General features: G+C 30.2%; 60 protein-coding genes and 2 tRNA genes (2 of these 62 cut by a window edge). 41 read left to right on the top strand and 21 right to left on the bottom strand.

Translation table 11 applies throughout. The features are described 5' to 3' along the window. Together ELQ04_RS02620 and ELQ04_RS02615 are read left to right on the top strand one after the other, a co-directional pair. On the top strand, positions 1-1,041 hold the 3' portion of the coding sequence (locus tag ELQ04_RS02620; RefSeq protein ID WP_074469300.1) for an SLC13 family permease. The gene continues 252 nt to the left of window position 1, outside the view; the window shows 1,041 of its 1,293 coding nt (coding positions 253-1,293); its start codon lies beyond the left edge, outside the window; it ends in the stop codon at positions 1,039-1,041. A gap of 10 nt (positions 1,042-1,051) precedes the next feature. Next, on the top strand, positions 1,052-1,849 hold the full coding sequence (locus tag ELQ04_RS02615; protein WP_004316499.1) for an amidohydrolase: 798 nt from the start codon (positions 1,052-1,054) through the stop codon (positions 1,847-1,849). Here ELQ04_RS02615 and ELQ04_RS02610 read toward each other — a convergent pair. Both ELQ04_RS02610 and ELQ04_RS02605 read right to left on the bottom strand, forming a co-directional pair. Next, complete coding sequence (locus tag ELQ04_RS02610; RefSeq protein ID WP_004316496.1) at positions 1,846-2,931, bottom strand: FUSC family protein; 1,086 nt, start codon at positions 2,929-2,931, stop codon at positions 1,846-1,848. The two genes, ELQ04_RS02615 and ELQ04_RS02610, sit on opposite strands and share 4 nt — an antisense overlap. Beyond that, complete coding sequence (locus tag ELQ04_RS02605; RefSeq protein WP_004316494.1) at positions 2,928-4,160, bottom strand: glutamate-5-semialdehyde dehydrogenase; 1,233 nt, start codon at positions 4,158-4,160, stop codon at positions 2,928-2,930. Before ELQ04_RS02605 ends, ELQ04_RS02610 begins: the two co-directional genes overlap by 4 nt. Positions 4,161-4,230: 70 nt before the next feature. On the opposite strand from ELQ04_RS02605, the gene ELQ04_RS02600 reads away from it, so the two are divergent. Both ELQ04_RS02600 and ELQ04_RS02595 read left to right on the top strand, forming a co-directional pair. Further along, a complete protein-coding gene (locus ELQ04_RS02600; protein ID WP_004316492.1) occupies positions 4,231-5,166 on the top strand; it encodes an NAD(P)-binding domain-containing protein in 936 nt (311 codons plus the stop codon). Positions 5,167-5,346: 180 nt separating this feature from the next. Continuing rightward, a complete protein-coding gene (locus tag ELQ04_RS02595; RefSeq protein ID WP_044778145.1) occupies positions 5,347-6,675 on the top strand; it encodes an MATE family efflux transporter in 1,329 nt (442 codons plus the stop codon). A gap of 47 nt (positions 6,676-6,722) precedes the next feature. On the opposite strand, the gene ELQ04_RS02590 is transcribed toward ELQ04_RS02595, so the two are convergent. Continuing rightward, positions 6,723-7,652 (bottom strand): DUF2860 family protein, encoded by a 930-nt coding sequence (locus ELQ04_RS02590; protein WP_004316489.1) that lies wholly within the window; start codon positions 7,650-7,652, stop codon positions 6,723-6,725. Between the two features lie 153 nt (positions 7,653-7,805). Here ELQ04_RS02590 and ELQ04_RS02585 point away from each other — a divergent pair, with 153 nt between their 5' ends. The 9 genes from ELQ04_RS02585 to ELQ04_RS02545 all read left to right on the top strand — a co-directional run bounded on the left by ELQ04_RS02585 (position 7,806) and on the right by ELQ04_RS02545 (position 15,309). Continuing rightward, positions 7,806-9,182 (top strand): replicative DNA helicase, encoded by a 1,377-nt coding sequence (locus ELQ04_RS02585; protein WP_002869960.1) that lies wholly within the window; start codon positions 7,806-7,808, stop codon positions 9,180-9,182. A 62-nt stretch (positions 9,183-9,244) separates the two neighbouring features. Further along, entirely contained in the window at positions 9,245-9,847 is a 603-nt protein-coding gene (locus tag ELQ04_RS02580; protein WP_079264645.1) for a hypothetical protein, read from the top strand. Further along, the gene (locus tag ELQ04_RS02575) at positions 9,838-10,044 is read left to right on the top strand and encodes a hypothetical protein (protein ID WP_002856950.1); all 207 of its coding nucleotides are present in this window, start codon (positions 9,838-9,840) and stop codon (positions 10,042-10,044) included. The genes ELQ04_RS02580 and ELQ04_RS02575 overlap by 10 nt, the downstream gene beginning before the upstream one ends. Positions 10,045-10,119: 75 nt before the next feature. Beyond that, positions 10,120-11,802, top strand: a complete 1,683-nt coding sequence (locus tag ELQ04_RS08830; protein WP_044778146.1) for a hypothetical protein — start codon at positions 10,120-10,122, stop codon at positions 11,800-11,802. After that, a complete protein-coding gene (locus ELQ04_RS02565; RefSeq protein ID WP_004316482.1) occupies positions 11,802-12,584 on the top strand; it encodes a hypothetical protein in 783 nt (260 codons plus the stop codon). The genes ELQ04_RS08830 and ELQ04_RS02565 overlap by 1 nt, the downstream gene beginning before the upstream one ends. A 3-nt stretch (positions 12,585-12,587) precedes the next feature. Further along, a complete protein-coding gene (locus tag ELQ04_RS02560) occupies positions 12,588-13,052 on the top strand; it encodes a hypothetical protein (protein WP_004316478.1) in 465 nt (154 codons plus the stop codon). 6 nt (positions 13,053-13,058) lie between these two features. Next, positions 13,059-13,364: a hypothetical protein gene (locus ELQ04_RS02555; RefSeq protein ID WP_002866447.1), complete on the top strand. Its 306-nt coding sequence runs from the start codon at positions 13,059-13,061 to the stop codon at positions 13,362-13,364. 8 nt (positions 13,365-13,372) lie between these two features. Next, positions 13,373-14,440 carry an HP0729 family protein gene (locus ELQ04_RS02550; RefSeq protein WP_004316474.1) on the top strand — a complete coding sequence of 356 codons (1,068 nt, stop codon included), beginning with the start codon at positions 13,373-13,375 and terminating at the stop codon, positions 14,438-14,440. Next, a complete protein-coding gene (locus ELQ04_RS02545; RefSeq protein ID WP_004316471.1) occupies positions 14,437-15,309 on the top strand; it encodes a YafY family protein in 873 nt (290 codons plus the stop codon). Before ELQ04_RS02550 ends, ELQ04_RS02545 begins: the two co-directional genes overlap by 4 nt. Positions 15,310-15,330: 21 nt before the next feature. Here ELQ04_RS02545 and ELQ04_RS02540 read toward each other — a convergent pair. Both ELQ04_RS02540 and ELQ04_RS02535 read right to left on the bottom strand, forming a co-directional pair. Beyond that, positions 15,331-15,406 (bottom strand) — tRNA-Met (locus tag ELQ04_RS02540). A gap of 34 nt (positions 15,407-15,440) precedes the next feature. Beyond that, positions 15,441-15,515, bottom strand: a tRNA-Gln gene (locus ELQ04_RS02535). A 92-nt stretch (positions 15,516-15,607) separates the two neighbouring features. Between ELQ04_RS02535 and ELQ04_RS02530 the strand changes: the two genes are divergently transcribed. The 5 genes from ELQ04_RS02530 to lpxD are packed head-to-tail and all read left to right on the top strand — an operon-like array spanning position 15,608 to position 20,223. After that, entirely contained in the window at positions 15,608-16,627 is a 1,020-nt protein-coding gene (locus ELQ04_RS02530) for a bifunctional 3,4-dihydroxy-2-butanone 4-phosphate synthase/GTP cyclohydrolase II (protein WP_002892393.1), read from the top strand. An 11-nt stretch (positions 16,628-16,638) separates the two neighbouring features. Further along, positions 16,639-17,082: a GatB/YqeY domain-containing protein gene (locus ELQ04_RS02525; protein ID WP_002852081.1), complete on the top strand. Its 444-nt coding sequence runs from the start codon at positions 16,639-16,641 to the stop codon at positions 17,080-17,082. A 17-nt stretch (positions 17,083-17,099) separates the two neighbouring features. Further along, positions 17,100-18,800, top strand: a complete 1,701-nt coding sequence (locus ELQ04_RS02520) for an acetolactate synthase large subunit (RefSeq protein WP_044778147.1) — start codon at positions 17,100-17,102, stop codon at positions 18,798-18,800. Beyond that, a complete protein-coding gene (gene ilvN, locus ELQ04_RS02515) occupies positions 18,797-19,261 on the top strand; it encodes an acetolactate synthase small subunit (RefSeq protein WP_002921567.1) in 465 nt (154 codons plus the stop codon). Before ELQ04_RS02520 ends, ilvN begins: the two co-directional genes overlap by 4 nt. Further along, entirely contained in the window at positions 19,258-20,223 is a 966-nt protein-coding gene (gene lpxD, locus ELQ04_RS02510; RefSeq protein ID WP_002852180.1) for a UDP-3-O-(3-hydroxymyristoyl)glucosamine N-acyltransferase, read from the top strand. The genes ilvN and lpxD overlap by 4 nt, the downstream gene beginning before the upstream one ends. Here lpxD and queA read toward each other — a convergent pair. From queA to hemW, 4 genes are read right to left on the bottom strand one after another with little or no spacing between them, the layout of a single operon-like run. After that, entirely contained in the window at positions 20,212-21,240 is a 1,029-nt protein-coding gene (gene queA / locus ELQ04_RS02505; protein WP_002933506.1) for a tRNA preQ1(34) S-adenosylmethionine ribosyltransferase-isomerase QueA, read from the bottom strand. The genes lpxD and queA overlap by 12 nt on opposite strands. After that, positions 21,233-21,970, bottom strand: a complete 738-nt coding sequence (gene tatC, locus ELQ04_RS02500) for a twin-arginine translocase subunit TatC (RefSeq protein ID WP_004316465.1) — start codon at positions 21,968-21,970, stop codon at positions 21,233-21,235. Before tatC ends, queA begins: the two co-directional genes overlap by 8 nt. Next, positions 21,971-22,378, bottom strand: a complete 408-nt coding sequence (tatB, locus tag ELQ04_RS02495) for a Sec-independent protein translocase protein TatB (protein WP_004316463.1) — start codon at positions 22,376-22,378, stop codon at positions 21,971-21,973. It lies immediately after the preceding gene. Positions 22,379-22,436: 58 nt separating this feature from the next. Beyond that, a complete protein-coding gene (hemW, locus tag ELQ04_RS02490) occupies positions 22,437-23,504 on the bottom strand; it encodes a radical SAM family heme chaperone HemW (protein ID WP_044778148.1) in 1,068 nt (355 codons plus the stop codon). Positions 23,505-23,604: 100 nt separating this feature from the next. Between hemW and ELQ04_RS02485 the strand changes: the two genes are divergently transcribed. Genes ELQ04_RS02485 through cmoA form a run of 10 tightly spaced genes read left to right on the top strand, consistent with a single transcriptional unit; the run spans position 23,605 to position 32,769 of the window. Further along, positions 23,605-24,075 (top strand): RNA pyrophosphohydrolase, encoded by a 471-nt coding sequence (locus tag ELQ04_RS02485; RefSeq protein ID WP_004316462.1) that lies wholly within the window; start codon positions 23,605-23,607, stop codon positions 24,073-24,075. Between the two features lies 1 nt (position 24,076). Then, positions 24,077-25,279, top strand: coding sequence for an aspartate kinase (locus ELQ04_RS02480; RefSeq protein WP_004316461.1), 1,203 nt, complete (start codon positions 24,077-24,079; stop codon positions 25,277-25,279). Beyond that, complete coding sequence (locus ELQ04_RS02475; protein WP_044778149.1) at positions 25,280-25,816, top strand: HobA family DNA replication regulator; 537 nt, start codon at positions 25,280-25,282, stop codon at positions 25,814-25,816. It begins immediately after the preceding gene. Positions 25,817-25,821: 5 nt separating this feature from the next. Next, positions 25,822-26,421, top strand: a complete 600-nt coding sequence (locus tag ELQ04_RS02470; protein WP_002921223.1) for a DNA polymerase III subunit delta' — start codon at positions 25,822-25,824, stop codon at positions 26,419-26,421. Position 26,422: 1 nt separating this feature from the next. After that, entirely contained in the window at positions 26,423-27,565 is a 1,143-nt protein-coding gene (gene folP, locus ELQ04_RS02465) for a dihydropteroate synthase (RefSeq protein ID WP_004316459.1), read from the top strand. Further along, complete coding sequence (gene ligA, locus ELQ04_RS02460; RefSeq protein ID WP_004316458.1) at positions 27,566-29,509, top strand: NAD-dependent DNA ligase LigA; 1,944 nt, start codon at positions 27,566-27,568, stop codon at positions 29,507-29,509. Beyond that, on the top strand, positions 29,490-30,494 hold the full coding sequence (locus ELQ04_RS02455; protein ID WP_074469325.1) for a hypothetical protein: 1,005 nt from the start codon (positions 29,490-29,492) through the stop codon (positions 30,492-30,494). The genes ligA and ELQ04_RS02455 overlap by 20 nt, the downstream gene beginning before the upstream one ends. Further along, positions 30,491-31,252, top strand: coding sequence for a TlyA family RNA methyltransferase (locus ELQ04_RS02450; protein ID WP_004316456.1), 762 nt, complete (start codon positions 30,491-30,493; stop codon positions 31,250-31,252). The genes ELQ04_RS02455 and ELQ04_RS02450 overlap by 4 nt, the downstream gene beginning before the upstream one ends. Then, complete coding sequence (locus ELQ04_RS02445) at positions 31,218-32,072, top strand: bifunctional riboflavin kinase/FAD synthetase (RefSeq protein ID WP_002876662.1); 855 nt, start codon at positions 31,218-31,220, stop codon at positions 32,070-32,072. Before ELQ04_RS02450 ends, ELQ04_RS02445 begins: the two co-directional genes overlap by 35 nt. Next, positions 32,059-32,769 carry a carboxy-S-adenosyl-L-methionine synthase CmoA gene (cmoA, locus tag ELQ04_RS02440; protein WP_074469304.1) on the top strand — a complete coding sequence of 237 codons (711 nt, stop codon included), beginning with the start codon at positions 32,059-32,061 and terminating at the stop codon, positions 32,767-32,769. The genes ELQ04_RS02445 and cmoA overlap by 14 nt, the downstream gene beginning before the upstream one ends. On the opposite strand, the gene ELQ04_RS02435 is transcribed toward cmoA, so the two are convergent. Genes ELQ04_RS02435 through nth form a run of 5 tightly spaced genes read right to left on the bottom strand, consistent with a single transcriptional unit; the run spans position 32,759 to position 35,385 of the window. Continuing rightward, positions 32,759-32,980, bottom strand: coding sequence for an EexN family lipoprotein (locus tag ELQ04_RS02435; protein ID WP_072238629.1), 222 nt, complete (start codon positions 32,978-32,980; stop codon positions 32,759-32,761). The genes cmoA and ELQ04_RS02435 overlap by 11 nt on opposite strands. Then, entirely contained in the window at positions 32,971-33,411 is a 441-nt protein-coding gene (locus ELQ04_RS02430; protein ID WP_004316453.1) for an EexN family lipoprotein, read from the bottom strand. The genes ELQ04_RS02435 and ELQ04_RS02430 overlap by 10 nt, the downstream gene beginning before the upstream one ends. Positions 33,412-33,468: 57 nt before the next feature. Continuing rightward, positions 33,469-34,101 (bottom strand): trimeric intracellular cation channel family protein, encoded by a 633-nt coding sequence (locus ELQ04_RS02425; RefSeq protein WP_002852232.1) that lies wholly within the window; start codon positions 34,099-34,101, stop codon positions 33,469-33,471. A gap of 10 nt (positions 34,102-34,111) precedes the next feature. Beyond that, complete coding sequence (locus tag ELQ04_RS02420) at positions 34,112-34,762, bottom strand: DNA/RNA non-specific endonuclease (protein WP_004316452.1); 651 nt, start codon at positions 34,760-34,762, stop codon at positions 34,112-34,114. After that, positions 34,759-35,385, bottom strand: a complete 627-nt coding sequence (nth, locus tag ELQ04_RS02415; RefSeq protein ID WP_002866467.1) for an endonuclease III — start codon at positions 35,383-35,385, stop codon at positions 34,759-34,761. Before nth ends, ELQ04_RS02420 begins: the two co-directional genes overlap by 4 nt. An 80-nt stretch (positions 35,386-35,465) precedes the next feature. On the opposite strand from nth, the gene peb4 reads away from it, so the two are divergent. From peb4 to ELQ04_RS02390, 5 genes are all read left to right on the top strand, one after another. Continuing rightward, positions 35,466-36,287 (top strand): peptidylprolyl isomerase PEB4, encoded by an 822-nt coding sequence (gene peb4 / locus ELQ04_RS02410; protein WP_002892290.1) that lies wholly within the window; start codon positions 35,466-35,468, stop codon positions 36,285-36,287. Further along, positions 36,287-37,351: a class II fructose-bisphosphate aldolase gene (fbaA, locus tag ELQ04_RS02405; RefSeq protein ID WP_002880322.1), complete on the top strand. Its 1,065-nt coding sequence runs from the start codon at positions 36,287-36,289 to the stop codon at positions 37,349-37,351. Before peb4 ends, fbaA begins: the two co-directional genes overlap by 1 nt. Before the next feature lie 94 nt (positions 37,352-37,445). After that, positions 37,446-38,888 carry a MotA/TolQ/ExbB proton channel family protein gene (locus ELQ04_RS02400; protein ID WP_004316451.1) on the top strand — a complete coding sequence of 481 codons (1,443 nt, stop codon included), beginning with the start codon at positions 37,446-37,448 and terminating at the stop codon, positions 38,886-38,888. After that, on the top strand, positions 38,885-39,838 hold the full coding sequence (locus tag ELQ04_RS02395) for an OmpA family protein (RefSeq protein ID WP_002852313.1): 954 nt from the start codon (positions 38,885-38,887) through the stop codon (positions 39,836-39,838). Before ELQ04_RS02400 ends, ELQ04_RS02395 begins: the two co-directional genes overlap by 4 nt. After that, complete coding sequence (locus tag ELQ04_RS02390) at positions 39,825-40,700, top strand: 1-aminocyclopropane-1-carboxylate deaminase/D-cysteine desulfhydrase (RefSeq protein WP_002855258.1); 876 nt, start codon at positions 39,825-39,827, stop codon at positions 40,698-40,700. Before ELQ04_RS02395 ends, ELQ04_RS02390 begins: the two co-directional genes overlap by 14 nt. Here ELQ04_RS02390 and ELQ04_RS02385 read toward each other — a convergent pair. From ELQ04_RS02385 to ELQ04_RS02375, 3 genes are read right to left on the bottom strand one after another with little or no spacing between them, the layout of a single operon-like run. Next, a complete protein-coding gene (locus tag ELQ04_RS02385) occupies positions 40,692-42,035 on the bottom strand; it encodes a sodium-dependent transporter (RefSeq protein WP_004316450.1) in 1,344 nt (447 codons plus the stop codon). The two genes, ELQ04_RS02390 and ELQ04_RS02385, sit on opposite strands and share 9 nt — an antisense overlap. Positions 42,036-42,085: 50 nt before the next feature. Next, positions 42,086-42,754 carry an MOSC domain-containing protein gene (locus ELQ04_RS02380; protein WP_002892299.1) on the bottom strand — a complete coding sequence of 223 codons (669 nt, stop codon included), beginning with the start codon at positions 42,752-42,754 and terminating at the stop codon, positions 42,086-42,088. Beyond that, positions 42,751-44,454: a protein-disulfide reductase DsbD gene (locus ELQ04_RS02375; protein WP_044778151.1), complete on the bottom strand. Its 1,704-nt coding sequence runs from the start codon at positions 44,452-44,454 to the stop codon at positions 42,751-42,753. The genes ELQ04_RS02380 and ELQ04_RS02375 overlap by 4 nt, the downstream gene beginning before the upstream one ends. Before the next feature lie 94 nt (positions 44,455-44,548). On the opposite strand from ELQ04_RS02375, the gene ppk2 reads away from it, so the two are divergent. The 5 genes from ppk2 (at position 44,549) to ELQ04_RS02350 (ending at position 51,177) form a co-directional block, all read left to right on the top strand. After that, entirely contained in the window at positions 44,549-45,430 is an 882-nt protein-coding gene (ppk2, locus tag ELQ04_RS02370) for a polyphosphate kinase 2 (protein ID WP_004316448.1), read from the top strand. A gap of 8 nt (positions 45,431-45,438) precedes the next feature. Continuing rightward, entirely contained in the window at positions 45,439-46,629 is a 1,191-nt protein-coding gene (locus tag ELQ04_RS02365; RefSeq protein ID WP_004316447.1) for a M20 family metallopeptidase, read from the top strand. 78 nt (positions 46,630-46,707) lie between these two features. Then, positions 46,708-47,880, top strand: coding sequence for an efflux RND transporter periplasmic adaptor subunit (locus ELQ04_RS02360; RefSeq protein WP_044778152.1), 1,173 nt, complete (start codon positions 46,708-46,710; stop codon positions 47,878-47,880). After that, complete coding sequence (locus tag ELQ04_RS02355; RefSeq protein WP_044778153.1) at positions 47,880-49,805, top strand: MacB family efflux pump subunit; 1,926 nt, start codon at positions 47,880-47,882, stop codon at positions 49,803-49,805. Before ELQ04_RS02360 ends, ELQ04_RS02355 begins: the two co-directional genes overlap by 1 nt. Before the next feature lies 1 nt (position 49,806). Next, positions 49,807-51,177, top strand: a complete 1,371-nt coding sequence (locus ELQ04_RS02350) for a TolC family protein (protein ID WP_044778154.1) — start codon at positions 49,807-49,809, stop codon at positions 51,175-51,177. A gap of 2 nt (positions 51,178-51,179) precedes the next feature. Here the strand turns inward: ELQ04_RS02350 and ELQ04_RS02345 are convergent, their stop codons facing one another. The 4 genes from ELQ04_RS02345 to ctf are packed head-to-tail and all read right to left on the bottom strand — an operon-like array spanning position 51,180 to position 55,278. Next, positions 51,180-52,358 (bottom strand): SGNH/GDSL hydrolase family protein, encoded by a 1,179-nt coding sequence (locus ELQ04_RS02345; protein WP_004316440.1) that lies wholly within the window; start codon positions 52,356-52,358, stop codon positions 51,180-51,182. Next, a complete protein-coding gene (locus tag ELQ04_RS02340; RefSeq protein ID WP_004316437.1) occupies positions 52,345-53,355 on the bottom strand; it encodes a GDSL-type esterase/lipase family protein in 1,011 nt (336 codons plus the stop codon). The genes ELQ04_RS02345 and ELQ04_RS02340 overlap by 14 nt, the downstream gene beginning before the upstream one ends. Beyond that, the gene (locus tag ELQ04_RS02335) at positions 53,356-54,732 is read right to left on the bottom strand and encodes an MBOAT family protein (protein ID WP_004316434.1); all 1,377 of its coding nucleotides are present in this window, start codon (positions 54,730-54,732) and stop codon (positions 53,356-53,358) included. A gap of 42 nt (positions 54,733-54,774) precedes the next feature. Continuing rightward, complete coding sequence (ctf, locus tag ELQ04_RS02330) at positions 54,775-55,278, bottom strand: non-heme ferritin (RefSeq protein WP_044778155.1); 504 nt, start codon at positions 55,276-55,278, stop codon at positions 54,775-54,777. 179 nt (positions 55,279-55,457) lie between these two features. On the opposite strand from ctf, the gene ELQ04_RS02325 reads away from it, so the two are divergent. The 3 genes in view from ELQ04_RS02325 to pstA are tightly spaced (at most 9 nt apart) and all read left to right on the top strand, a layout consistent with a single transcriptional unit that may run on beyond the window. Further along, positions 55,458-56,453 carry a substrate-binding domain-containing protein gene (locus tag ELQ04_RS02325; protein ID WP_002921170.1) on the top strand — a complete coding sequence of 332 codons (996 nt, stop codon included), beginning with the start codon at positions 55,458-55,460 and terminating at the stop codon, positions 56,451-56,453. A gap of 9 nt (positions 56,454-56,462) precedes the next feature. Further along, entirely contained in the window at positions 56,463-57,377 is a 915-nt protein-coding gene (gene pstC, locus ELQ04_RS02320; RefSeq protein ID WP_002784291.1) for a phosphate ABC transporter permease subunit PstC, read from the top strand. Continuing rightward, a protein-coding gene (gene pstA / locus ELQ04_RS02315; protein ID WP_002921169.1) for a phosphate ABC transporter permease PstA crosses the window boundary here: on the top strand, positions 57,374-57,455 show its 5' end (the start). The gene runs 1,007 nt beyond the window's last position; 82 of the gene's 1,089 nt are visible here — the first part of the coding sequence; it begins with the start codon at positions 57,374-57,376; the stop codon falls past the right edge of the window. The genes pstC and pstA overlap by 4 nt, the downstream gene beginning before the upstream one ends.

The following is a 57,455-nucleotide window of genomic DNA, read 5'->3' as shown; positions in this document are numbered from 1 at the left end:
TATCGTTTTGCTAATCATCCTTATTTGCTTCCTTTTGTTATTTTTGTGGTTAGTGCTATTATAGCTGCTTTAGGAGCAGGTTTTTATACAGTTTTAGCTTTTATGGCACCACTTACTTTTTTACTTTGCGATAAAATCGGTTTAAGCAAAATTGCTGGAGCTATGGCTATAAACTATGGTGCTTTGGGAGGAGCAAATTTTATGACTTCTCAAAGTGGGATTATTTTTCGTGGATTGATGGAAAATTCAGGCATTGAAGCAAATGAAGCTTTTGTAAATTCTAGTATTATTTTTGCTTTTACTATAATTTTGCCTATTGTGGTATTATCTTTTTTTGTGTTTAATGCTTTTAAAAATAATATAAAAATCAGTGTTATTTCAAAACCTGATTCATTTGATTATAAACAAAAAACTACTTTAATTCTTATGTTTATGATGATTGTTGTTGTTTTAATCTTTCCTGTGCTAAATATTATTTTTCCACATAATGAGACAATTAGTTATTTTAATAAAAAAATAGATATAGCTATGATAGCCATGATTTTTGTTGCCATTGCTTTATTTTTAAAATTAGCCGATGAGAAACAAGTTGTTGCTTTAATTCCTTGGGGAACCTTAATAATGATTTGTGGAGTAGGGATGTTAATTAGCATAGCGGTTGAAGCAGGGGCTATAAAATTATTTTCAGATCTTGTAGAAAATGAGATCAATGTGATTTTTATTCCGTTAATAATGTGTGCTATTGCAGCTTTTATGTCGCTTTTTTCAAGTACTTTGGGTGTGGTTACTCCAGCTCTTTTTCCTATAGTTCCAAGCATTGCTGCAAGCAGTGGGTTAAGCGAGGTATTGCTTTTTTCTTGTATTGTTGTAGGGGCTCAAGCTTCTGCTATTTCTCCTTTTTCTTCTGGAGGAAGTTTAATTTTAGGATCTTGTCCTGACAAATATAAGGAAAAATTATTTAAAGATTTACTTATTAAAGCTGTGCCTATAGGATTTATAGCGGCGATTTTAGCTACTATTATAATGAGTTTTATTTTATAAGGATAATTTAATGAAGATTGATACTCATGCACATATATTTTTGAAAAAGTTAAATACGGTTGCAAATGCAAGATATAAGCCTGATTATGATGCTAGTTTTAAAGATTATAAAGCAAATTTAGATCATTATGGTTTTGATAAAGGGGTTTTAGTTCAGCCAAGTTTTTTAGGTGTTGACAATGAATTTTTGCTTCAGAGTATCGAAAAAGATGAAAATATAAAAGCTATAGTTGTGGTTGATGAAGGTATTAAATTTGATGAGCTTAAAAAACTAAAAGAAAGAAAAGCTTGTGGAGTTAGATTAAATTTAATAGGCAAAGAATTGCCAAATTTTAAAAGTATGGTTTGGACTCAATTTTTTGAAAATTTAAGTAAGCTTAAAATGCAAATAGAAATTCAAAGAGATTTAGATAATAATCTTGTTGATATTGTTGAAAATTTAATTCCTTATGGTTGTAATATCGTTATCGATCATTTAGCAAGAGCTAATGCAAACTTAACAAATTTAGAGGATCTAATTTGTTTAAAAAACTCTAGAATATTTTTTAAAATTAGCGGTTTTTATAGAGCAAAAATAGACTATGTTAATAATGAACAAGCTGTAAAATTTGCAAAGAAAATATATGAAATTTTAAAAGAACATTTTCCACTTAGCAATTTTGTTTTTGGAAGCGATTGGCCACATACAAATTTTGAAGCAAATGTTAATTTTTCATCGGCTCTAGTAGCTTTTAATGAAGTTGTCGTATCTAAAAAAGAACAAGAGCAAATTTTAGGGGATAATGCTTGTGCTTTATTTGACTTTTAAGCTTTTTGTTTTATCCTAAAGATGTATTTTGCAATGCGTTCAAAATGTACTCTTAGATAAGGTTTGTAAATTACAAAACCACCTAAAAGTCCTAAAATGCTTCCTATTACGACATCAATTAAACGAGCGAGTATTAATGTATCTGCATTTTCGCTCATAAAATTGGCTGCTTCTGAAAGATAGGTAGCATAAGGAGTAAAGAAAATCATAGCTAAAGCATAGTTTCGATTGACTAAAAATTGTCCTATAAAAAACAAAGACATCATAAGTAAAACAAGCTCTATATCGTGAAATTGTTTAGATAAAAGCCACCATGCAAAACATACTCCTAAGGCCGTTCCTATGATGCGTTGAATTTGTTTAATCCATATAGAATTTAAAGTTACACCTTGCATAATAGCTGTGCAAGAAATGGCTATCCAATAACTTCTTTCAAGTTCTAAAAAAGTTCCTATAAATATAGAAAAAGCCACAAAAGAACCCATGATCAAAGAATCCACAAAAACTGCATCAAAACCTATGTATTCTCTAGGTGGAATTTCGCTAGGTAAAGCATTTTTAAATCCATAAATCACAACGATAGAATATAACAAAGCCATTAAATTAGCTACCATTGCCCCAAGAAAAACAAGACCCACTAAAAAGATAAAATCCTTAGCTTCAAAAGGAGAATAAGCTCCTAAAACACAAGAAAATACAAAGAAAAAATATCCAGGTGCACCAATGTTATAATATCTAATTAAAATAGAACTTCCCATGGCCACAAGTCCTATAGGGATGAAGGCAAAAATTGCAGGCAAAAAATGGGTTAAAATTCCTAAGAAAAAACTAGAAACTATGCCAAAAGAACAGCACATCACAACAGCCATTCTATGATATAAAGGAGTGTTTGGAACATATAAAAAAGACAAAGCTCCTATCATGGCAATGAGTCCATAGTTTAATTTTCCAAAAAATACACTAAGCCCTAAAACTATACCCACGCCTAAAGCTGCAAAAAAAGGCATTTGCCAAACTTGTTCGCTTGAATTTAATTTAGCAATTTCTTTAAAGTGTTGCTTTAGCATTTCTATTTTATTCACTCTCGAATTTGTCCTTCCCCACTGATTATATATTTATAAGTGCAAATATCTTCAACTCCCATAGGACCTCTTGCATGCAATTTGCTGGTTGAAATTCCAACTTCTCCACCAAAGCCAAATTCTCCTCCATCGCTAAAACGCGTTGAAGCATTAGCATAAATACAAGATGAGTTTATAAGGCGTTGAAATTTAGCGATATTTGAAGCATCATTTGAGATAATGGTTTCAGAATGCAAGGAGCTGTGTTTATTGATATGCTCTATAGCTTCATCGCAATCTTTTACTAATTTTACACTTAAAGCAAAATCAAGCCATTCTGTATCAAAGGTATTTTCATCTGCTTTAAAAACTTCTAAATTTGAGTTGTTAAAATAAGCCAAAGCGTTTTCATGGGCGTGAATTTTTACCTTAAATTTTTCAAATTCAGGGATTAAAAGACTTATAAAATTTTTAGCAATTTTTTCATGGATTAAAAGCGTTTCTAAAGCGTTACAAACACTTACTCTTTGACACTTTGCATTAAGGATTATTTTTAAAGCCATATCTAAGTTAGCACTTTGATCTACAAAAGCATGGCACAAGCCTTTATCTTGCCTTATGAGAGGAATTTTAGTATTGTTTGCAATTTCTTGTATCATGTTTGAACTTCCGCGAGGTATGATCACATCGATTAAATCATCAAAAGCTAGAATTTGCAAGATCTCATCTCTTTGAGTAAACATAGCAAAACAATCTTGCAAATCAAATTCCTTAAGTACTTTATTAACAAGAGTAAATATAGCCTCATTTGTAAATTTTGCTTCACTTCCACCTTTAAATACACAAGCATTGGAACTTTTTATCATTAAAGCTGCGATTTCAGCGCTAAGACTAGGCCTTGCTTCGTAAATAACACAAATGAGTCCTAAAGGAATGCTTATTTTTTGTATGTTTAAACCCGCATAATTTTTCCAGCCTTTAGAAATTTTGCCTATAGGATCTTCGATGTGAGCGATTTTTTCTAGGCCTTCACAAAGAGCTAAAATACGTTTTTCATCTAATAAAAGCCTATCTTTCATTGCTCTGCTTTTTGTGAAATTTGCCATATCTTTTTTATTTGCTTCTAGGATAATTTTGAAATTTTCTCTTAAAATTTGAGCTAATTTTAGAATAATTTTTTCTTTATCTTTGGGTGTTAAGTTAAGTAGTTTTTGAGAATTTTTCTTAATATTTTCAAGCAAATTTCGCATTTTTAATCCTTTATTTACAAAAAACTTGATAAATTATACAAAAAAATTTAGAATTGAAAGGTAAATATAAATGAAAAAAATAGATTTAATCGTAGTAGGTGCAGGTCCAACGGGCATAGGCTGTGCGGTTGAAGCCAAGCTTAAAAACAAAGAAGTTTTAATACTAGAAAAATCAAATAACATTTGTCAAACTTTAATGCAATTTTATAAAGATGGCAAAAGAGTAGATAAAGCTTATAAGGGATGTGAAGGAACCAATCACGGACATGTTCCTTTTGAAGATGGCACCAAAGAAAGCACTATAGAAACTTTTCAAAACGCTTTAAAAGAGCACAATATAGAAGTTGAATTTGGCTCTGAAGTTGAGAGCGTTAAAAATGAAAATGGAGTTTTTTTAGTAAGCACAGCTAAAGGTGTTTATGAGTGTAAAAACATTATTGTTGCTATAGGTAGAATGGGTAAGCCTAATAAACCTGATTACAAACTTCCTATAACTTTAACAAAAATCATTAATTTTAATGCCAATTCAGTTTTAGCAAATGAAAAAATTCTTGTTGTAGGTGGTGGAAATTCAGCAGCAGAATACGCTGTGGATTTGGCTAATTCAAATCAAGTTAGCCTTTGTTATCGTAAAAAAGAATTTACAAGATTAAATGATATAAATCTTAAAGATATTCACGAAGCTGGAAATTCAGGTAAGGTAGAGTTAAAACTAGGAATTGACATTAATGAAGTAGAAGATGATAATGGCAAGGCTAAGGTAAATTTTACCGATGGTACAAGCGATATTTATGATAGAATCATTTATGCTATTGGTGGTTCTACTCCACTTGATTTTTTACAAAAATGTGGGATTAATGTTGATGATAAAGGCGTGCCTTTAATGGATGAAAATAAACAAAGCAATGTTAAAGGCATCTTTGTAGCAGGAGATATTGCTACTAAAAATGGAGCAAGTATAGTTACAGGGTTAAATGACGCTGTGAAAATTCTTTCTGTACTTTAAAATTTAGCCTTTGGGCTAAATTTTTATTTTAGTTTAATCTAGAAAATTCATATGCAAAATAAAATAAATATTAATAAACTTATTGCAAAATTACTTTATTTAAATTCTTACATACTAGGACTTTTGGCATTTTATTAGCGGTTTAAAATATTTTTAATTTTAAATATTTTAAGGATTATTATGTCAAGTATTTTTAACACCTTAAGCCCTTTTAGGCTTTTTGTAAAATGTGCCGTGCCAAATGTTATAAGCATGGCTTTTATTTCTTTTTATTATATAGTTGATGGAATTTTTGTTGGAAAATATCTAGGAAGCGATGCTTTAGCGGCACTAGCTTTGATTATTCCCTTTATCATGATGTCTTTTGCTTTGGCTGATATGATAGCTATAGGATCAGCAGTGCAAATTTCGATGCATTTAGGTTTAGGCAAGAAGAATTTAGCTAGAAAGATATTTAGCTCAAGTATGTTGATTATCTTTATAATCTCTTGTTTTATCGGAATTTTGGAGTATTTTTTAGGACCTGTTTTGATTGATTGTTTAAATGTTAGCAATGAGATTAAAACGATGGCTAAAGAATGTATGTTTGTTTTTGCTTTGTTTGCACCTTTTACTATGCTTTCTTTTGCTTTGGATAATTATTTAAGAATTTGCGGAAAAACTGCTTATAGTATGGTAATGAATGTGATTATAGCATTGAGCAATATAGTGCTTGATTTTATTTTTATAATCGAGTTGGGTTGGGGCTTATTTTCAGCTGCTCTTGCAACTTGTTTGGGACTTGTTTTAGGTGGTATTTTTGGAATTTTTCCTTTCTTGTTTCAAAATTTAGAGCTTAAAATTTCGAGCCTATATATGAATTTAAAAATTTTTAAAAATATTCTTTATAACGGAAGTAGTGAGTTTTTTGGCAATATTTCAGGATCTTTATATAGTATTTTTGCAAATTTTGTTTTATTAAAAATTTCTGATACTCAAGCCGTGGCAGCCTTTTCTATAGTTTTATATATTGATAGTTTTATTATAATGCTTATTATTGCTATGGGTGATGCAATGCAGCCTGCGCTTAGTTACAACTGTGCTAAAAAAGATTTTTCAAGAATTAAAGCTATTGTAAAAGTGGTATTTTTTGCAGGGGGATTTTTATCTTTATTCTCTATAGTGCTTATATTGATATTTGGAGAAAATTTAATCACGCTTTTTACAAAAGAAAACAATCAAGAATTTAAAACTTTTGCTTATGCAGCTTTGATGCTTTTTGCTTTTAATTATTTTTTTGCATGGTTTAATGTTCTAAGCGGTTCTTTTTTAACAGCTTTTAATAAGGCAAGCTTTTCTTTGGTTTTAAGTTTGGCGCAAAATTTATTTATACCTTTGTTTTTTCTTTTGTTTTTATCTTATTTTATAGGTTTAAATGGAGTATGGCTAAGTCCATTTTTTGCTGAATTTTGTGTTTTGATTTTAGCTTGGATTTTTCTTAAAAGAATTTTTAAAGATCTATCTTTATAGGAGATAGATCTTTTTTAAATTTTATCAAAGGAGCTTTTTTATAATTTTTAGAATTTATATCCTATACCAGTTAGGATAATTTGATAGGTTTCATCATAAAATTCTATATCACTATTTCTTTTTTCTATACCATAATTTGCAAAACCATAAAGTCCGTTATAACCCAAAAATTGATTTTTAACAACTTTTAGATTAAGCTTAACTATATTACCATCTTGTTTTTTGTGGAAGATAGGATCAGTTCCTACTGCTTCATATTTGCTAAGATTTAAATTTGGAGTGAAGATGTAATCATTAGCAAAAGCCAAATTTGTCTCTATGCTAAAACCATATCTTGAATAGCTTTGAGCTTTTCCGTCTGCATCATTGTAATCATAATTTAACCCTAGGTTTAATAAGCTATAATTATAGTTTAATTCAAATTCGTGATAATATCCCTCCCTTTTTAAAGAGCTTTGTGCGATAGTGTCTTTATCATATTTGTTTTTGCTAAATAAATATGAAGTGGTAAATTTCCCAAAATCACTTTCATAAAGTTGAGAGATTTTAAAACCATATCTATCAACATCAGTTTCCTCTCTATTGCCTATTTTGTAAGGATCTGCATAAGCTTTTTCTCTTAAAGAGGAAATCACAGAAAAAGAAGTGCTAAAACGCTCTAAATAAGCTCTTTCGTAGCCTAAAGCTATACCGCTGATATCTCTTCCATTGTAGTTTTTAATAAAAATTCTATCATTATCTATAAGGTTGCCATAGTAAAGTTCTACACCGATAAAAGGAATGAAAGAGGAGTCTGAATTATCAGCATTGTAACTGCTTAGATAATCACTGTTTGCCAAGGTTGAAATATTACTTTTAATATCCCTTGCACCCACACCTATGCTTAAATTTCCACTAAAACCTTCTTGAAATTCTACAGCCGTAGCTGATTGGGTTAAAATGGAGGCTAAAACACAGGAAAATAAATATTTTTTCAAATGTTCTCCTTGAAATGTTTGTTGTTTGTAATTAAATTACATTTATAATTGTAACTAATATTACATTAAATATTTATAAAAAAATTAAGTTTTATAATTTAAGTTTTTTTAGATAGAATTTTTAGAATTAATTTATATTTATAAGGAAATTTAGTGCAGCAAGAGTATTATGATTTGGATTTAGAACGAGCTATTTTAAGCAGTTGTATCATGAGTGAAGAAGCTTATGCTAGTATAGCAGGTGATATTAGCCCAAAAGATTTTAGTCTTAAAGCTCACCAAGATATTTTTAAAGCGGTTATAGCTTGTAGTAATAACAAAGAGCCTATTTCTGTAAGTTTTTTAAGAAAACATAAAAAAATAGATGAGCAAATTTTAGCAGAAATTCTTGCTACTCCTTCTATGATAGATTTGCCTGCTTATGTAAATGAACTTCGCGAAAAGTCTGTAAAAAGACAGCTCTTGAGTTTTGCGCATCTTTTACCAACTCGTATCAATGAAGATCGTGCTGTAAGTGAAATCGCAGATGAAATTGGTAAAGAAATTTTTAGCATTACAAATCGTGTGAATTCTAGAGATATTAAAGATGTTGATATGGTAATATCAGAACTTTTTGAAGAATTTAAAAAGCAAAAAACTTTAGAAAATAAAGGTATTATAGGACTTGATACAGGTTTTGAAGGTCTAAATAAAATGACAAAAGGTTTTAAAGGGGGTGAACTTATAATAATCGCTGCGCGCCCAGGTATGGGAAAGACAACTCTTTGTTTAAATTTCATTGACAAGATTTTAAGACAAAAAAAAGGCGTGGCTTTGTTTTCTCTTGAAATGCCTGCAACTCAAATCATGCAAAGAATGCTATCTTCCAAAACTTCCATTCCTTTGCAAAAAATTTTAACTGCAGATTTAAACGATGATGAATGGGAGCGTTTAGGAGATGCTTGTAATGATTATAGTCAAAAGAAATTATATATTTACGATAGTGGTTATGCAACTATCGCTGATGTAAGGGCTATTTTAAGGCGTTTAAAATCTCAAGATGAAAGTATAGGACTTTGTGTGATTGACTATATAGGACTTATGATGAGTAATTCAAATTTTAATGATAGACATTTGCAAGTTAGTGAAATTTCAAGAGGACTTAAGCTTTTGGCTAGGGAGCTTGATATGCCTATTATCGCACTTTCACAACTTAATCGTGGCTTAGAGCAAAGGGCAAATAAGCGTCCTTTGATGAGTGATTTGCGAGAAAGTGGAGCTATAGAGCAAGATGCGGATGCTATTTTGTTTGTATATCGCGATGAGGTTTATAGAGAACAAGAAGAAAAAGAAAGAGAGAATAAAGCTAAAGCTGAAGGCAAAGCTTATCAAAGGCTTTTTATACCAAATCCTATGCAAGAAAATGCTGAAATTATTGTTGGAAAAAATAGAAATGGGCCTGTTGGAACTATAGAAGTTGTATTTTTAAAAGAAAAATCTTGTTTTGTAGATAAACCTATAGGCTATGAAACTACTGAATTTACAGGCTAGCTTTAATAAAATAAGTTTTTAATATTTTAAAGTTATTTTTTACGACACAACCTGTCGCAAGGGTGTTTTATACTTTCTTTGTTATTTTAAAACAAGGAGAGAAAATGTTAAAACAAATCGCATTTGGTGGTATAGCTCTTACAGCTACAGGATATGGCATAAAAAAATTATACGAAAAATTATCCAAGCCAGAAAGAATATTTGATACACATGCTATTGTTCCAAGCTGTAAAGATATGATCAATACCGAAGAATACAAACTCAAAAGAGAGCTTGAAGTCGAACAAAAGAAAAATCAAATTCAAGAATTTCTTTGCGAATGCATGGAGTGTTATAGCGGCTTTTCAAAATATTTTAATTCTAAGGAATTTTTAGAATTTGAGCAAAATTTTACCTCTAAAAATAATCATAAAACAGAATTTCTTTTGTCATCTTATAAAGATCAAATGATAAAAGTGATCGACTATGCTAAAAAATTTGAATGCTTAAGTGCTTTTTTGGAAACACAAAGCGAAAAAAATGACTTAGCGGTTGTAAAAATGATAAGCGAAAGTATGGAGAGAAAAACACAGAGATTTTATCTGCAAACAAAATTTCAAACTTTTCCTCAGTATATTTTTCCTTCTGTGTGGAGTTCTCCTATGTGGAATAAACAATGGGAATAATACTTGGAATTTTAAGTCTTATAGCCGGCTTTGTTGCCATAGTGTTGATGTGTAGTTTGTATTTTATAGTGTTTATGGTTTTTGTTGGCATAGCGATACTTATTTTTCTTTCTATGCAACCTTATCCTTATAATATAATATTTTGTGCTATATATTTAATCACAATTTTAGCGCTAGTGCTATGGCGTAAAACTTAAAAACTTCACTTCCCCCTTGACTGGGGGGGGGGATTTGATAAAATACAAAAATTAAAAACAAGGAATTATTAAAATATGAATAATTATATACATTTAGAAGAATTGGATTTAAAAGCCAATTATGCGGATTTAGAAAAAGAGTTGGAAAATTTATCTAAAAAAGAATGTCTAAGAATAGAAATTGATAAAGGTTTGGAAAATTCACTTAAAGAACTTGAAGATTTAATGGAAAAATTACCCGAACAGCAAACCCAAACACTTTTTGAACAATGCACTAAAAATGCTATGGATGCTGTGACAGGGCATTTTGGACTCGCTTCAACGATCTTAAATGCAAAAGATGGTGGGAATGTAACAACACTACATAACTTTGAAAAAGGTATTGTAGCAACAGAAGAAGATTTACAAAAGCTTACAAAATATCAACAAGGCTATAAACGAGATTCAAACTATGATAAAATAAAAGATAATATAAGAGATAATTCTCCAAAAATTGTACGTAGTGAATACACAGGTGAAGAAATGGAAAGGGGTACTGGAAAGAATAAAGCGCAACTAGATCATGTTATTTCTTTAAAGGAAATTGATAGAGATCCTAATATGCATTTATTTTTAGATGATGCAATTAGGGCAGAAATAGCAAATCACCCTGACAATCTTAAGTGGCTTGATGCAAGTGCTAATGCTTCTAAAGGTGATAGAGATCTTATGGAGTGGGGTAAAGAAATTGATCCAAAAACAGGAAAAACCAATTTTGAAAAATATGGAATCGATGAAAAAAAAGCTGAAAAAATTTACAATACAGCCAAATCAAACCTAAAAAAGAAAGTTATAAAAGAAAAAATTGTCAAATATTCTAATGAAGTTTTAAGTACAGGTGCTAAAGATTCAATGAAAATCTTTGTTTATTCTGCCTTTGGAGTTGTCTTAAAAGATTTTATTGAAGCTGTTGTTATTGAATTAAAAACCACCTTTAGAGAGTTTGGAAAAGAAAATATTAAAGAAATTTTTAAACGATTTGCACGCAGAATGGAAAAAGTTTGGGAAAAGATAAAGGCAAAATGGAAGGATATATTCAAAGGTTCTTTAGAAGCAGGAATTCAAGCATTTTTTTCTAATTTGTTGGTTTTTATTATTAACACTATTTTTACAACTTTAAAAAAAATAGTGCAAATCATACGCGCAGGCTTTACTTCTCTATATCAAGCTGTAAAAATCATTATTAATCCACCTAAAAATATACCAAAAGATGAAATTTACTTTGAAGCATCGAAAATTTTTGTTAGCGGGATGATTTCTGCAATTTCAATGTTAGGAAGTGAAATGATCCACAAGTTTCTGCTGTCAATACCTGGATTTAATGTATTTTTGTCACTACCTATCCCTTTTACCGATGAAACAATAGGGGATGCCCTTTCTTTATGTATTTCAGCGGCTGGTGGTGCTGTATTGAGCACTATAGCTATTTTTTATATGGATAAGTGGAGAAGCAATTCCAAAATTGGCAATTTACAAATACAAATTGTAACTCAAAAAAATTTGATAGTACAATACAAAATTGCCAAAACTTGGTTTGCATTGAATGATGCTTATCATATTGTAAAAAACGAAACTTTAGCAACTATACAACAAATCAAAAAAGATAACCAAATAAGAGAGCAAAGTTCTCAAGAAGTAGAAACAGCAATTGAAGAATTTGAAAATTGTAATATCACTAAAAAATTATACAAAAAACTTAATCAAACTAAGGAGAACTGATGCTAGAACTTATCACACAAAAAGATCAAGATTTTTTGCAAAATATTGAAAACCTTGATGAAGAATATATTCAAAAATTTATTAATAAAAAAATCAGTGAAATAGCTATAGCTATTGAAACAGCAGCAGAGAATGCTGATAAAGCAAAAGATAGAACACAAAAAGCCAAAAATCTTAATACAGATAGTGATTGGCAAACTTATATACCAATTTTTAGACGTTGGCTTGGAAAAACATCAGAAGAAAAAAAAGAAATTAAATCCAATATGATCCTTGAAGTAGTAGAGTTACAGAATGAATCAATGAATCAAATGACAACAATTCTAAAAGAAGTTGTAATATTTTTTACTTCCAGTTTTTGTATTGCTACGCGTATGAATCAAGCTTTATCTCTTATTATTGCGCAAGGTTTTGTAAAGAGCGATGGCAAGGTAATTCGTTTATCTAAAGCCGCTAAAGAACAATTTCAACAAATACAAAAGTTCACACTGAGTTTTATAGAAGATCATGAAAAACACAAAGATACGATAAATAATATCCAAGTAGAATTAGATAAAAAAAATCAAATTGATGATGAGCAATATAAACTCATAGAAAAACATTATCAAGAATTTATACAATATAAAAATTATAATGACAAAATTGTTCAAGAGCAAGAATGTAAAATCAATGAACTGAAAGATATTTTAAATAAAAGAAAAAATGTTTTTACAAATAGCATTTCAATTTTAGCTTTGATAGTTTCTGTTGCGTCGATTGTATTATATTTTATAGGGCGTTAATTTATGAATTTTTTAAGTTCTTTAAAAGATAAGGCGGTAAATGCTTCAGAAGCAATTAAAGACAAAACTATTAAGACTGCTGAAGTTGTTAAAGATATTGGAATGGAAGTAAAATGTGGGATTGGTTGGCACGCGGGTGAATATCAAAATGAAAAAGATAAACCAAAATGTTTTTTTTCCAAAATTTGCCCTGATTGCGGAAAATATCTTACAAAAAATCAACATGATTTTGAAGCTCCTGAAATATTAAATCCTGATAATTGTTATGGATATAGACGATGTACTCTTTGTTCTATTCAAGTGTTTGATAATTTTCATAATTATTATGAAATCAAAAAAGATTCAAAATGCAGAATGCACGAAAAATGTAATTTATGCGGACATGAAAGATTAGGACAAACAAGACACAATTGGAAATATGACGAAAACGGGCAAAAAATTTGTCTAGATTGCAAAGAAACAGTATAAAGACAGATGTTTTCTAAGATTTTCTCATCTCTTAGCCTTGCAAATGCGTTTAAAGGCTTTTTATTTAAACGCATTTCAAGCCCTATGCAAAGTGCTCGTATTATCAGTATGGTTTTAGATATAAAAAATGCTTTTAATGACAGCAAAGATCAAGCAAGCAGCATTTGCAAAACTTTGGATTTGATAGTAAATTTTAAAAAAGAACATCCGCAGGATTTTAACGAGTTGTTTGAAATTTTAAAAGATCTCATACAAGAATACGAGCAAAATCCTAATGAAATCAAGCAAAATCTCAAAGAAATCCTAAAATAAGGCAAAGCATGAACCACCTTTTAATCCTTTATAATCCCTACTATCAAGAAGATGTCATCAAGCAACATTTAAGCATTTTACAAGAAAAATCCCAAGTTGCCTTTGGCAAAATCAAATCAAAACTCAACGATCAAGAAAAGCAAAATTCCTTAGAAGAAATTTACCAAAGTACAAATGAAGAAAATTTCCTACAACTCTTTTTAAGCGATTATGCTAATTTATTTGTCGCTAAGGTGGTAAAAATTTCTAAAAATGTTGATGAAAGTTTGATTCCTAGTTATTATAAAGAAAAAAATTTAGAAGTGGAAGACTTTTTTATCATCAGTGATTTAAGAGAATTAGTCAGGGAAGATTTTAGTCTTTTAAGAGATAAATTTTTAGCCAATTTCATCACCCCAAACGATCACACCTATGCTATCTATGGCAATAATTACACCTATCCTTTGCCTGTGAGATTAAAAGAAGAGTGTTCTTATTTTTTAGGAGATGAAAAACATTATCTAAGTGTGTATAAAAGCAAAGAATACCTAGCCATGCAAGAAAATTTCATACGCTTTGTTTTTGGCAAAAGGATTTTTTATCTCTTGCACCCTGATAGCATAAGCAATATCATTCATGCAGAATTAGAGCTTTTACAAAGCGAAAACGATCATTTAAATGATTTTACAAGCATTATAGTCAAATACTCCAAAACCTTAGAATATGAAATTTACGCTTTTGCGAAAAAAGTTCTTTTAAAAGCTTGTATGAAAGATCCTAGCCTTTATGATTTAGCTTATAATGTCCAAGGCAAATCTTTTATACTTAAAGATTTTTTTACCCAAAAGCCTAATCTTGGAAGTATTAAATTTCTACTCAGACATGAAAATATCCAATGTCATTTAGGAAAAAGTTTAACTCAATTTATCAATTATCCTTTTTCAAAAAGTCTTACTCTCATTCAAGAAATCCGTAATGAAGCCGTTCATGCAAAAGCCCCAAGTTTAAATGAAGTCAAAAAACTTAGAAATGAAATTTTAGGCATAGAAGGCGTAAGTTTGTTAAAAAACATTTTAACTCACAAGGAAATTTCATGAAAGAATACGACAAATTAAGCATACGCTTGGTGCAGATTTTATCAAAATTTAACAATGGGGAAAGTCTAAGCGCCCAAGAGCTTGCGCAAGAGTTTAATGTCGATACAAGAACCATACAAAGAGATCTTAACGAAAGGCTTACTTTTATGCCTATTAAAAAAGAAAATGGAAGATATGTTTTAGAAAGCTTTGCTTTGGGAAAATTAAGCTTTAAAGATATACAGAATTTCGCCACCTTAAGTGGTATTGCTGAGCTTTATCCAAAACTCGATCAAGGCTTTATAGTCGATCTTTTAAGCCATAGGGTAAATAAAGTTTTGATGGTAAAAAACGAAGGTTTTCAAAAGGTGGATTATGAGCTTTTTAAAGATCTTAGTGTAGCTATACTCAAACACAATGTATTGATTTTTTTCTACAAGGAAAAAGAACGCCAAATCAAACCTTACAAACTTGTAAATTACAAAGGAATTTGGTATCTTTTAGGGGATGAAAACGATAAATTAAAACATTTTAATTTAGATAAAATTTCAAAATTACACACTAAAAATGAAAATTTTATCCCCGATGAAAAACTTGAGGAACAAATCCAAAATGATCCTAATATCTGGCTTGGAGAAAGCAAAGAAGTGATTTTAAAACTTGATAAAAATGCTAAGGAATATTTTTTTAGAAAAGAAATACTAAGCAATTATCAAATCATTGATGAAGATGAAACAAGCTATACTTTAAGTACTCAAGTTTCCTATGAAGATGAAATTTTGCATTTGGTTAAGCAGTGGATTCCTTATATAAAAATTCTAGCCCCTATAGAACTGAAAACACGGCTGGAGAATATTTTAAAAAGTTATTTAAACAATCTATCTAAATAAAATTTATTTTAAATCCATAACTGGTTGCGAAGGGGAGATTTGAACTCCCGACCTTCGGGTTATGAGCCCGACGAGCTAACCACTGCTCTACTTCGCGGCATATAAGATACTTTGAAATATAAAATAAGAAGTGGATGGGGTAAAGGGATTCGAACCCCTGAATGACAGGACCAAAACCTGTTGCCTTACCGCTTGGCGATACCCCAATAAATATTTTTTAAAAGTGTGATTATAATGAATTTTAATTTATTTGTCAAGCAATTTAAGTTATAATTTTAAAAATTTTAAGGAAATAAAAATGAAATTTGTTAGCGTAGAACAAGCGATTAAGGATTTACAAGCAGGAAAAATGCTTGTTATGGTAGATGCAGAAGATAGAGAAAATGAAGGCGATTTAATCTTTCCTGCGCAATTTAGCACTCAAGAAAAAGTAAATTTCATGATAAAAGAAGCTCGTGGTGTGGTTTGTGTAGCCTTGGATGAAACTTTGGCAAAAAAATTTGAACTTCCTTTAATGGTGCCTAAAAATACTTCAAACCACGAAACTGCTTTTACTATAACCGTAGATGCAAAAGATGCTACAACGGGAGTTAGCGCCTATGAAAGAAATATGACTATACAAATTTTTGCCGATGATAATGCTAAAGCGAGTGATTTTGTAAGACCAGGGCATATCAATCCTTTAATCGCAAAAAAAGGTGGGGTTTTAGAACGCACAGGTCATACAGAAGGCACGGTTGATCTTTGTAAATTAGCAGGATTAAAAGGTGCTTGTGTGATTTGTGAAATTGTAAAAGATAATGGAGATATGGCAAGAAGAGAAGATCTAGAAATTTTTTGCCAAAAACATGAATTAAACATGATAGCCGTAAGCGATCTTATAGAATATCGCCTAAAACATGAAAGCCTTATTAAGCTTGAAGAAAAAAGTCAAAGTGTTTTAGCAGGCTTTAAAGCAGAAAAATTTATCTTTAGCGATCATAATCAAACCCAACACATAGCTTTTTGCTTTAAAGATATTAAAAAATGTGAAAATGTTAAATTTCATATCAGTGGTAGTGATTTTGAGCTTTTAACTTCAGATAAATTTTCAAAACTTTTAGAGCAAATCAAATTTCTTAGTGAAAATGGTGGCGTTATAGTTTTCATGCAAGGAGAAAAATCCAGTACCACTCAATACAAAAACTATGGTATAGGAGCACAGATTTTAAGATATTTTGGTATAGAAGAAATTAAACTTTTATCTCAAAGTTGTGATAAAGACTATATAGGCTTAGAAGGTTTTGGTTTAAATCTTAAAGCTTGTAATTTTAACTAAAAAGGAAAAAAATGACTTTAAAAGAACAAATTTTAAACGATATCAAAGAGGCAATGAAACAAAAAGATGATTTTAAAAGAGATAGTTTAAGAACTCTAAATGCAGCTTTTAAGCAAATAGAAGTGGATGAAAGAATAGAATTAGATAATGAAAGAATTTATAAAATCATTGCAAGTGAAATCAAAAAACGCAAAGACGCAATCGAACTTTATCTTAAGGCAAATCGTGAAGATTTAGCACAAAAAGAACAAAATGAAATAAGTCTTTTTGAAATTTATTTGCCTAAACAACTAAGTGATGAGGAGTTAACTTTAGCCTTAAAACAACTTATAGAAGAATTGGGTGTAAGTTCACTAAAAGAACAAGGTTTGGTAATGAAAGAAGCTAAAATAAAATTAGGTGCGAGTGTTGATGGCAAAAGACTTAATTTAGCACTTAAAGAGCTTTTACAATAATTTTTTGGAGTGTTATTATGAAAGAGTTAAGCGGTTCAGCAATGATTTGCGAGGCTTTAAAAGAAGAAAATGTTAAAATTGTTTTTGGTTATCCTGGAGGCGCTGCACTTAATATTTATGATGAAATTTACAATCAAAAATATTTTAAACATATTTTAGTGCGTCATGAACAAGCGGCTTTGCATGCTGCTGATGCTTACGCAAGAATGAGTGGAGAAGTGGGCGTAGCCATAGTTACAAGTGGACCAGGTTTTACAAATACTATTACAGGTCTAGCTACGGCTTATAGTGATTCTATCCCTTTGGTGTTGATTTCAGGGCAGGTGGCAAATTCTCTTATTGGTACAGATGCTTTTCAAGAAATTGATGCAGTAGGTATTTCAAGACCTTGTGTAAAGCATAATTATTTAGTTACTTGTATAGAAGAGTTTCCACGCATTTTAAAAGAGGCTTTTTATATAGCAAGAAGCGGTAGACCTGGGCCTGTGCATATAGATGTGCCAAAAGATGTAAGTGCAACTTTGGGACTTTGGGAATATCCTAAAGAAATTTCTATGAAAACTTATAAACCTGTTTATAAGGGTAACTCAAAGCAAATTAAAAAATTTGCAGAGCTTTTAAAAGAAGCAAAAAGACCTTTGTTTTACTTGGGTGGAGGTTGTATCAGTTCTAATGCAAGTGAGCAAATCAGAGAGCTTGTAAAATTTACAAAAATTCCAGCAGTTGAAACCTTAATGGCGCTTGGAACTTTAAGAAGTGATGATGTTTTTAATCTTAAAATGGCAGGCATGCATGGAAGCTATGCTGCTAATATGGCTTTAAGTGAGTGTGATTTGCTTGTGAGTGTAGGAGCGAGATTTGATGATAGGATTACAGGAAAAACAAGTGAATTTGCTAAACATGCGACTATAGTTCATGTTGATATTGATCCTAGTTCTATTTCAAAGATTATCAATGCGCATTATCCTATAGTAGGAGATATTAAAGAAGTTCTTAAAGAGCTTTTAGAAGAGCTTAAAAAGGAAAATTTCAACACAACTTTTAAAGAATGGCACGAAACTTTAAAGCGTTATAATGAACTTTATCCGCTTTCTTATGAAGATAGCAATGAGATTTTAAAACCGCAATGGGTGATTGAAGAATGTGCGAAAATGGCTCCAGATGCAAGGATTATTACTGATGTGGGTCAGCATCAAATGTGGGTGGCGCAGTTTTATCCTTTTAATTATCCAAGACAACTTGCAACAAGTGGAGGGCAAGGAACTATGGGATATTCTTTACCTGCGGCTTTGGGTGCAAAGCTTGCTGTGGGTGAAGAAGTGGTGATTAATTTCGTAGGCGATGGATCGGTTTTGATGAATATCCAAGAGCTTATGACTGCCTATGAGTATGGTATAAAAACTATAAATATTATTTTAAATAATGCCTTTTTAGGTATGGTAAGACAATGGCAAAGTATGTTTTATAAAGAGCATTTTTCACAAACTGATTTAAGCACTCAGCCTGATTTTATCAAAATAGCTCAAGGTTTTGGTTGTGAAGGTTATGAAATTTCAAACAAAGAAGAATTCATTCAAGCTTTTAGCCAAGCTTTAAAAAGTGATAAAACTTCTCTTTTAAATGTAAAAATTGATCGCTTTGAAGATGTTTTACCTATGGTGCCTGCAGGAGGTGTGATTTATAATATGATTTTACCAAAGGCAAAGGATAGACAATGAGAAGGGTTTTATCGGTAATTGTTTTAAATGAGCATGGGGTTTTATCTCGTATAGTAGGACTTTTTTCAGGAAGAGGTTATAATATTGACTCGCTTACAGTAGCACCTTTGGAAAATAAAGAATTTTCTCGTATTAATATAGTCACTTCAGGAAGTGAAAGAACTTTTGAGCAGATAGTCAAACAACTTCATAAGCTCATTCCTACTTATAAAGTGATAGAAAGTGAAGAATTTATTGACAAAGAAATGGCTTTGGTGAAAATTCCTTTAAATGAAAATTTAGGTGGACTTGATGCCGTTTTGAAAGCTTATAATGGTACTATTGCAAATAGCAATGAGAATTTTTTGTTTTTAATGGTTGCTGATGATGCAAATCGCATTGATAATTTTTTAAAAACAATTAAAAAATACAATCCTAGTGATATAGTTCGCAGTGGATCTGTTTTGATGGAGATTAAATGAAATTAAGTGAAATAGCAGAATTTTTAAGCTTGGAATATAAAGGCGAGGATATAGAAATCAGTGCTTTAAATTCTTTATTGAAAGCAAATTTTACAGAGCTTACTTATTGTGATGGTGAGAAAAATACCAAAGATATACCTCACACAGGAGCTGCTGCTATTTTAGTATCTAAAGAATATGAAAATTTAGTACCTAAAGATACTAAAGCTTTGATTACTCAAAGTCCACATTTGAGTTTTGCTTTTTTAAGCAAGCTTTTTGCTAAACCTTTGATAAGCACAGCTAAAGAAAAAGTACAAAATATCGCAAAAAGCGCAAGAATCATGCCTAATGTTTATATAGGTGATAATGTAAATATCGGTGAAAATGTAATTATTATGGCAGGAGCTTATATAGGCGATAATGTCAGCATTGGTGATGAGAGTATTATCCATCCTAATGTAGTGATTTATAATGATACTAAAATCGGTAAAAAATGTCATTTGCTTGCCAATTGTGTAATAGGAAGTGACGGTTTTGGTTATGCGCACAATAAAAACGGCGAACATTATAAAATTTATCATAATGGCAACGTGGTTTTAGAAGATTTTGTAGAAGTGGGGGCTTGTACAACTATAGATAGAGCAGTTTTTGATAGTACTATTATCAAAGCAGGTACTAAGGTAGACAATCTAGTTCAAATCGGACATAATTGCAATATAGGTCAAAATTGCATCATTGTGGCACAAACTGGAATTTCAGGTTCAAGTGAGTTAGGACGCAATGTTATTATGGGTGGTCAAAGTGCAACGAGTGGACATTTAAAAATAGGCGATTTTAGTACTATAGCTGCAAGAGGCGGTGTGAGTAAAAATTTAGAAGGCGGGCGTGTTTATGGAGGTTTTCCTATCATGCTTCAAAAAGATTGGCTAAAACTTCAAGCTAAAATAGCAATAAATTTTAAAGAAAAATCACAAGATTAGCATCGCATCGCCATAAGAGTAAAAGCGATATTTTTCTTTTATGGCGAGTTCATAAAGTTTTAAACACTGTTCTCTACCGATAAAAGCTGAAACTAACATGATAAGAGTAGATTTTGGTAAATGAAAATTGGTTAAAAGATGATTTTGTCTTATAGGTGGATTTTGCGGGTGTAAAAAAAGATCACAAAAACCGCTTTTTGTTTTAGTTCTTGCATAATATTCTATGGTTCTTGTTACCGTTGTTCCTACGCCTAAAATAGCTTGTTTAGAATCTATAATTTCACATGCTTGCTGCGGAATATTAAAAAATTCACTATGCATTTTATGCTCTTGTATATTTTCACATTCCACGCTTTTAAAGGTTCCAGCTCCTACATGTAAGGTTAAATGATAAATTTCGTGTTTTTTTCTTAAATTTTCAAGCATAGTCTCACTAAAATGTAAACTTGCAGTCGGAGCAGCCACTGCGCCTAAATTTTTTGCAAAGATACTTTGATAATCTTTCAAATCGCTTTTTTCATCTTCCCTTTTAATATAAGGAGGCAAGGGTATATGTCCTATCTTGTCAAGCAGGTTGTAAAGATTTGAGGTGTCTAAGGTTTTATCATTTTGAAAAAATTGAACCTTTCGAAGACCATCATCTAAAAGTTCTACAACGCGCGCTTTTAAATCCTCTTTAAAATATAAGATTTCATCTTTTTTAACCCGCCCTTTAATTTGAGCTAGAAAAAGCGGATTGTGAGAATTTAAAAAAGGTTGATGTAAGAAAAGCTCTATTTTTCCTCCGCTTGCTTTATTGCCATAAATTCTTGCTTTAATAACTTTGGTATCATTGAAAAAAATCGCGCAGTCGGGTAAAAAGTCTTTTAAATTTTTAAAAGTAGTGTGAAAAATTTCTTTGTTTTTGCGATCAAAAACCAAAAGCCTAGCATCTTCTTTTGGATTTGCAGGATAGTTGGCTATGAGTTCATTAGCTAGAGTGTAATCATAGCTTGAAAGAAGTAAGTCTTTATTCATTACTTTCTTTATCTTTTGGGGCAGGATTTACCTTTTGAACAATTAAAATAGAAAGTCCATAAAGTCCGCAAAGTGGTCCTGCCATTAAAAATTGAGATAAAACATCAGGTGGAGTCATAAAGGCTGAAAAAACAAAAATAACTAAAACAGCTATGCGAAAATGGCGTTTTAAAAAACTATCATCTATAAGTCCAATTTTAGCAAAGAAAAAGGCAATTACAGGCATTTCAAAAGCTAAGCCAAAAGCCACAACAACTTTGGTAAAAAAATCTACATAAGTTCCTATGGTAATCACAGGATTAAAATCTTCATTTAAACCAAAATTAATCAAAAATTTAAAAGCCAAAGGCACTACAACAAAATAGCAAAAACAAGCCCCCAAGGCAAACATAATGCTTGCAAAGCTAACAAAAGGCACCACAAGGCGTTTTTCATTATCATAAAGTCCTGGAGCTACAAATTTCCAAAATTGCCAAAAAATCACAGGTAGAGAAAAGATAAAGGCTGCAAAAAAACTAACCTTCATTGCGGTAAATAAGGCTTCTTGTACTTCAATTACATTCACATGTTTGGCTACTTCGGGTAAAACAGCTATAAGTGGAGCTTTTAAAATATCTAAGATATAGCTTCGTAGAGCAAAACATACAATAAACATAACTACAATGCAAGCAACGCTTATAAAAAGGCGTTTTCTAAGTTCTATTAAATGAGGTCTTAATTCTTCAAACATTTATTTTTCCGTTTTATCTTGTGTTTCTAATTTGCTAAGATTTGGTTTTTCTTCTGTATTTAAATTTTGTCCGCTAAGGTTATTTTTTATGTTATCATCTCTGCTATCAAAGGTTAAATCTACCTTTGTTTTATCTAAAATATCTCTTTTAAGGTCATCAAATTCTTCAAAACTGAGTTTTTTGCGTATATTTTCATTAGTGCTTGAAAATTCATCTTTGTATTTCTTAGCTTCTTCTTTTAAGTCATTGATGCGTATTTCTTTTTCTATGCTTGATTTTGCATCATCTATGTTGCGTTTTACAGCCTTTAGAATTTTTGCTATTTGTACTATAGCTTCTGGAAGTTTATCAGGCCCTAAGACTAAAATCGCTACAACTAAAATAACTATAATTTCACCAAAACTCATTAATCGTTACTCTTTGATTTGATATTTTAAATAAATATTTTACTTAAAAAACTTAAATTTAAGATGAGAGATATAAAGCAAGTTCATCGCTAATGAGAAAATTAGGATTAAAATATCTTTTATTTTTGTAAAAAAGTTTTTTTTCTTTTAATAATATATTTATTTTGTCTTTTTGCCATTGATTGAGTTTTGTTTCATCAATCCCTACTATACTTCTAAGTCCTAAAAATAGGTGCTCTAAATTCAAGTCTTTAGAGCTTAGTTGCTCTATAGATCTAAAAGTAGGATTTTCTATGTAATTTTTTAAATTTTTTGCTGTATAAAAACGCTTATTTTCATAAAATCCCACTGCACTTAATCCACAAGCTAGGTAGTTTTTTCCTTGCCAATAAGCAAGATTATGCTTGCAAATTTGGGCTTTGGTTTTTGAAAAATTGCTGATTTCATATTGAAAAAAGTCAAGCTCTAGAAGTTGTTTGATAAAAAATTTCATTAAATTAGGAGCATTTTTTTTGAAATGTTCTTTTTTGGCAAAGGCTGTGTTTGATTCTATGGTTAAATTATAAGCACTAAGGTGTGTGATTAAAGCCTTGATTTGTTTTAAGTGTAAGAGTTCAAATTCAAGCATTTTTTTATTGTCTAATTTTGTATCATAAATAAGATCTAAATTGATATTTTTAAAACCTACTTTATTTGCATTTTCTAATGCTTTGATAATTATTTCTTGATTGTGAATTCTTCCAAGAAAGTGAAGTTTTTTAGGATGAAAACTTTGAGCTCCAAAAGAAATGCGATTAACTCCTAAATTTTTCATATTTTTAAGCCAATTTAATGTTGCTGAGTTGGGATTAGCTTCGCATGAAATTTCTACATTTTTATCTAGTAAGGGATATAAAATTTTAAAAATATCTTCATAATTATACGCATCGACACAACTCGGTGTTCCTCCGCCTATGAATAAGGTTTTAATTTGATTTGATTGAATGTTAAATTGTTTTAATTGAAAAACAATATCTTCTTTTAAAGCCTGAAAATAAGCTTTTTCATAATCATTTTTTTTCAAACTTGTAAAAGCGCAATAATTACATTTGCTTTCACAAAATGGAATATGGATATAAAAATGCATAAAAACCCTAAAATATTTTATTAAATTTTTAATGTATTTTAATAAAAATTTGATTTGATTTAGGTTAAAATTATATTCTTGAGATTTAAGGAAAAATATTGTGGAAAACGAGAAAAATTATAGACCAAATGTTGCAGCTATTGTTTTATCAAGTTCTTATCCTTTTGAGTGTAAGATTTTTATAGCTAAAAGAAGTGATATGGATAATATTTGGCAATTTCCACAAGGAGGTATTGATAAAGGTGAAAGTGTCAAAAACGCTTTATTTAGAGAACTAAAAGAAGAAATAGGCATTGATGAGGTTGAAATCATTGCTGAGTATCCAGAATGGTTGAGTTATGATTTTCCGAGTAAAATTGTTAAAAAAATGTATCCTTATGATGGGCAGATTCAAAAATATTTTTTAGTGCGTTTAAAGCACGGTGCTACAATCAATATCAATACCAAGCATCCTGAATTTGATGATTATCAATTTGTGAGTGTTAAACAAATTTTTGAAATGATTAATCATTTCAAAAAAAATATTTATGTTAGAGTGATCAAATATTTTGAAGAGAAAGGTTATATCTAAAATGCTTATAGTTCAAAAATATGGTGGAACAAGCGTTGGAACACTTGAGCGTATCGAAGCAGTAGCCAATAGGGTTATCCAAAGTGTGCAACAGGGTAATCAACTTGTTGTTGTAGTATCTGCAATGAGTGGGGTGACAAATACTCTTATCGAGCAAGCTGAATATTTTAGTAAAACTCCTAATGGCAAAGATATGGATATGCTTTTAAGCAGTGGAGAGCGTGTAACAAGCGCTTTACTTTCTATTGCTTTAAATGAAAAGGGTTATCCTGCTATATCATTTTCTGGGAGAAAAGCGGGAATTATTACAGATAGTGTTTTTACAAAGGCAAGAATTCATCATATTGATACAAAAGCGATAAAATTAGAACTTCAAAATGGTAAAATAGTCGTTATAGCAGGTTTTCAAGGTGTAGATGAGGAAGGTAATGTAACTACCTTAGGGCGTGGTGGAAGCGACTTAAGTGCTGTGGCGGTAGCAGGTGCCTTAAATGCGGATTTGTGTGAAATTTATACCGATGTTGATGGGGTTTATACAACAGATCCAAGAATTGAACCAAAGGCAAAGAAATTGGATAAAATTTCTTATGAAGAAATGCTTGAACTTGCAAGTTTGGGTGCAAAAGTTTTGCAAAATCGCTCTGTAGAGCTTGCAAAAAAATTAAATGTTAACTTAGTAACTAGAAGTAGTTTTAACAATAACGAAGGAACAATGATAACAAAGGAAGATGGAATGGAACAAGCTTTAGTAAGTGGTATTGCTTTGGATAAAAATCAAGCAAGAGTGACTTTAAGAAATGTAGAAGATAAGCCTGGAATCGCAGCTGAAATTTTTTCTGTTTTAGCAAATGAAAATATTAATGTAGATATGATTATACAAAATGTTGGAGTTGATGGCGCTACAAATTTGGGTTTTACGGTTCCTCAAAATGAACTTGAATTAGCTAAAAATGCTATGCAAAAAATTTTAAGCTCAAAAACAACTATAGAAAGTGATAGTGCTGTAGTAAAAGTTTCTATAGTCGGTGTAGGCATGAAATCACATTCAGGAGTGGCAAGTAAAGCTTTTAAAGCTTTAGCTGATGAGGGGATTAATATCGGTATGATTTCTACTAGCGAAATTAAAATTTCGATGATAGTTCATGAAAAATACGGAGAACTTGCAGTTAGAGCACTACATGAGTGCTACGGACTTGATAAATAAATGAGTGATTTTTTAAGTTTTACTCTTGAAAATATCCGCAATGGCGGAGCTTTTATGGCATGGTTGGAGTCGCGTCGTTTAGAATGGGCTCCTTTGATGTCCGCAAGACTTAAATATCTTTTAGAAGGACGTACTTTTGTCTTAATGTGCGATGAACAAAGATCTTGGTATGAAGAGTATTTTTTAAAAAATATAAATTCAAAAGCCGCTCGTCCCATGCTTCCTTTTGTGTCGTTAAATTCTTTATGCAAGAAGAAAGTACAAAGTTCAGAAGATATAGCTTTACTTAATGACTTGCTTGACATTTCTTTTCCTAATGGTTATGTGTATTTTTATATAGGAAGTGCTTCTGATAATAAATCTTTAATCGCTAAATCAAGAGATGATAGTTTATTGTGGCTTTTTGATGAGCAGTTACAAGATAGTTTTTATTTAAATTCTAAAGATAAAGACTTGGATATCAAGCTTATTAGTTTATATCAACTTTTTGATGTAAGTTTGGATGCAATATTATTTTCCAAGGTGCAATTAGGATAAATATTTTGTTTATTAGTAAGATTATTATCAGTGAAGATTTTTTAGGTATTAAAGAAGAAATGATTAATAATTTTGGTATTAAAAAATTAAGATTTTTTATGCCACAAAATGAATTTTTACTTGATGATGCAAGAGCAGTTGAAAAAGAAAGCTATATCGCAGAAACCGAAGAAAAAATTATTGTTTTAATGGCGGATTCTTATAGGATAGAAGCACAAAATTTTTTACTTAAACTTCTTGAAGAACCTCCAAAAAATATTAAATTTCTTATTGTGGTACCTTCTAAAAATTTACTTTTACCTACTATAAAATCACGTCTTATTTGTGAAAAAAGAAAAGTTGAAAAGGAAGTTAAAAAACTTGATTTAGATCTTAAAAGAATGGATTTAAGAATGCTTTTTGATTTTTTGCAAAAAAATGAAAATTTGGATAAAAATGAACTTATGGATCAAATCGCATTGCTTGCTAAAGAATGTGTGAAATATAAAGATTTTAACGCTGAAGAATTAGAGTTTTTTTATGAAAGTTATGAGCTTGCAAAATTAAATTCTAAAAGCGGGGTGCTTTTGGCTACTCTTTTGCTAAATTACTATACAAAGAAATAAAATGAAATTTTTTAAAATCAATCCAAACACCGATTTTAATTTGCTTTGTTCTTTCATAAATCCCCATAAAATGGGACAAAAGATTATGAGTGAAAAAACAAAAATTCATTTTATTTTTATTAAAGATATTTCTACTCCTGCGGCAAATATTTTAAAACAAGATGCTTTAAGAGTAGGAGCTGAACTTATTACTCATAAAGAAGTAATTACTGCAAAAATCGCTCATTCAAATGCGCTTTTAATGGCAAGTAAAGAGCAAATTCAAAAGCTTGTTGTCAAAGAAAAACTTCAAGATTTTGGACTTAAAAATTTGGCTCTTTTTTTGCAAAAAGATTTTTTAAAACCGAAAAAAGCCGAGCTTATGGCAGTGATTAATGTCAATGAAGACAGTTTTAATGCAAAAAGTCGTGTGAGTGAAGAAGACTTTGAAAAAAGACTTAATGACTTTCTTGCTTTAAAGCCTGAATATATCGATATAGGTGCGGTTAGTTCAAGACCTGGGAGTGAGTATTGTGGCAAGGAAGAGGAATTTAAAAGACTGAAAAAAGTACTTGACTTAATTTATGAGAAAAATTATTACGAACAAGCAATTTTTAGTTTAGATAGTTTTGATGAATATTGTCTAGAATATGCTTTAAATAAGGGTTTTAAACTCATTAATGATATTACAAGTTTAAGAAATCTTAATCTAGCCAAACTTGCAAGTAAATATGGGGCAAAATATTGCTTAATGCACATGCAAAACAATCCAAATAACATGCAAGATAATCCTTTTTATGAAGATTTGCTTGATGAGATGACTTTGTTTTTTAAAGAAAAACTTGAGCTTTTAGAAAGTTTTGGAGTAAAAGAAAGTATTTTAGATGTAGGTATTGGTTTTGGAAAGAGTGCGGGGCATAATATGATTTTAATCAAACACTTAGAACATTTTTTACAATTTAATAAGCCTTTGCTTATAGGTGCGAGTCGCAAAAGTGTGATTAATGCGTATTTTCAAAGCGAGATTAAAGATCGTTTAGCAGGAACTTTGTATTTGCATTTAAAGGCTTTTGAAAATGGTGCTAGTATTATAAGAGTGCATGATTTATATGAGCACAAACAACTTTTTGCTTTAGCGCAGGCAATGGATAATATAGGAGTTTAGATGAAAAAAGAAGAGTATTTAGAAAAAGTTGCTTTAGCAAATTTGTGGATGAGGGCATATTATGAAAAAGATGAACCCTTGGCTAGCGATGAAGAATACGATGCTTTAATCAGAGAATTAAGAGTTTTTGAAGAACAAAATAAAGATGAAATTTCAAAAGACTCTCCAACGCAAAAAATAGCTCCTACTATACAAAGCGAGTTTAAAAAAATAGCTCATTTAAAGCGTATGTGGTCGATGGAAGATGTGTTTGATGAGAGTGAGCTTAGGGCTTGGGCAAAACGCGCAAAATGTGAAAAAAACTTTTTTATAGAGCCTAAATTTGATGGAGCGAGTTTAAATTTGCTTTATGAAAATGGTAAATTAGTAAGCGGTGCCACTAGGGGCGATGGCGAAGTGGGTGAGGATATAACGCTTAATGTTTTTGAGATAGAAAATATACCTAAAAATATAGCCTATAAAGAAAGGATAGAAATTCGTGGAGAAGTGGTAATTTTAAAAGATGATTTTGAGAAAATCAACGAAAAAAGAGCCCTTTTAAATCAAAGTTTATTTGCCAATCCACGCAATGCTGCAAGCGGGAGTTTAAGGCAGCTTGATACAAGCATCACTAAAGAAAGAAATTTGAAATTTTATTCTTGGGGAGTAGGGGAAAATACCTTAAATTTTACCAAGCACAGCGAGGTGATGCAATTTATCAGAGAGCTTGGTTTTTTAAAGGATGATTTTATTAAGCTTTGTACTAATTTAGACGAAGTTTTAAAAGCTTATGATGAGCTTTTGGCTTTAAGAGAAAAAAAGCCTATGATGATGGACGGTATGGTGGTAAGAGTTGATGATCTTGCACTTTGTGAAGAGCTAGGCTATACGGTAAAATTTCCAAAATTTATGGCAGCTTTTAAATTTCCTGCACTTGAAAAAACCACGCGTTTAATAGGAGTAAATTTACAAGTAGGAAGAAGCGGAGTGATCACTCCTGTGGCGGTTTTAGAACCTGTAAATTTAGATGGGGTTGTAGTAAAATCAGCCACACTCCATAATTTTGATGAGATTGCAAGACTTGATGTTAAAATCAATGATTTTGTAAGCGTGATAAGAAGTGGCGATGTTATCCCTAAAATCACTAAGGTTTTTAAAGATCGTAGAGAAGGTTTAGAGATGGAAATTTCACGCCCTAAGCTTTGTCCTACTTGCCAAAGTGAGCTTTTGGATGAAGGAACTTTAATAAAATGTCAAAATATAGACTGTGAAGATAGACTTGTAAATTCTATCATTCATTTTGTTTCTAAAAAATGTCTTAATATCGACGGGCTTGGAGAAAATATAGTAGAGCTTTTATACAAGCACAAAAAAATCACTACGCTTGAGAGTATTTTTCATTTAAAATTTAATGATTTTGAAGGTTTGGAAGGCTTTAAAGAAAAGAAAATTAACAATCTTTTAAATGCCATAGAACAAGCAAGAGAATGTGAGCTTTTTCGTTTTATCACAGCTTTAGGGATAGAGCATATTGGCGAGGTTGCGGCTAAAAAATTAAGTTTAAGTTTTGGTAAAGAGTGGCACAAGCAAAGCTTTGAAGCTTATGCCAATTTAGAAGGTTTTGGAGAGCAAATGGCTTTAAGTCTTTGCGAATTTACGCGTGTTAATCATGTGAGAATTGATGAGTTTTACAAGCTTTTAAATTTGAAAATAGAAAAACTTGAAATCAAAAGCGATGGCGTGATTTTTGGTAAAACTTTTGTGATTACAGGCACTCTTTCACGCCCAAGAGATGAGTTTAAGGTTTTAATAGAAAAGCTTGGAGGTAAGGTAAGTGGTTCGGTTTCTAAAAAGACTGACTATGTGCTTTTTGGAGAAGAGGCAGGTTCTAAGCTGATTAAGGCTAAAGAGCTTGAAGTAAAATGTATAGATGAAAGTGCTTTTAATGAGCTTGTTAAAGAATAGTTCTTATATTTTAACGCTTTTAAGCCTTTTTGGCTTTTTGCTAACTTGGCAAAGGACTGTTTTTTCTTTATTTTTTTTAATTCCTATTTTTTTAACACTTTTTTGGGAATTCTTTTTATTTTTAAAGCTTAGAAAAAATATTATAAAAGAAGCTACTTTGATTAAGGGAAGTTTGTTTTATCGTATTAGTATGGGGGATTTTTATCTTTATATTTTTAGTTTTTTCTTGGCGATTTTTGGACTTATTTCTTTATTTTTAAATTTTTTAAATCTTGAAAAAATTGATTTTGTTTTTATATTTATAATTTTGCCTTTATTGATGATATTTTTAAAAAAAGAATTACATTTGCAATTTGTAGATAATGCTTATAATGATTTTAGAATAGTTGTTATCGCTAGTTTTTTTACTGCTTTATTTTATGCATTTTATGGGCTTTTTTTTACTTACAATGAAATTTTAAATTTAGAACTTTTTTCTAGGAAAATCATTGCTTATAAGAGTGCTTCTTTTGTTTATTTTGATTTTTTGTCTGAATTTTTGTATTTTGTTTCAAATTTAAAATTTTTTATTTTTTCTTATTTTGGATATTTGGGATTTAGGGTTTTAAATTTTATTTTTGATTTTTTTAATTTTTTTATGTTTTGTTCTCTTTTGGCTTTTGTTTTTAATTTTGTTTTGAAAATAAAGATAAAAATAATTGTTTTATTTTTGTGTTTTATCATGGTTTTAGGAAGTTATTTTTTAAAAGAGCAAAGAAATAATGCCTTAAAATCCGAACAAGAACAAATACTTTTATGGATGAATAATTTTGATTTTTTAAAAGATCATAATTTAAGTTTAATTCAAAAAGAAAAAGATCTTTTTGAAAAAGATCTTAAAGATCTTAGAGAAATTTTTAAAAAAAATGCTTTTGAAATAGGCATTTGGTGGTTTTCTAAAGAAAAAGAAGACTTGGAAAAAAGAATAAATGAGAGTTTAAAATGAGATTTGATTTTTTTGTTTCAAAGCGTTTAGATATCAGTAGAAATAAAGCTTTAGAGCTTATAGAAAATGAAGAGGTTTTGCTTAATGGTAAAAGTTTTAAAGCTTCTTTTGATGTGAAAAATTTTTTAGAAAATTTAAAAAAAACGCAAGATTTAAATCCTGAAGATATACTTTTAGCTGATGAGTTAAAATTGGATCTTTTAAGTGAAATTTATGTTTCAAGAGCAGCTTTAAAATTAAAAAATTTCTTAGAAGAAAATGATATTGAAATAAAACATAAAAATTGTCTTGATATAGGATCTAGTACGGGTGGTTTTGTACAAATTTTACTTGAAAATCAGGCTTTAAAAATCACTGCTCTTGATGTGGGTAGTAATCAACTCCATCCAAGTTTAAGAGCAAATGAAAAAATTATCCTGCATGAAAATATAGATCTTAGAGCCTTTAAAAGTGAAGAAAAATTTGAACTTGTTACTTGTGATGTGAGTTTTATTTCTCTTATTAATTTACTTTATTATATCGATAATTTAGCTTTAAAGGAAATTATCTTACTTTTTAAGCCTCAGTTTGAAGTAGGGAAAAATATCAAAAGAGATAAAAAGGGTGTTTTAAAAGATGATAAGGCAATCTTAAAGGCAAGAATGGATTTTGAAAAAGAATGTGCTAAATTGGGTTGGCTTTTAAAAAATACGCAAAAATCAAGCATTAAAGGAAAGGAAGGTAATGTTGAATATTTTTACTACTATATCAAAAATTAATATTACTTCTTTAGCCATAGGTTGTTTTGATGGTATGCATTTAGGACATCTAAAGCTTGTAAAATGTTTAGATGAGAATGGGGCTTTGTTAGTTATTAATAAATTTAAGGGTCAATTTCTTTGTTCAAATCGTCAAAAAGAAGAAATTTCAGGAAAAAAAGTTATAGAAGTGGATTTTGAAAGTATAAAATCTTTAGATGGTAAAGATTTTTTAAGCTTTTTGAAAAAAGAATTTGTCAATTTGAAATTTATAGTAGTGGGATATGATTTTTCTTTCGGGAAAAATAGGGCTTATAATGCTAAAGATATTGAGTTTTTAAGTGGGATAAAAACTATAATAGTTGATGAATTTAGCATAGGCGGAATAGGTGTTCATGCAAGTTTAATTAAGGATTTTTTATCAAAAGCAAATTTGCAAAAAGCAAAAGAATTTTTAGGAAGAGATTATAGTATCAAAGGGAAGATGATTAAAGGACAAGGTTTGGGCTCTAAAGAACTTTTTGCGACTATAAATTTAGATTGTAAAGGTTATTTTTTACCTCAAAATGGTGTTTATGCTACTTTGTTAAAAAGTCAAAGAAAAATTTATAAAAGTGTGAGTTTTTTAGGTATAAGGTCAAGCGATGAAAATTTTGCTATAGAAAGTCATATTTTAGAAGAATTGGGTGAAAAATTCACACAAGGGGAGTTTTTCGAACTCGAGTTTATATCTTTTCTAAGAGAGAATCAAAAATTTCAAGATCTAAAAAAACTTAAAAATCAAATTGCCAAAGACATAGAGCAAGCTAAAGAATTATTAAGGAAAAATGATGAAAGATGAACTTTTTAAACAAAGCCCTAAAAAACAATTTGAATTTGATAAAAGCGTGGCTAGTGTTTTTGATGATATGATCAATCGTTCTGTACCATTTTATAGAGAAAATTTAGAACTTTGTGGTAATTTATTGGCTAAAATTTTACCCACAAATGCAAGTGTTTGTGATTTGGGCTGCTCGAGTGCTAATTTTTTGATTTTTTTAGCAAATCTAAGAAAGGATTTTAAACTTTTTGGCATGGATAATTCTGCTTCTATGCTTGAAGTTGCAAAATCAAAAGCTAAAGCTTATGGGCTTGATATAAGTTTTTTTGAAGCTAATTTATGTGAATTTGATTTTTTTGTTTGCGATGTTTTTGTGGCAAATTATACCATGCAGTTTATTCGCCCTCCTAAAAGACAAGAATTACTTGATAAAATTTATAAAAATTTAAACTCTAAAGGCATTTTGATTATGAGTGAAAAAATCCTTTATGAAGATGCTTTTTTGTCTAAAAATATCATAGAACTTTATGCAGATTATAAAGAAAAACAAGGTTATTCTAAATTTGAAATTGCAGCTAAAAGAGAAGCTTTAGAAAATGTTTTAATTCCTTATAGTCAAAAAGAAAATTTAAACATGCTAGAAAAGGCAGGTTTTAAGAAAATAGAAAGTATTTTTAAATGGGCAAATTTTGAAACTTTCATAGCTTTTAAGGATTAGAAATATTTTCATCTTCCCATTCATCTTTTGGAAAACCTACCCTATACGCATTAACACAATCTTGACTGATGATAGCTTTGTGTCTGCATTCTAAACTTCTTTTTTTTGCTTCTTCGGGGTGATTTTGATAATATTCTACACTTTTGGTTTGTTCGCATGCTGCAAAAAATATACCAATAAGGCTTAAAAAAAGAGTTATTTTCATGGTAATTTTTCCTGTGTTATATTAACATCATCGCTAAAGATAGAACTTTGATTGTTTTCTGTTGTTTTGGAAGGATAAATTTCAGAAGGTGTTTCTGTTATAGGTGGTATTATAATACTTTCATTATTTTCTGAACTTTGGTTAATATCTTTTGTGGTTTTTTCTTTTTTTAAATCATTTTGTTTTAAAGTTTCTAATATCTGATTATCAGATTTTTTTGGTGTATTTGGACTGTATTTACTCTCTTCATTTGTTGGTTTAACACCAACTTTTAATGCATTAATACAATCTTCGCTAAGAGTTCCGCTTTCTTTGTATTCTTTCGCTTTTTCTTTTGCTTCACTAGGATGATTTTTGTAGTAATTTTCTGTTTTGCTATCGCAAGCTGTTATATTAATAACTATTAAAATCGTAAGTAAAATACTTAGTCTTCGCATTTATCAATCTCCTAAAATTTTTAATATCTTAGCAAACTTGTATAAAGCAACGATAAATTATTTTTCTTCATTGTAAGAAAAAATAGGCAAAGACCATTGATATTTGATAGCTAAAAGCCTTGCAAAAACTCCTATAAAAAGAGTTAAAAGTGTGCAAACTAAGGCATTAAGCTCAAGCCAAATTATTAGAGAATAATAGATTGCTCCTGCAATTATGGCAATTCCTGCATAAATTTCTTTTTGAAACACCAAGGGGATTCTCATACATAAAATATCTCTTAAAATTCCACCAAAAACACCGGTGATTACAGCAGCAGCAACGGCTATGATAAAGCCATGGTTTTGATCTATGGCTATTTGAGCTCCAAGTATGCTAAAAACAACAAGTCCTATAGCATCAAGAGTTAGAAATAAAGTTTCAAGTTTGGTTACTACGCGCGGAATTTTTGTGGCTACAAGGGCGCAAAAACAGATTAAAATAATATATTCAGGATGTTTAACCCAAGTTAAAGGATAATGTCCTAAAAGCACATCTCTTATGCTTCCGCCTCCAATTGCTGTTACGAGAGCAATAAAAATAACTCCAAAAAGATCCATTTTATGGCGTCCTGCAGCTAAAGCCCCTGTCATTCCTTCTGCGGAAATACCTATGATATAAAGAGTGGTTATCGTAAGAGCATTTATCTCCATAATTTATACCTTAAAATTTATCACAATTTATTTGATACTGTTTAATATTTTCATCATTTACTTCATGGTTTGGTACTTGATAGCATTCTTTAAATTTCGGAGTTTTAATAATTTTTACATAAAAACTTGGTATAGCAATACGGTTTTTAATGTATAGTGGTTCTTTATCGTAAAGTACTAAATTTAAAACTTCGATACTTTGAAATTTGAAAGCCAAATTTCTTTCTCTTTGCTCGATTTCATTCCAAATTTTATTATTTATTTGTGCAATTTGTGGGGTAATATTGCTCATTAAAAATACTGAATTTTGAGCAGCTTTACTAAAGCTAAAAGAAGCATTAGGCGCAGTGTGTCCTCGTGTGTAACCACTGTTTTTATAATCACTCCAAGTAGTGCGGTATTTTTTAGGAATATTTGTATCATCTTCAAAGCGAGGGCGTTTTTTGATTTGTTTATCTTTTAAATTTGAAGCTTTTACTTTATAAGCAACGGCTTTTGTGCCTTTGAGTTTATAATCATAGCAATTTAGATAAAAAAACTTATCTAAGATTTGCGAGCAATTTATATTGTTAAAATAAGAAGAAAAATCAGCACTAGGTTTGTAAGATTCTAAGGCAAAAATATTAAGAGATATAGCGAGTAAAAAGATGAAAATTTTCATTTAAGTTCCTTATCTTTACTTTTGCAAAGATGATTTAAAAAACATTCTTTACATAAAGGTTTTTTAGCTTTACAGGTGTAGCGTCCAAAAAGAACCATGGCTTGATGAAGATAGTTAAGATTGTCTTTAAATATGCCTGTTAAATCTTCTTCTGTAGCTTCTGGAGTTTTTGCTTTGCTAAGTCCTAAGCGGTGAGAAACTCTAAAAACATGAGTATCTACAGCCATGAAATTTGCTCCGCACCATTCTATTAAAACTACATGAGCGGTTTTTTGTCCTACGCCTGCCAAGGATTTTAATTTCTCTTCTTCAAGGGGAATTTCTCCGTCAAAATTTTCACAAACTGCTTTTGCCATTTTTATAAGATTTTGTGCTTTATTATTAAAAAATGAACAAGTTTGTATATAGGTTTTAAGACTTGATAAATTTGCATTTGCAAGGGATTTGATATCAGGATAAGCTTTAAAAAGATCAGGAGTGATGAGGTTAACTCTTTTATCAGTGCATTGGGCTGAAAGCATCACGCAGACTAAAAGCTCATATAAATTTGAAAATTTAAGCTCTGTTACAGGCTTGTCAAAATGTTTTAAAAAAAGTTCTTTGATTTCTAAATTTCTTTTCATTTTTTAATTTTAGTTAATTAGCTTTAAACCAAGTTTAGATATAATTGATTTTATATACATTTTATTAAAAAGGAAACCTAATGAAAAAATTTTCTTTAGTCGCAGCAGCTTTGATTGCAGGTGTAGCTTTAAATGTAAATGCAGCTACAGTAGCCACTGTTAATGGCAAGAGCATTAGTGATACAGAAGTAAGTGAATTTTTTGCCCCTATGCTTAGAGGACAGGATTTTAAAACTTTGCCAGATAATCAAAAAAAAGCTCTTATTCAGCAATATATTATGCAAGATTTAATTTTGCAAGATGCTAAAAAACAAAATTTAGAAAAAGATCCTTTATACACAAAAGAACTTGATCGTGCAAAAGATGCAATACTTGTTAATGTTTATCAAGAGAAAATTTTAAATACTATTAAAATTGATGCGGCTAAAGTTAAAGCTTTTTATGATCAAAATAAAGACAAATATGTAAAACCTGCAAGAGTGCAAGCAAAACATATCTTAGTAGCGACAGAAAAAGAAGCTAAGGATATTATTAACGAACTTAAAGGTTTAAAAGGTAAAGAACTAGATGCTAAATTTAGCGAGCTTGCTAAAGAGAAATCAATTGATCCAGGTTCAAAAAACCAAGGTGGTGAGCTTGGTTGGTTTGATCAATCAACTATGGTAAAGCCTTTTACAGATGCTGCTTTCGCACTTAAAAATGGTACTATTACTACAACTCCAGTAAAAACGAATTTTGGTTATCATGTAATCTTAAAAGAAAATTCGCAGGCTAAAGGTCAAATCAAATTTGATGAAGTAAAACAAGGTATTGAAAACGGACTTAAATTTGAAGAATTTAAAAAAGTTATCAATCAAAAAGGCCAAGATCTTTTAAATAGTGCTAAAGTGGAATATAAATAATGGGTGTTTTAGACATTGTAAAAGCAGGGGTGATTAGCGGAGATGAGCTTAATAAAGTTTATGACTATGCTAAAGCAGAGGGTTTTGCTATCCCTGCTGTTAATGTTGTAGGAACTGATTCTATTAATGCGGTTTTAGAGGCTGCAAAAAAAGTTAACTCTCCAGTTATTATCCAGTTTTCAAATGGTGGGGCAAAATTTTATGCAGGGAAAAATTGTCCTAATGGAGAAGTTTTAGGTGCAATTAGTGGGGCTAAACATGTGCATTTACTTGCTAAAGCTTATGGTGTACCTGTGATTTTACACACTGATCATGCTGCAAGAAAACTTTTACCTTGGATTGATGGGCTTATTGAGGCAAATGCACAATATAAAAAAACCCATGGACAAGCTTTATTTAGTTCTCATATGCTTGATCTTAGCGAAGAAAGTTTAGAAGAAAATCTTAGCACTTGTGAAGTTTATCTTCAAAAACTTGATGCTTTAGGTGTCGCGCTTGAAATAGAACTAGGTTGTACAGGTGGCGAAGAAGATGGAGTGGATAATACAGGCATTGATAATTCCAAGCTTTATACCCAACCAGAAGATGTAGCACTTGCATATGAAAGACTTGGAAAAATTAGTGATAAATTTTCAATCGCAGCAAGCTTTGGAAATGTACATGGAGTTTACAAGCCAGGAAATGTTAGTTTACAACCTGAAATTTTAAAAAATTCGCAAAAATTTGTAAAAGATAAATTTGCTTTAAATAGCGATAAGCCTATAAATTTTGTATTTCATGGTGGTAGCGGTAGCGAGCTAAAAGATATTAAAGATGCAGTAAGCTATGGCGTAATTAAGATGAATATTGACACAGATACCCAGTGGGCTTTTTGGGATGGGGTGCGTGAATATGAACTTAAAAATAGGGCTTATTTGCAAGGACAAATTGGAAATCCAGAAGGTGATGACAAGCCAAATAAAAAATACTATGATCCGCGTGTTTGGTTAAGAAGCGGTGAAGAAAGTATGGTAAAGCGTCTTGAAATTGCTTTTGAAGATTTAAACTGTATAAACAAAAACTAAGCATTTTAAAGGCTTAGTTTTATTTTGTTTTAAAAATTTTTATCAAATTAAGTAGCAATCTTTAAAATAAAATTTTTAATGAGGTATTGGTTTCATGGATATTAAATCAGATGAAATTTCAGAACTTGTTTTGCCTGAAGGCAAAGACGCAAGAGGTTCTTTGGTTTATTTTAAAATTATTTTTATTCCAGCTTTTCTTTATATTTTGATTTTATTGGGTTATTTTAATGTAATTGACTTTAAGGTTGAATTGCATACGGTTATTATGACAGGTGTGATTTTTTTTACAGCACTGATTTTTGCTAGACATAGTGCTGAGTATGCGTATAGTATTTTTGAACAACAAAAAGATGAATTTAAACAGGCTTTAAAAAGACATATTATGAGGCATTTTCTTGCCATAGGGAAAGACACGAAATCAAATACCAATTTTGATGACTTTGCTTATACATATATTAAAGGTGCAAGAAATGAGAATTTTGCTAGTATAGGTTCGGCAATTTTTCCAATGATGGGAATTTTAGGAACTTTTATCAGCATAGCTTTTTCAATGCCAAATTTTAGCTCTAGTGATACAGCCGCTTTAGAACAAGAAATTGCAGATTTGTTAAGTGGAGTAGGAACTGCTTTTTATGTTTCAATTTATGGAATTTTTCTTGCATTATGGTGGATGTTTTTTGAAAAATATGGTAAAAGTAAAATAGATCGTTTGCTAAATCGTCAAAAAAACGCTACAAGTGGATTTTTTTGGACAAAAGAAGAGCTTGATCAAAGATATTTAACCGAGAGTTTGCAACATTTTGAAAAAATTGGAGCAATTTTTAAACAAGTTAGTAATGATGATTTTTTTGCAGAGCTTGATCATGCTATTGATAGAAAATTTGGTATTTTCCAAGATATGCTAAATGTAGAAGAAAAGGCTATTAGATTAAGTAGTGAACACATCAAACAAACCATGGGTGAGCTTAGTAAAGCACAAAGAGATCAACGCGATCTTGGAAAGCTTTATAGTGAAATGTTAAATGGTATAGGTTTACTCAATCAAAATTTAAAAGAAATCAATACAAGAATGTCAGAACAATATAATCGCTTGCTCGATATCAGTAGTGATAAAATTCATCATCTTGATAAGACGCTAAGTGCATTCGATGAAAAAGTAGAGCGTTTTGGTAAAAATTTTGAACTTTATGAAAAAGCAATGTTGGAAAGTCAAGAAAAAGTTTTTGAAGGATTTAAAGCAAGCTTGTTTGAAGGTATGCATAAATTTAAAGAAGTATATGAAGAAGAAAAAAGTATCGATGCTAAAATCAAAATGATGGATGAGCTTAAAAAAGAAATGAAAGCACTTGATGAAGAAACAAGTCAAATGATGAGCAAGCTTTCTGGGGATGAAAATCAGAATAAAGAAAATGAAACCAAACAAATAGAAGATTTTTCAGAGTCTAAGACTGAAGAAAATCAAGATGAAATTCAAGCAGAAATATCTAAGCAAGAAAGCAATGATGAGCTAAAAAACGAAGATAAAGAAAATAAATGAAAAATGAGTCAAAAGAAGATAGCAATTTTTGGATAGCTTATGCTGATTTAATGGCAGGATTGCTGTTTGTTTTTATTTTGCTAATAGGTGCTATTGTTGTAAAATATGTTTTAACTCAAAGTGATTTAAAAGAAATCAAAGACAATCTCAATAAACAAGAGGCACGCTTAGAGGAGAGCAAAGAAGAGCTTAGAAATAAAGAAGCCATAGTGTTTAAACTAAGTTCTGATTTAAACAATGCTTCTAGTGCTTTAAATCTTGCTAATTCTCAAAAAGCAGAATTAGAGGCTAATATTACAAATTACAAGCAGTTAAGCAAAGATTTAAACTCAACTTTAGATAATAAAGATAAGCAAATTTTGATTTTACTAGGTCAACTAGAGAAAAAAGATGAAGAGCTTAAAAATTTACAAGAAGATTTTCAAAAAGCTAAAGAAAAGGTGCAAAATCTTGGTTTGATTCGTGAAAATTTAAGCAAGGAATTACAAAGCAAACTTGATAATAATATCACTATAGATGAAAAGACAGGATCTATTTCTTTGCCTGCTGAAGTACTTTTTGATAAAGATTCTTATGTGTTAAAAAATGAGGCAAAGGCAAGTTTGAGAAAAATCTTAAGTGAATATTTTGATGCTATTCTTGAAGATCCAAAAATTTTTTCTAACATTGAAAATATCATTATTGAAGGACATACTGATAGTGATGGATCTTATATTTATAATTTAGATTTGTCGCAAAAAAGAGCTTATGAGGTGATGAATTTTATCTATACTTTTTATAAGAGCGATAAACTTCAAAAGCTTTTAATGGCAAGTGGACGTTCTTTTTCAGATCCTGTGTTTGTCAATGGAGTTGAAGATAAGGATAAGAGTCGTCGCATAGAAATAAAATTTAGCATTAAAAATGATAATGCTTTAAAGGATGTAGAAAAATTCTTTGAATTTCATTAAAACAATTAGTCCTATACAAAAAATCAATTTTAACGGATTTGAATTTTATATTAAAAGAGATGATTTATTAGGGGAAATTAATGGAAATAAAGCTAGGAAACTTGCTTTTTATATCCATCAAAGATATCCTAAAAATCAATCTTTTGTAAGTTATGGAGGAAGCCAAAGTAATGCTTTGGCGGCATTAAGTATTTTTGCTAAACAAAGATCATATAAGCTTGTTTTTGCTTGTGAAAAAATTTCTACTTTTCTTAAGAATAATCCTTGTGGAAACTATGCTTTAGCTTTAGAAAATGGTGTTGATTTTGTAGAAAATATCCATTCTTTATCCTTAAAGCAATTTGCTTTGTCTTTGTGTAAAAAAGATGATATTTTTATAGAACAAGGCATAGCTAATTTAGAAGCTCAATATGGCTATATGGAACTTGCTCAAGAAATTCAAATGCAAAGTCAAAGTTTAAAGCTTGATTTTGATATTTTTTTACCTTCGGGTACAGGCACTTCGGCAGCTTTTTTGGCAAAGTATTCTAAATTTAAAGTATTTACTTGCGCTTGTGTAGGTGATATTAAATATCTTAAAAAACAAATTTTAACATTAGATCCAAGCTATGATTTTTCAAATTTAGAATTTTTAACAAGTGATAAAAAATATCACTTTGCTAAGCCGTATAAAGAATTTTATGAGCTTTATATGGATTTAAAGTTAAAGTGCAATATAGAATTTGACTTGTTGTATGATATTTTAGGATTAAGTATAGCATTAAAACAAGAGTGGAAAAAACCATTGCTTTATATACATCAAGGTGGAATTTTAGGAAATTCCACTATGTTAGAGAGATATAAATTTAAAAAATTAGTTTAAAATTCCATAGATAAAAATGATTAAAATAATCAAAGGTACTATATATTTTACATAATAAAACCAAATTCCAAACCATGAACTTTTAAGTGTATTGTTATTGCTAAGTTCTTTTAGACTTTCTTGTTTGCCTAAAATCCAACCTACATAAATGCAGCAAAAAAATGCAGTTAAAACAAACAAAATATTTCCACTAATGAAATCAAAACTATCAAAAATGTTTTTTCCTTTTATGATAACAATGTCACGCCAAGGCCCATAAGTTAGAATACAAGGAAGATTGCCAAGTATGAAGATAAACCCTAGAGTTAGGTTAATAGAAAGATTTTTAGAATATTTAATTTTTTCTTCTAATACGCTAATAATAACTTGATAAATTGGCAAGCTTGTGGTTAAAGCTGCAATCAAGAGTAAGACAAAAAATAAAATACACACAATGGTGCCAAAATGGATATGAGAAAATGCTATAGGTAAAGTTTCAAAAACCAAAGAAGGCCCGCTATCTGGAGCAAGTCCCGCTGAGAAAAGTGCTGGAAAAATCATAAAACCAGCCAAAACAGCTATGATAGTATTTAAAACCCCTGTATAAATAGCGGTTTTTGCCATATTTTCATTTTTATTAAGATGAGATGAAAGTGTTATCATTACCCCAAAACCTAGGGATAAAGCAAAAAAGACTTGTCCTAAAACATCGATTAAAAGTTTTGGTGATAAAATTTTACTAAAATCAGGTTCAAGATAAAATTTAACTCCAGCCATAGCTCCATCAAGGGTTAAATTGCGTCCTACAACAATAATAAGACAGATAAATAACAAAGGCATTAAAAATTTTACGGATTTTTCTATACCATCTATAATGCCTCTTTTTAAAATAATATAATTAATAATTACAAAAACAGTGGTAAAAATACCAACTTCTAAAGGATTGAAGGCTATTTTGTCGTTAAAAAACTGATGAGTAAATTCTTTGCTTACTACATTGGCAAGACTAAAATTCCCTAGGGTTAATTCCCAAATATAAACTAAAACCCATCCTCCAAGTACCATGTAGTAAGCCATTATGCCAAAGCTTCCTAAAAGTCCCATATATCCAATACTTTGCCATTTTTGTTTGAAAGCATCTACGCTATTTGTCATCGCTTTTCTGCCTATGACATTTTCAACTAAAATAACAGGAATGCCTATGATAATCATAGCTATACAAAAAACTAATACATAAGCACCGCCACCATTTTCTCCTACAAGATAGGGAAAACGCCAAGTTGCTCCAAATCCTATGGTTGCTCCAGCAACTGTTAGAATATAAGTTAGTGTGCTACTCCATGTTTGTCTTTGCATGATTATCCTTTCGAAAAAGAATTATTTTACCTAAAAATAACTTTAAAAACTTATAAGCTATCCATATAGCTTATATCGTAAGTATTTTTTAAGCGTTTGTGTATCGTTTCGTGCCAATTTTGAGATATGAGAGAGTTTAATTTTTCTAATTTATCTAATAAAATCGGATTTTGTCTAAGAGCTTGATGTGGGGAGTAAAAAAGTTGATTGAGTTCAAATACACTAAGTGAAGTAGAATTTTTTTCTAAAATTTTAATGTTTTCATGCTTTCGTATTTGTCCAACTTGTAAAACTTTATAATACCATCCACTCAAGCCCGTTTTAAAAATTTCATGTGTAAAATTTGAATTATTGTGAATTTTAGAAATTTTTACACAAGGTTTTCTAGGTTCGCTTACTTGCAGTATTGCATTTGAAATTTGATGTATATCACCTATGCAAACATTTTGTTCACAAAGCCCATCGATGCTCAAATTTTCACCCATTGAGCCAAAATTTAGCTTTTTATTAAGAAATCTTTCCCATATAGGATAGTTTTGACAAGAGTTGGCAAAAATAGCCTTATGGTAGCCTCCATGATGAATTTTATCAGCTATTTGATCATCTAAAATACCTAGAAAATCAATTTGTGTTTCTTCTAGGTAAGTATCTTTAATAAATGCGCTTTGGAAATTTTTATAGTTTTTAATTTTTCCTATTTGCAAACTTTGAATTTTCATGGTTCTAGTTTTTTTAATAAATCATCAGCACTGATAAAACCCGTGATTTTTAATTTTTCTTTTCCATTTTCAAAGAAAATTAAAACAGGTGGGCCAAAAACATTAAATTCTTTCATGGTTTTAATTTGTTCATTATTATTTTCGCTTACATCAACTTTGATAAGTTTGTAATTTTGCATTTTTTGTATGATTCTTTCATCGCTAAAGGTTAATTCATCTAAAAGTTTGCAATTTTCACACCAAGATGCAGTAAAATCAAGCATTATGGGCTTTGTATTTGTTTGTATTTCTTGCTTTAATTGTTCAAAATTGTTGATATAATCATAGCTTAAAGCAGGTTTTGAGGCAGATATAGTATTGAAATTTAAAGGATTTAAGAAATTTTTAGCCCCAAAAAGTCCCCCTAGGAAAATACTTAGAGAATAAGCTAAAATAAGAATTAAAATACTTTTTTTAATTTTAGAAATTATTGTAAAACTTTTTTCAAAAATTCCCATAAAAACACTAAACAATACACCTAAAATTCCATAGGCAATTAAAATGTAATTTTCTTCAATAATTCTAGAAAGTATCCAAATAGCCATAGCCAACATAACAAAACCAAAGAAAATTTTTACTTTTTCCATCCAAAAACCAGGTTTAATAAAACCTAATCCTAAGCCTATGAAAAGCAAAGGTATACCCATGCCAAAACTCATGATAAAAAGCGCACTACCGCCTAATAAAGCATTGCCTGTATTGGCTATATAAATTAAAGCACCTGCTAAAGGAGCTGCTACGCAAGGACCTACTATTAAAGCAGATAAAAATCCCATGATGGCTATACCTAAAACTCCTTTCCCTTTTTCGCTTTTTTTATGTATAAAGGTTTGAAATCTTAATGGCAATTCAAAACGAAAAGCTCCAAACATAGCAAAAGCAAAAGCTATGAAAATTAGAGCAAAAAGAATTAAAATAATAGGTTTTTGTAAAATTCCTTGAATACTTGCTCCTAGAAAACTTGCTATAACTCCAGCAATAGCATAGGCTAAAGACATGAAAAAAACATAGATAAAAGAGAGAAAAAAACTATATTTTTTTGAAAATTTAGCATTACTTTTTGCTACGATAAGAGAAGATAAAATCGGAATCATAGGTAAAATACAAGGTGTTAAGGAGAGTAAAAGTCCATAGCCAAAAAAACTTAGCAAAATCCAAAAAAAGTTATCTGTTGCTAAAAAATTTGCTATAGAGCTTTCCTCAGATTCAATTTTAGTTTTTTTATCTGTTTTTTGAGTTTTGTAAGGTTTTGAAATTTCAAAAGCATCTTTTTTAGAAATGAGATCAAAGTACCAAGTTTGAGGATTATAACACAAGCCTTGTTCAGAACAACCTTGAAATTCGAGTTTGATTAAATTTGTGGTATTTTTTGCAAAGCGCTCTAGTAATAAATTTGGCAAAGCTAAATTTAATTTTTGATAATAAACATTTTCATTACCTCTTGTAGAACTTTGAGGTAGATTAATCAAAGAACTTATATCTTTTTCGTTTATATATAATTTAAGTTTATTAGAATAAAGATAAATATCTTTTCCAAGTTCAATATCAATTGAGATAGAGTTATTATAAGAGTTTGATTTTACATTAAAAGCTTCATTTAAAGACAATATAGAAGCAAAACATAAACAAAAACTTAATAAAATAATACCAAAAATACGCATAAATTTCCTAAAAACTTATTTTTTCCTTTATTTTTAGCTTCAATTATAATTTATTATGGTAAATTTGCTTTAAATACTTTATAAAGGTTTGAAAATGCAAGAAAATAATTCTCCAAAAACGCAAGCGGCTGTTAAAAAGAATGAAATTTATGTTTCTGTTAAAAGAAAGAAAAGTACAATAGAATATGAAAAAGATTTAAAGAATTTGCAAATTGAGCTTTTGAAATTTCAAAATCATGTTAAAGCCAAGGGTTTAAAGGTTCTTATACTTATAGAAGGGCGTGATGCGGCTGGAAAAGGTGGGGCGATTAAACGTTTGATTGAGCATTTAAATCCGCGTGGTTGCCGCGTTGTGGCTCTTGAAAAACCTAGTGATGTGGAAAAAACACAGTGGTATTTTCAGCGTTATATAGCACATTTGCCCTCAGCCGGTGAGATTGTGATTTTTGACAGATCTTGGTATAATCGCGCAGGAGTAGAACCGGTTATGGGTTTTTGTACACCGCAACAACATAAAGATTTTTTAAGAGAAGTGCCTTTGTTTGAAAATATGATTTCAAATAGTGATATTATTTTTTTTAAATTTTATTTTTCAGTATCAAAAGACGAGCAAAAAAAACGTTTTGAAAAACGCCGAAGTGATCCACTTAAACAATATAAATTATCTCCTGTGGATCAAAAATCGCAAGAATTATGGGATAAATATACTTTAGCTAAATACTCTATGCTTTTAGCATCTAATACTCCAACTTGTCCTTGGACTATTATTTCTTCTGATGATAAGAAAAAAGCAAGATTAAATTTATTGCGTTTTATACTTTCTAAGGTAGAATATCCAAATAAAAAAACTGGAGATTTTTCCAAAATTGATACCAAATTAGTGCGTAGTGGAGAAGAAGAAATACGAAAAATGGAGGCGAATTTGGAAAAACTTGACAGTAAAAAAGCAGATGAGAAAATAAAAGATTTAGATTAAGGAAAAGAATGCATAAGCTGGTTGAAAATTTAGCACTAAAGTACTATGATAAAATAGTTGATTTAAGACATCAAATTCATATGCATCCTGAGCTTGAATTTGAAGAAGAAAATACAGCTCATTTAGTGTGTAAAATTTTAGATGAGTTTGGCATTAAATATCAAAAAAATATTGCAAAAACAGGAATTTTAGCTACTATAGAAGGAAAAAAGAAGAGTCAGAAAAAACCAAAATGCGTTCTTTTAAGAGCGGATATGGATGCTTTGCCTGTGCAGGAAAAAACTAATCTAAGCTATGCTTCAAAAATTGATGGTAAGATGCACGCATGTGGACATGATGGACATACAGCAGGGCTTTTGGGAGCTGCTTTGATATTAAATGAGCTCAAAGATGAATTTTGTGGCACGATTAAATTTATGTTTCAGCCCGCAGAAGAGGGAAGCGGTGGAGCTAAACCTATGATAGAATCAGGTATATTGGAAAATCCTTATGTTGATACAGTTTTTGGTTGTCATTTATGGGGGCCTTTGCTTGAAAATACTGCTCAAATTGTAAGTGGCGAAATGATGGCTGGAACGGATATTTTTGATTTGGAATTTATTGGCAGAGGAGGACATGGAGCTCATCCGCACACTTGTATAGATCCTATAATTATGGCAACGCAATTTGTAAATAATATACAAAGTGTTGTTTCTAGGCGTTTAGCCCCTTATGAAGCAGGGGTGATTACCGTAGGTCAAATTTGTGCAGGAACTACTTATAATGTTATTCCTGCAAATGCTTATTTAAAAGGAACCGTGCGTTTTTTAAATGATAAAACACAAGATATTTTAAAAAGTTCTCTAGAAGAAGTGGCTGCTGCTACAGCAAAATCTAATGGTGGAGATTATAAGCTTAAATATACTAAAGAATTTCCTCCATTGATTAATGATGAAAAAGCTGCTTTAATAGCAAGAAAAGCTTTTGCAAAGGTCTTAGGAGAAGAAAATATCATTGTTTCTTCTAAACCTGACATGGGGGCTGAAGATTTTGCTTTTTTAACACGAGAAAGAATGGGAGCTTATGTATTTGTTGGAATTTCAAAGGATTTAAATCATCCAGCTTTGCACCATAGTTCTACTTTTTGTTGGGATGATGAAAATTTAAAAGTTTTAATGCAGGGTGATGTGATGATGGCTTTAGAATTTTTAAATTTATAAAATAGAATTAAAAATTCACAAAAAATTCACAAAAAATGAGTAAAATTTAATCTTGATTTTTCTTTAGGATTTGTTATTATGAAAAAGAAGATTGTTTTAATCATTTTAATTGCAATACTTGGAAGTGTTGGGGCTTATTTTATTTTTTTTAATAATGATGAAAAAATCAGCTATTTAACTCAAAAAATACAAAAAAAAGATATATCTCAAACCATAGAGGCAGTAGGAAAGGTATATGCCAAAGATCAAGTCGATGTAGGTGCTCAAGTTAGCGGACAAATTATAAAACTTTATGTGGATGTGGGAACTCATGTAAAGCAAGGTGATTTGATCGCTCAAATTGACAAAGATAAACAACAAAACGATTTAGATATTACAAAAGCTCAGCTTGAAAGCGCTAAGGCTAATTTAGAGAGTAAAAAAGTTGCCCTTGAGATTGCGAATAAGCAATATCAAAGAGAGCAAAAACTTTATGCAGCTAAAGCAAGTTCTCTTGAAAATTTAGAAACTCAAAAAAATAATTATTATACTTTAAAAGCCAATGTTGCAGAGCTTAATGCTCAAGTAGTTCAGCTTGAAATCACTCTTAAAAATGCACAAAAAGATTTAGGTTATACAACCATTACTGCTCCTATGGATGGTGTTGTGATTAATGTAGCTGTAGATGAAGGACAAACAGTTAATGCTAATCAAAACACTCCTACTATAGTCCGTATAGCTAATTTAGACGAAATGGAAGTAAGAATGGAAATAGCAGAGGCTGATGTGAGTAAGATAAAAGTAGGAACAGAGCTTGATTTTTCTTTGCTTAATGATCCTCAAAAAACTTATCATGCTACTATTGCAAGTATAGATCCAGCTGATACTGAAGTGAGTGATTCTAGTACAAGCTCAAGCTCATCAAGTTCGAGTTCTTCAAGCTCAAGCTCATCAAATGCTATTTATTATTACGCAAAATTTTATGTACCTAATAAAGATGATTTTTTGCGTATTGGTATGAGTATACAAAATGAAATTGTCGTAGCAAGTGTAAAGGCTGTTTTAGCAGTGCCAACTTATGCAATTAAAAGCGATCCAAAAGGCTATTATGTTGAAATTTTAGAAAATCAAAAAGCTGTTAAAAAATATGTCAAACTTGGCATTAAAGATTCTATCAACACTCAAATTTTAGAAGGTGTAAATGAAAATGAAGAATTGATAGTAAGCTCAAGTGCTGATGGTTTAGCTCCTAAAATGAAGTTGAGATTTTAATGATTTTTCTTAAAAATATTTGCAAAAATATAGGCGAAAATGCCATTTTAAAAAATGTAAGTTTAAGTATAGAAAAAGGTGAATTTGTTGCCATTATAGGACAAAGTGGAAGTGGTAAAACTTCACTTTTGAATATCATAGGAACATTAGATACACCAAGTAGTGGAACTTATGTTTTTGATGAGTATGAAGTCACTAAACTTAATAATGATGAAAAAGCAAGATTAAGACGTGAAAAAATAGGCTTTATATTTCAAAGATATAATCTTTTAAGCTTGCTGAGTGCTAAAGAAAATGTCTCTTTACCTGCAGTTTATGCGGGAAAAAATTTACAAGAAAGAAGTCAAAATGCTAAAAAACTTTTAAATGATTTAGAACTAGCTCATAAGTTAGATTCTAAACCGAATGAATTAAGCGGAGGACAGCAACAACGCGTTTCTATAGCAAGAGCTTTGATGAATGGCGGAGAGCTTATTTTGGCTGATGAGCCAACGGGAGCTTTGGATAGTAAAAGTGGTATTATGGTGCTTGAAATTTTACAAAAACTTAACGCACAAGGTCATACTATAGTCTTAGTAACTCACGATCCAAAAATTGCAGCACAAGCTAAAAGGGTTATAGAGATTAAAGATGGAGAAATTTTAAGTGATACTAAAAAGGAAAAAGCTCAAGAAAAACTCACTTTAAAAACAATTCCCAAAGAGAAAAAAACACTTACTTTGCTTAAAAATCAAGCCTTTGAGTGTTTTAAGATAGCTTATTCTTCCATACTTGCACACAAACTTCGTTCTATTTTAACTATGCTTGGAATCATCATAGGTATTGCTTCTGTAGTTTGTGTTGTAGCTTTGGGATTGGGTTCTCAAGCTAAGGTGCTTGAGTCCATTGCAAGACTTGGAACAAATACTATTGAAATTCGTCCTGGAAGGGGTTTTGGAGATTTGCGTTCAGGTAAAACAAGGCTTAATTTTAGCGATTTAGAAACGCTAAGATCTCTAGAATATTTAGAAGCAGTGGATGCTCATTCAAATACTTCAGGTGTGGCAACTTATACCAATATTTCTTTAAGTGCAAGAGCTGAAGGAGTGGGGGTAAATAATTTTGCTATAGAAGGTTTAAGGATAGATGCGGGAAGAATTTTAAATAATGATGATGTAAAAAATAGTACCAATGTTGCTGTGTTGGATTTTAATGCTAAAAAAAATCTTTTTCCTGATGAAAAAAGTGAAAATATTTTAGGTCGTGTGGTGCTTTTTAATTCTCAACCTTTTAAGATCATAGGAGTTTTACAAAAAGATACAGACAAACCTATAGAAGATAATGTAGTGCGTCTTTATATACCCTATACAACACTGATGAATAAGCTTACAGGAGATAGAAATTTGCGTGAAATCATAGTTAAGGTTAAAGATGATGTGAGTTCAACTTTGGCTGAAAATGCTATTATAAGAATTTTAGAAATTAAACGCGGACAAAAGGATTTTTTTACTTTTAATTCTGACACCTTTAAGCAAGCTATTACAGCAAATAAACGCACTACAACGATACTTACAGCTTGTGTGGCTGTGATTGCTTTGATTGTTGGGGGTATAGGAGTGATGAATATCATGCTTGTTTCTGTGAGCGAAAGAACAAGAGAAATAGGCATACGCATGGCTATAGGGGCTAGAAGAGAAGATATTATGATGCAGTTTTTAATCGAAGCGGTTATGATTTGTACTATAGGGGCGATTTTAGGTGTGATTTTATCGATTTTTGTTATTTTTGCTTTTAATACTTTAAGTACGGATTTTCCTATGATTTTAAATGCTTATTCTGTGCTTTTGGGACTTTTAAGTTCTATGTTTATCGGTGTGGTTTTTGGTTTTTTCCCTGCAAGAAATGCAGCAAATTTAAATCCTATTAGTGCATTATCAAAGGAATGATATGAAAATAATACTTAGCATTTTTTTAGCATTTTTCTTGAGTGCTTGTGGTGCAAAACTTAGCTTGCCTAAAGAAGTTGATTTAACTCAAGAACAAATGAAAGATTTAAATCTCACTTATGATTGGTATAAATCCTATGATAATGCAAAATTAAATGAATTCCTAAATTTTGTTTTATTGAATAATAGCGATATTAATATTGCTAGAAAAACTTTGCTTTCAGCTTTGGCTAGAGCCGATTTGATTGATTATGATTTATATCCGACTTTAAGTGGAAATTTGGGTTTTGGTGTGGATAAAGATTTAAATTCAGGCAAACAAAGTAAAAATTTCAATCATTCTTTAAATTTAAGCTATGAGCTTGATATTTATGGAAAATTAAGAGATAGTGCAAGTGCGAGTGAATTTAGTGCAAAAGCAAGTGCTTATGATCTTGAAAATTTAAAAATAAGCATGATCAATACAGCTTTAAATGATGTTTTTGAGCTGGCTTATTTTAACGATGTAGATAAATTGCTTCGAGCTTATCTTTCAAATTTAGAACAAATGAAAGAGCTTTATAGTTATAAATACAAGCTTGGAAAAATAGAAGAATTAGATCTTTTAAACATAGAACAAAGCTTATTAAGAGCTAAACAAAATTTATTAAGCAATGATCAAAATCGTAATTTACTCATAAAAAATTTACAAGATTTATTGGCAAAGCAAGAAGGTTTTGCTTACATAGAGTATTTTAAAACTTTATCTTTAAATGATTTTAAAACCTTAAGTCCTGATTTTAATATACCTTTAAAAGCTTTAGCGTACCGTGCAGATGTGAGATCTAAACTCAATAACTTAAAATCAGCCTTTAAGGATTATTCTTCCATGCAAAAATCTATTTTGCCTAGTATTTCTTTAGGTGGAGCATTAAGCGGAAGTGATAAAAAAATCGATGATAGTTTTAAATTTGAAATTTTAAATGGCAATGTTAAGATTTCTTTACCTTTCTTAGATTATGGTAGAGTAAAGCAAAATATCAAAATTTCACAATTTACTTATGAGCAACTTTTAATTTCTTATGAACAGGCTTTGCAAAGTGCGATGAATGAATTTGCGTTAAATTATAAAGATTATCAAAGTAACACCTTACTTTTGCAAAATTTGCAAAGTATTAACATTAAACAAGAGCTTATCACTAAGGCGTATTATGAAAAATATATTTTAGGAAAAAGTGAATTAAAAGATTATTTGGATGCAAACAATACTTTAAATTCTACCCAGCAAGAATTTTTAAGAGCTAGATTTAATCTTTTAAAAACCATTAATTCTTACTATCAAATCACAGCTTTAAGTTTTAATGATGAAAACTTAGAATTTCCTAAGTATTAAATTTAATAATCAATGATATTTTTTAAATCCTCGAGTAACTTTTTAGCCATCAGCTCATAGCCTTTTATAGTAAGATGTACATCATTGAGCGAAAGCTTTTGTTCTATCCATTTGTTTTTTCCTCCACTATCTTGCATAAACTGATGCATATCAAAAATAAGAGTTTTTTCTTCTTTAGCAACTTCATATAATGCTTTGCGTATGGTAAAAAAATCAGGAGCAAGCTTGTAGTTTTTACCTTGTTTTTGAACTACAGTTGGTGGAGAGATTAGCATGATAACAGCGTTTTTATTGTAAGTTTTTAAAATACTAATCCATTTTTTTAAATTATTTTTGAATTTTTGTTTTTCAAACCCTTTAAAGAGTGCATCATTAGAACCATAGGCAAGAATAATTAAATCATTGTGTAAAAGTCCTAGTTCTTTTTTTACAACTGTTTGATTCCAAGAGAGCCATAAATCACTTTTGGCACCATTGATTGCAATGGTATCTAAGAAAACATTATTATCTTTATTTGTGATGAAATATCCTCCTAGCTCAGCATCCTTTTGCAAGGCTGAAATTTGCAAAGGAAGATCAAGTTCTAGTTCTTTATAAGACCATTTGTTAATTTGTGTAGTTCTTAACTCATAGCTTTGGTTTTTTGCATCTTTGATGCTAAAAGCATTGGTATTTTGTTTGGCCTTAAATAAAAATCCTATCTTGAATTTTTTTTTATCTAAGGTTGTATCAAGGTTGATTTTTGCGCCTTTGATTTTTGCTTTGGCTATTATCCCACCTAGTGGAAAATTATGTCCAGCATTAGCAGGATTTCTTGAGTTTAAAATTTCAAAGTTTTTATAAGAATAAACAAGATTAAGATTTTGTTGATATTTAGGCTGTAAAGGATAGGCAAAACCTATAGAGTTAGAGCGGATTAAATATCCTCTTATGACACGCGGAAAGAAATCAGCCGCCATATGAGAATCTCCATAAATTCTAATTCCTATGTTTTGATTTTTTTCTAATTTTTTTTCTAGATTTTTAAGATCTTTTTTTGATACATAACTTGTTAAAGCAGAGTGATTTTTGTTTTGATTGAGTATAGAGTCTATTGTGTCATTTGTATTTAAATTTTGTCCATAAGAGCTAGTAAAAATAATAAAAAACAATAAGATAATTTTAAATTTATTTACTAGCATTTTCTTCCTTAAGTTTTATGTGTTCTAATAAAAGTTTAGACATTTCTCTTGCGCCACTTGGAGTAAAATGAACCCCATCATCTGTTCTTACTTTTATACTTCTATTGTTTTCATCTTTTATATAAGCTGAGTATTCATCATTGACACTAAAAAATAGCTTAGTATTGATAAAAATTTCTTTATTTTTAAGAATTTCATCGCTGTAAATTTTATTGAGCACTTGTATTTTTTTGTTCAAATCTTCTTTTTTTACAGGAGGGATTTCAAACCAAAAAACTTTAGCTTTATGTTTTTTAGCGATTTTAATGATTTCATCTACACGATTTGTATAAATATCTATCCAAGAAGGGGAGCCAAAACGATGGTAATTTCCTCCTTTTTTAATATCCCAAGGATCATTAGCGCCAAGAAGAACAACAAGATATTTAATATTTGAGTTTTTAACAAAAGCTTCATTAGTCGCTTTTGACCAGTCAAAATAGGATTTATAAGAAAGGCCTGTATTTTGTTTACTAAGATCGGTTACCTTAAGATTTAAATTTCTTAAATCTCTATTTAAGGCTATTGCAACACCTTGCATTAAAGAATCTCCGATAAATAAAAACTCATCTCCATTTTGCAGTTCTAATTTAGTATTATCGATAAAACTAATATTTGCATCTTGGATTAAGGTTAGATTTGTTTCTTTATGGGAAGTGTTTTCATCATTTTCTAAAGCGTTTGAAACTTTATCTATTTTACTTAAGTTTTCATCTGTTGATTTACTTTCTTGATTTGTAGTTTCTTCATTGGTTTGAGGCAAGGGTTCGTTGCTTAAAATTGCACGAATTTGTTCTAATTTAATTTTGAAGCCATTGGCTTCTTTTAAAAGATCATTATGAGGATAGAATGCAAAATGATATTTTTGTTCTATATAAGAGCTAATGCTCTGATTCATAACTACAACAACCAAGCCAAGCACTATAATCAAAATGAAGAAAAATCTAACTACACTCATCTAAAAACTCGAATAAATAAAATCAGGAATTCCATCTGGCATAAAAGCAAAAACCAAAAGTAAAATAAAAGCTATGATAAAAGGTTTTAGCAAAAATGGAGTAAGATTTAAAATCTTAATGCAATATTCTTTAAAATTAATAAATAAAGGATAGATCATAAAAAGAACCCCAAAAGCAACCAACATATAAATATCGTTATAAGATGGAATTTGGAAGAAATTATAATAACAAGCTTTAAAATATTCTATTGCATCTTCTAGATTTTTGCTATAATAAAAGAAAATCCAAGTAAAACATACAAATTGAAAGGTTAAAAATCTTCCTAAAGCTGGAATTTTTTGTAAACTAAATTTGCTTAAAGCTAGCAAATGTATAAAAACTATGCCAATACCATGCAATAAACCCCAAACAATAAAAGCAAGTGTATTGCCATGCCATATACCTGAAAGTATAAAAGCGATGAGTATGTTAACTATAGTGCGTGGCATTCCTTTTCTATTGCCCCCTAAAGGTATATAGATATAATCTCTTATAAAGGTTGAAAGACTGATATGCCATCTAGCCCAAAAATCTTTTAGGTTTTTTGCAAGATAAGGCATGTTAAAGTTAGGCGGAAGGGTAAAACCTAGCATTAAAGCAAAAGCACAAACTAAGTCAACATATCCGCTAAAATCGCAGTATATTTGAATCGCATAGGCGTAAATTGCGCTTAAAAGTTGTATGAAATTATAAGATTGTGGAAAGTCTAAAATACTTTTAGCATAAATTCCAAGGTAATTGGCTATTAAAACTTTTTTAACTATACCAAAAACAAGCAAGATGATGATTAAATTTGCATGTTTAAATTCGCGTTTTTGATAGGCTTGCTCAAAGAAAAAAGAACTTCGCATAATAGGCCCTGAAAGTAGTGTTGGAAAAAATGATAAGAAGGTTGCTAAATTTAAAAAACTTTCTAAACGGCGTTTTTGATAAACTTCTACAAGATAAGTGATAGAAGTAAAGGTATAAAAACTAATTCCTATTGGTAATACTAAATCAATATTTAAAAATTCTAAACCGAAAAAATTTAATATCTCATCAACACTTCCTTTGATGCTAGGAAAGTATTTAAAAAAACATAAATTTAAAATAATAAAAGCCATGCAAGTAGCGAAAATATAACGCTTGCGACGCACAAAAATTAGCAAGGCAAAATAGTGTATAAAAAAGGTATATATAAATAAAACCAAGGCGAAATAAGGATTGATTAAAATATAAATAATATAAGAGAAAATTAAAATTAAAATATTTTGTATTTTGTAATCATTTTTAAAAGTCCAATAAATAGCAAAAAAAGCTATCATTAAAATACTAAATTCTAGAGAAAAATAAGTCATACCTTCAATCCAAAGCGAGATTTGCCCATAGTAGGGCAAAGATTATTTTTTTCTGCTTAATGCAATATTTTTGATGTATTGATCAGCTAAATAAAGTCCATTTCCATGTTCTCCGATTAACTTAATCTTGTCAACTATACCGCGGAAAAGTGCTTCTTCTTCGTGTTGTTCGCTTACATACCATTGTAAGAAATTAAAAGTAGAATAGTCTTTATGTGTTAGCATGTGTTCAACTAAAGTATTGATTGACTTTGTGATAAATTGCTCATGTTCATAGGTTTTTTCAAAAATATCAAGTAAAGATTTGAAATTTTGTTCAGGCTGTTTTACTTCTTGAAGCTCTACATGAGAATCTGTCTCATTAAGATAAGTGATAAGCTTTTTAGCATGATCGCTTTCTTCGCTTGCATGTGCAAACAAGAAGGCTCCAGCTCCATCAAGACTGTTTTCATAGCACCAAGAACTCATACTAAGATATAAGTTTGCTGCATACATTTCTTTGTTTATTTGTTCATTGAGTAATTTTACAACTTCTTTAGAAAGCATTCTTATCTCCTTATTAAAATTTAAAATGTTTTATAATGATATATTATTTTTTTAAAAACAAGCTAAATTTTTTGATAGTTAAAAATTATATTTAAGAAAAATACAAAATAAAAAATGTTTCCAAAATGTTTCCAAGTTTTTTTAAACTTCCATTACTTTTTTAAAGTTAAGGAGAAAAAATGAAAAAAATTCTATCTTTGAGTGTGGCAAGTTTTGCACTTTGTGGTGCTTTAAATGCAGCAGATTTAAAAATCGCAGGTTCATCGACTGTGTATCCTTTTACTTCTTTTGTAGCTGAAGAATATGCTTCGATTAAAAATACAAAAACTCCTATAGTAGAGAGCTTGGGAACAGGGGGTGGATTTAAGGTATTTTGCGAAGGAACTACTGATATTTCTAATGCTTCAAGACCTATGAAATTAAGCGAATTTGAAACTTGCAAAAAAGCAGGAGTAACTGACATAGTAGGGATTATGATAGGCTATGATGGTATAGTTTTAGCTCAAAATAAAACCAATGCTCCATTAAATATCACAAAAAAAGAACTTTTCTTAGCATTAGCAAAAGAAATTCCACAAAATGGAAAACTTATACCAAATCCTTATACAAACTGGAATCAAATCAATAAAAATTTACCAAATCGTAAAATTAGTGTTTATGGTCCACCATCAAGTTCAGGAACAAGAGATACTATAGAAGAGCTTGTAATGAGTGATGTGTCTAAAAAAATTCCTGAGTATAAAGGTGAGTATAAAACCATACGCCAAGATGGTGCTTATATCCCAAGTGGCGAAAATGACAATCTAATCGTTTCAAAACTTACTATTGATAAAGATGCTTTTGGAATTTTTGGTTATAGCTTTTTGGTGAGCAATTCGGACAAAATCAATGCTGCTAATATCGATGGTGTTACGCCAAGCGAAGAAAGCATCGCAGATGAAAAATACGAACTTGCAAGAAGTTTGTTTATTTATATCAATGCTAAGAAAAATCCAAAAGAAGCCTTTGAATTTGCAAAAATTTATATGAGTGATGATTTGGCAAAAAGTGGTGGAGAGCTTGAAAAAATAGGACTTGTTCCTTTAAGTGATGATAAATTAAAAGCTTCTCAAAAACATGTAGAAGATAGAAAAATTTTAAATGATGAGCTTGTAAAAGCTGGAAAAGTTTTTTAAGGAAAAACTTTGCTAAAAGAAAAAATAATCAAATTTGCACTTTTTTTATGTGCTTTTGTAAGCGTGATAGTAAGCTTTGCTATCATGCTTACAATTTTAATTGAAGCTTTAAAATTCTTTCAAAAAGAAAGTGTTGTTACCTTTTTATTCTCAAGTCAGTGGGCGGCTGATGCAGCTTTTATGAATGCAGATGGCACGAGCAAACAAGGTGTTTTTGGAGCGCTATCGCTTTTTTGGGGAACTTTTTATATTTCATTGATTGCTATGCTAACGGCTTTACCTTTAGGGGTTATGTGTGCTATATATTTAGGTGTTTTTGCTGGCAAAAAATCTAAAAATTACTTAAAACCTATTTTAGAAATCATTGCAGGGATTCCTACTGTTGTTTTTGGATTTTTTGCGGCTATAGTTGTAGCGCCTTTTATAGTGTGGTTTTTTTCTTTATTTGGCATACAAGCAAGTTTTCAAAGTGCTTTAGGCGCAGGTTTTATCATGGGGATCATGATAGTACCTATAGTGGCTTCTTTATCTCAAGATTGTATTGAAGCAGTAAGCGAGAAAAGGATTAATGGCGCTTATGCTTTAGGTATGACAAAAAAAGAAGTGGTTTTTGCTGTGATTTTACCTGAGGCTATTCCTGGTATAGTTGCAGCTTGTCTTTTAGGACTTTCAAGAGCCTTAGGCGAAACTATGATAGTGGTAATGGCAGCTTCTTTGCGTCCAAATTTAACGATGAATTTTTTAGAAGATATGACAACAGTAACGGTAAAAATCGTAGAAGCTTTAAGTGGAGATCAAGCTTTTGATAGTTCTTTGGCTTTGAGTGCTTTTTCTTTAGGTTTGGTGCTTTTTATCATCACTTTAATCATCAATATGTTTAGCGTTTATCTCATCAATCGCTTTCACAAAAGGAAAAATTTATGAAAAAACTTTTTAAAAAAAGACAAAAAGCTTCAAAGTCTTTTAAAAGACTTTGTAAAATGGGGCTTTATATTAATTTAA

This window comes from Campylobacter sp. CH278, assembly GCF_004378845.1.
Taxonomy (GTDB): Bacteria; Campylobacterota; Campylobacteria; order Campylobacterales; family Campylobacteraceae; genus Campylobacter_D; species Campylobacter_D jejuni.
Note: the sequence above shows the minus strand (reverse complement) of the source record. Positions and strands in the feature narration are given on the sequence as shown.

Bases quoted from the DNA above. Each gene is read 5' to 3' on its own strand.
- ELQ04_RS02615 (WP_004316499.1), top strand. From the start codon at position 1,052: ATGAAGATTGATACTCATGCACATATATTTTTGAAAAAGTTAAATACG.
- ELQ04_RS02605 (WP_004316494.1), bottom strand. From the start codon at position 4,160: ATGCGAAATTTGCTTGAAAATATTAAGAAAAATTCTCAAAAACTACTT.
- ELQ04_RS02600 (WP_004316492.1), top strand. From the start codon at position 4,231: ATGAAAAAAATAGATTTAATCGTAGTAGGTGCAGGTCCAACGGGCATA.
- ELQ04_RS02595 (WP_044778145.1), top strand. From the start codon at position 5,347: ATGTCAAGTATTTTTAACACCTTAAGCCCTTTTAGGCTTTTTGTAAAA.
- ELQ04_RS02575 (WP_002856950.1), top strand. From the start codon at position 9,838: ATGGGAATAATACTTGGAATTTTAAGTCTTATAGCCGGCTTTGTTGCC.
- ELQ04_RS08830 (WP_044778146.1), top strand. From the start codon at position 10,120: ATGAATAATTATATACATTTAGAAGAATTGGATTTAAAAGCCAATTAT.
- ELQ04_RS02565 (WP_004316482.1), top strand. From the start codon at position 11,802: ATGCTAGAACTTATCACACAAAAAGATCAAGATTTTTTGCAAAATATT.
- ELQ04_RS02560 (WP_004316478.1), top strand. From the start codon at position 12,588: ATGAATTTTTTAAGTTCTTTAAAAGATAAGGCGGTAAATGCTTCAGAA.
- ELQ04_RS02555 (WP_002866447.1), top strand. From the start codon at position 13,059: ATGTTTTCTAAGATTTTCTCATCTCTTAGCCTTGCAAATGCGTTTAAA.
- ELQ04_RS02550 (WP_004316474.1), top strand. From the start codon at position 13,373: ATGAACCACCTTTTAATCCTTTATAATCCCTACTATCAAGAAGATGTC.
- ELQ04_RS02545 (WP_004316471.1), top strand. From the start codon at position 14,437: ATGAAAGAATACGACAAATTAAGCATACGCTTGGTGCAGATTTTATCA.
- ELQ04_RS02530 (WP_002892393.1), top strand. From the start codon at position 15,608: ATGAAATTTGTTAGCGTAGAACAAGCGATTAAGGATTTACAAGCAGGA.
- ELQ04_RS02525 (WP_002852081.1), top strand. From the start codon at position 16,639: ATGACTTTAAAAGAACAAATTTTAAACGATATCAAAGAGGCAATGAAA.
- ELQ04_RS02520 (WP_044778147.1), top strand. From the start codon at position 17,100: ATGAAAGAGTTAAGCGGTTCAGCAATGATTTGCGAGGCTTTAAAAGAA.
- ilvN (WP_002921567.1), top strand. From the start codon at position 18,797: ATGAGAAGGGTTTTATCGGTAATTGTTTTAAATGAGCATGGGGTTTTA.
- lpxD (WP_002852180.1), top strand. From the start codon at position 19,258: ATGAAATTAAGTGAAATAGCAGAATTTTTAAGCTTGGAATATAAAGGC.
- queA (WP_002933506.1), bottom strand. From the start codon at position 21,240: ATGAATAAAGACTTACTTCTTTCAAGCTATGATTACACTCTAGCTAAT.
- tatC (WP_004316465.1), bottom strand. From the start codon at position 21,970: ATGTTTGAAGAATTAAGACCTCATTTAATAGAACTTAGAAAACGCCTT.
- tatB (WP_004316463.1), bottom strand. From the start codon at position 22,378: ATGAGTTTTGGTGAAATTATAGTTATTTTAGTTGTAGCGATTTTAGTC.
- hemW (WP_044778148.1), bottom strand. From the start codon at position 23,504: ATGCATTTTTATATCCATATTCCATTTTGTGAAAGCAAATGTAATTAT.
- ELQ04_RS02480 (WP_004316461.1), top strand. From the start codon at position 24,077: ATGCTTATAGTTCAAAAATATGGTGGAACAAGCGTTGGAACACTTGAG.
- ELQ04_RS02475 (WP_044778149.1), top strand. From the start codon at position 25,280: ATGAGTGATTTTTTAAGTTTTACTCTTGAAAATATCCGCAATGGCGGA.
- folP (WP_004316459.1), top strand. From the start codon at position 26,423: ATGAAATTTTTTAAAATCAATCCAAACACCGATTTTAATTTGCTTTGT.
- ligA (WP_004316458.1), top strand. From the start codon at position 27,566: ATGAAAAAAGAAGAGTATTTAGAAAAAGTTGCTTTAGCAAATTTGTGG.
- ELQ04_RS02455 (WP_074469325.1), top strand. From the start codon at position 29,490: ATGAGCTTGTTAAAGAATAGTTCTTATATTTTAACGCTTTTAAGCCTT.
- ELQ04_RS02450 (WP_004316456.1), top strand. From the start codon at position 30,491: ATGAGATTTGATTTTTTTGTTTCAAAGCGTTTAGATATCAGTAGAAAT.
- ELQ04_RS02445 (WP_002876662.1), top strand. From the start codon at position 31,218: ATGTTGAATATTTTTACTACTATATCAAAAATTAATATTACTTCTTTA.
- cmoA (WP_074469304.1), top strand. From the start codon at position 32,059: ATGATGAAAGATGAACTTTTTAAACAAAGCCCTAAAAAACAATTTGAA.
- ELQ04_RS02430 (WP_004316453.1), bottom strand. From the start codon at position 33,411: ATGCGAAGACTAAGTATTTTACTTACGATTTTAATAGTTATTAATATA.
- ELQ04_RS02425 (WP_002852232.1), bottom strand. From the start codon at position 34,101: ATGGAGATAAATGCTCTTACGATAACCACTCTTTATATCATAGGTATT.
- ELQ04_RS02420 (WP_004316452.1), bottom strand. From the start codon at position 34,762: ATGAAAATTTTCATCTTTTTACTCGCTATATCTCTTAATATTTTTGCC.
- nth (WP_002866467.1), bottom strand. From the start codon at position 35,385: ATGAAAAGAAATTTAGAAATCAAAGAACTTTTTTTAAAACATTTTGAC.
- peb4 (WP_002892290.1), top strand. From the start codon at position 35,466: ATGAAAAAATTTTCTTTAGTCGCAGCAGCTTTGATTGCAGGTGTAGCT.
- fbaA (WP_002880322.1), top strand. From the start codon at position 36,287: ATGGGTGTTTTAGACATTGTAAAAGCAGGGGTGATTAGCGGAGATGAG.
- ELQ04_RS02400 (WP_004316451.1), top strand. From the start codon at position 37,446: ATGGATATTAAATCAGATGAAATTTCAGAACTTGTTTTGCCTGAAGGC.
- ELQ04_RS02395 (WP_002852313.1), top strand. From the start codon at position 38,885: ATGAAAAATGAGTCAAAAGAAGATAGCAATTTTTGGATAGCTTATGCT.
- ELQ04_RS02385 (WP_004316450.1), bottom strand. From the start codon at position 42,035: ATGCAAAGACAAACATGGAGTAGCACACTAACTTATATTCTAACAGTT.
- ELQ04_RS02380 (WP_002892299.1), bottom strand. From the start codon at position 42,754: ATGAAAATTCAAAGTTTGCAAATAGGAAAAATTAAAAACTATAAAAAT.
- ELQ04_RS02375 (WP_044778151.1), bottom strand. From the start codon at position 44,454: ATGCGTATTTTTGGTATTATTTTATTAAGTTTTTGTTTATGTTTTGCT.
- ppk2 (WP_004316448.1), top strand. From the start codon at position 44,549: ATGCAAGAAAATAATTCTCCAAAAACGCAAGCGGCTGTTAAAAAGAAT.
- ELQ04_RS02365 (WP_004316447.1), top strand. From the start codon at position 45,439: ATGCATAAGCTGGTTGAAAATTTAGCACTAAAGTACTATGATAAAATA.
- ELQ04_RS02360 (WP_044778152.1), top strand. From the start codon at position 46,708: ATGAAAAAGAAGATTGTTTTAATCATTTTAATTGCAATACTTGGAAGT.
- ELQ04_RS02355 (WP_044778153.1), top strand. From the start codon at position 47,880: ATGATTTTTCTTAAAAATATTTGCAAAAATATAGGCGAAAATGCCATT.
- ELQ04_RS02350 (WP_044778154.1), top strand. From the start codon at position 49,807: ATGAAAATAATACTTAGCATTTTTTTAGCATTTTTCTTGAGTGCTTGT.
- ELQ04_RS02345 (WP_004316440.1), bottom strand. From the start codon at position 52,358: ATGCTAGTAAATAAATTTAAAATTATCTTATTGTTTTTTATTATTTTT.
- ELQ04_RS02340 (WP_004316437.1), bottom strand. From the start codon at position 53,355: ATGAGTGTAGTTAGATTTTTCTTCATTTTGATTATAGTGCTTGGCTTG.
- ELQ04_RS02335 (WP_004316434.1), bottom strand. From the start codon at position 54,732: ATGACTTATTTTTCTCTAGAATTTAGTATTTTAATGATAGCTTTTTTT.
- ctf (WP_044778155.1), bottom strand. From the start codon at position 55,278: ATGCTTTCTAAAGAAGTTGTAAAATTACTCAATGAACAAATAAACAAA.
- ELQ04_RS02325 (WP_002921170.1), top strand. From the start codon at position 55,458: ATGAAAAAAATTCTATCTTTGAGTGTGGCAAGTTTTGCACTTTGTGGT.